Genomic DNA, 52,850 nt, shown 5'->3' with positions numbered 1-52,850 from the left:
AGACGGGCGGAGCGATCGCGGGTTTCACCGTCAACGGCCGTGACGTGCTGCGGCCGGCGCCCGCCGGGGTTCTGGACCCCCTGCTGACGGGCAATTTCCCACTGGTCCCGTTCTGCAACCGCGTTCCCAACGGCCGCTTCGTCTTCGAGGGGCGCGAGGTCGCCCTGGCGCCGAATCTCCCTGGCCATCCGCACGCCCTGCACGGCCAGGGTTGGCGCGCCGTCTGGAGCGTGGCGCGGGCGGACGCCGCCGAGGCGACCCTCGTCCACGACCACGCGCGGGGCGACTGGCCCTGGGCCTATCGCGCCGAGCAGCGCTTCGTGCTCGGCGACACCGGATTCCGCGTCACACTTACCGTGACCAACACGGACGAGACGGCCATGCCCGCCGGCCTGGGTCTTCATCCCTATTTCCCGCGTCGGACGGGCGAGACCCTGACGGCGGCCAACGACGGGGTCTGGATGGTCGACGCCGACGTGCTGCCGACCGTTCATCATCGGGGCGTCTGGGGGCCGGACTGGGCGAAGGGCGCGGCGGTCGAGGGACCTGACCTGATCGATCACTGCTATACCGGATGGGATCAGCGCGCGGTCCTGTCGGCCCCCGGCGCGCCGGACACCGTGATCACCGCCTCGCCCGAATGCCGCTGGCTGCACGTCTATGCGCCGCCAGGCGAGGACTTCGTGTGCGTCGAGCCTTGCGCCAGCCGTCCCGATCCGTTCGGCGCCGGGGACACCGGCATGATTAGGCTGGCGCCCGGCGAGAGCCGCTCGATCTGGATGGACGTCTCTACGGGCTGATGCCTGCCCGAGCCTTCAGGCGAGCGACCATGTCGGCCGACAGATAGCCGTCGGCCGGCAGTTGCTGGCTCTGCTGCCAGGCGCGCAGGGCCTTGCGGGTGCCCACGCCGATGACGCCGTCGGCCGGACCGGGGTCGAAGCCGAGGCGCGACAGGGCGATCTGGGCCGCCATGCGGTCGGCCAGGTTCAGCGGCGTCTCGACCGGCCACGGCGTGACCAGCGGTCCGCCGCCGCCGAAGCGGTCCGCCAGCAGGCCGATGCCCAGGGCGTAGGCGGTGGAGTTGTTGTAGGCGCGGATGGCGAAGTGGTTGGGCAGGGCCAGGAACGCCGGACCGGTCGCGCCCGCCGGCAGGATCAGCATGGCCGGCGAGGCCGCGTCCGCCGCCGTCCAGGCCAGGCCGTCGGCCCGGCGCACGCCCCGGGCCTCCCACCACGCCGGCGGCTGCTTTTCGACCTCGGTGACCGAATAGTCGAAGCCGGCGGGGAGAAGGACCTCCTTGGCCCAGCCGACGCCGGGCTTCCAGCCGCCCTTCATCAGGAGGTTGGCGGCCGAGGCCAGCGAGTCGGCGTCCGAGGACCAGATGTCGCGCCGGCCGTCGCCGTCGAAGTCCACGGCGGTGGAGCGATAGCTGGACGGGATGAACTGGGTCTGGCCCATGGCGCCGGCCCATGAGCCGCGCAGCTGGGCGCGGGAGACCTCGCCCGAATCGATGATCTTCAGCGCCGCGATCAGCTCGCCCTCGGCCCAGGCGCGCCGGCGTCCGTCGGCGGCCAGGCTGACCATGGAGCGGATGACGTCGAAATTGCCTTGCAGCTGGCCGAACGCCGATTCCATGGCCCAGACGGCCAGCAGGATGTCGCGCGGCACGCCGTAGCGGGCCTCGATCGCGGGCAGGAAGGTCAGCTCTTCGCGCTTGCGGCGGCCCACGGCGATGCGGTCGTCGCTGATCACGCCCCTGATGTAGTCGCCGACCGGCTTGGAGAACTCCGGCTGGCGGCTGTCCAGGCTGATGACCTTGGGATCGGGCGTGACGCCCGACAGCTCGCGGTCCAGCAGGGCGGGGGACAGGCCCGCGGCCAGGGCGCGGACGCGGAAATCCTTCATCCAGGTGTCGAAGGCCAGTTCGCCGGCGGGCACGGGCGTGTCCGGCGAGGGCGGCGGCGCGGCGGGCTTGGCCGGAGTCGGCTGGGGCGGCGGCGGAGGCGCGACCGCCGTCAGCGGTCCTTGCGGAGAGGTGTCCGCGCAACCGGCGAGCAGGAGAACGAGAAAGACGCGACGATCCATGGCCATGGGGCGGAAGCTACTGGGGTTCGTGTAAAGGCTTCAATCACAAGCGCGCCAGCGCGGTGAAGTTCCGCGCGGGCGCCAATAAGACGCGAAGTCCTTTCCGCGCATTGACTCGCGGCCGTGTCCTGCTTATACGCACCGCCTCCGAAACACCCCGGAAGTTCCGGCCGCCCGCTCGCGCGCCCGAACCTCTCCGCTGAAGTACAGAGACGGTCATGAAGGTTCGCAGCTCGCTGAAGTCGCTGAAGGGTCGCCACCGCGACTGCAAGATGGTTCGCCGCAAGGGCGTCATCTACATCATCAACAAGACCGACCCGCGCTTCAAGGCCAAGCAGGGCTGATGACCGCCGCGCGTCCCAGAGCCGTTCTCTGGGATGTCGGCAATGTCATCGTGCGCTGGGATCCCCGCGCGCTTTACGCGAAGATCTTCAAGGAACCGGCCGACATCGACCGGTTCCTTTCGTCTGTCTGCACCCTGGATTGGCACGTCGAGCACGACAAGGGCGTGGCGTTCCCGGATAATGCCGCCCCGCTGATCGCGCGCTTTCCCGAGCACGAGGCCGAGATCCGCGCCTGGGACCAGCGCTTCGACGAAATGCTGTCGGGGCCGGTGCCCGAGACCGCCGCGGTGATCGAGGCCCTGGCCGACCGCGATGTCCCGCAATTCGCCCTGACCAACATGCCGCAGAGCAAGTGGCCTGTCGTCCAGGCCATCGCGCCCCGCCACTTCGGCCTCTTCCGCGACGCGATCGTCTCGGGCGACGAGAAGGTGATCAAGCCGGCGCGGCGCATCTACGAGATCGTGCTGGAGCGCACCGGCCTCGCGCCCGCCGACCTGCTGTTCATCGACGACAGCGCCGCCAATATCGACGCGGCCATGGACATGGGCTTCCACACCCACCATTTCACGGATCCGGCGCGCCTGCGGGCCGCCGTGGAGCGGCACGGCCTGCTCTGACGACGAGGCGGGATCTCGATCCAAGGCCCTCGCCCATACCACTAGACGGAGTTCTCGCATGAACGTCGGTTTCATCGGTCTTGGCGCCATGGGCGCGGCCATGGTTCGCAACCTTCTGGCCAAGGGCGTGACGGTGACCGTGTGGAACCGCTCGCGCGCGATCGTCGACGCCCTGGCCGCCGAGGGCGCGAAGCCCGCCGCGACCCTGGACGAGGTCTTCGCCGCCGACATCGTGCTGTCGATGCTGGCCCACGACCAGGCCGTTCGCGAGGCGCTGATCGACAGCGGCGCGCTGGCCCGGGCTCGGAAGGGTCTGGTCCACGTCAACCACGCCACGATCTCGGCGGGGCTGGCGGTCGAGCTCGCCGCCCTCCACGCCGAGCTGGGCCTGGGCTATGTCGCCGCCCCCGTCTTCGGTCGCCCGCCCGTGGCCCTGGCCGGCGGTCTCAACGTGCTGGCCGCCGGTCCCGACGACGCGGTGGCCAAGGCCAGGCCCGTGCTCGACCTTCTGGCGGCCAAGGTCTGGCCGCTGGGCGAGGATCCGGTCCGCGCCAACGCCCTGAAGCTGGCCGGCAACTTCATGATCGTCTCGGCCATCGAGAGCATGGGCGAGGCGGTGGCGCTGGGCGAAGCCTATGGCGTGCCCGCGCCCGAACTGCTCGACATGCTGACCAGCACGCTGTTCAACGCCCCGATCCACAAGATCTATGGCGGCATGATCGCCGAGCGCCGCTACAGCCCGCCCGGCTTCACCGCCGAGCTGGGCCTCAAGGACGTGCGCCTGGTGCTCGACGCCGCCGAGGCCAAGGGGCTCTCGATGCCGCAGGCCGATCTGGCCGAGGCCAGCCTGGAAATGCTGCTGGGCGGCGAGGACAAGGATCTGGATCTGGCGGCGCTGGCCGAGGTGGCGCGCGCCAGGGTCGAAGGCAGGTAACGGTGGACGGTCGCTGAATCCCGCTTCCCAGGGGCGCGGCTTCGAACTAGGTTCCGCGCCTCCCAATTCCAGCCCGCGAGACTTTCCGCATGGCCGACGACGCCATTCCCCACGCCGACGTTCTGAACAGCACCGCTCAAGGCCAACTGAAGTCGATCGTCGAGCGCGTCGAGCGGCTCGAGGTCGAAAAGGCCGAGATCATGGAGCAGATCAAGGAAGTCTATAACGAGGCCAAGGGCAACGGCTTCGACGTCAAGGTGCTGAAGAAGGTGGTCCGCCTGCGCAAGCAGGACCGCGCCAAGCGTCAGGAAGAGGACGCGATCCTCGACCTCTACCTCTCGGCCATCGGCGAGATCTGAGTTTTTTAGGGTGCGTTGGCGCGTAACGTCGGGGATAGTCCTCCGCGATGCGCGCCAAGCCGCCCGATCCTAAACTGCAAGCCAAGAAGGCCGCGCTGAACGCCCTCAAGCGGGCCCGTCGCGCCGCCGAGAAGTCGGGCGTGGAGCTCTCCGAATGGGAGGGCGAGTTCCTGACCAGCGTCGCCCAGCGCGTCGAGACCTACGGCCGAGCCTTCGCCGATCCCGAGAAGGGCGCGCGCGGCCAGGCGCTCTCCGGCAATCAGACCCTCAAGCTCAAGGAAATCGTCCGCAAGGCCAAGGGCGAACGCAAGCCCATGAGCCGGGGCAAGGGCTTCCAGCGCCGGGGCGCGCGGCCCGAGCCGCCAAGCGACGACGATTGAGTTTTCCGGCTCTTGTCCCGCCGTTCTTCGGCTCTTGCCCCACTGTCGCCATGATTGCTGTTGGGCATGGCTTGCAACAGGCGAGACCCAGGTTTTCGTCTAAAAGGCTTACCAAAAACCGTCGTTCGGCAAGACTTGTTAAGATCTTGGTAATGATCGACGCCGAAAATGTGAACAATTGTAAAGAGTTAAGAAGAACCACTTTGTAGGGTTCCGGCCGCGAGCGGGCGCGGCGGCCTCTGTCTCGATGCACGCGGACCTTGTGGTCTGAATCGGCTTCGGGCGTGAACCCTGCTGCTCAGCGGAACAAGGATGATGGCGACCACCTATCAATACCTGCTCCGCCGCAAGGCGGAGCTGGAAACCGGTATGATCGAGGCTCAGCGGCGCGCCCAAGCCCCGTTCGAGAGCGAGCTGCGCGCGATCGTGCTGGCGCTGGACGCGTTGAAGCAGGCCGGCATGGCCGAACGGGTGGCGGGAGAGCCGGCGCCGTTCGCCCCGCCGACGCCGGGCAAGCGCGGCCGACGCGGGCGCTCGACCCGCGACATGATCCTGATCACCCTGCAGCAGGCGCCCGGCCTCAACGAGACGGAGATCGCTCGCCAACTGGATCATCGCTGGAGCCGACCGGTGAAGCCCGTGGCCGTCGGGCGCGAGCTGGAGGCGATGGCGCTGGAGGGACTGGCCCGCCGCTCGGGGTCGGGCGGGATCCGGATCGAGGGGGCGGCCGAGGCGGATGCGCCGCTAAGCCTCGGCGTCTCCGCGAAAGGTCACTAGAGCCGCGCTAAGCTAAGTCGTGACGGGCGCGCGCAGGCGCCCGGCGCCCTTCCGTCAACCCCGCTTCGGCTTCGTCGACGGCCGAGCGGGCTTGAGCAGGACCTTCAGGCGCTGCTCGCGCGAGATCGGACGCAGGATCGTCGGGTTCGTCATCAGCCGGCCTCTTTCATATCGACATCGATGCCCTGCTCGCGAACCTTGCGATAGAGCGTCGAGCGGCCGATCCCGAGGCGGCGGGCGACTTCGCTCATATGGCCGGCATAAACGTCGATCGCGTGCTGAATCAGGTCGCGTTCGATCTCTTCCAGGGTCCGCAGATGGCCGCGCTCGTCGAGGATGCGCACCGGCGAGTCGGCCGGCGCGGCCATGGCGGCGTGGGCGGCCTGCAGCAGGGCGGCCGGCGGCGGAACTGGCGCGATCGACACCGCCTCCAGCGGCGCGGCCATGCCCGAGATGGCGGGGAAGTCGTAGGGCTGCAGGTACGGCGCGTCGGCCAGGACGATGGCCCGATAGACCGTGTTCTCCAGCTGGCGGACATTGCCCGGCCAGTCGAACGCGGTCAGCAGGCGCAGGGCCTCGGGCGAAGCGCCGATGACGCGCTTGCCTTCCTCGACATTGAAGCGGCGGATGAAGGCCTCGACCAGCGCCGGGATGTCCTCGCGACGCTCGCGCAGCGACGGCGCCTCGATCGGGAAGACGTTCAGGCGGTAGAACAGATCCTCGCGGAATCGCCCGGCCGCCACGGCCTGCGCCAGGTCGCGGTTGGTCGCCGAGACGATGCGGACATCGACCTTGACCGAGCGTTTGGCGCCGATCGGGTCGATCTCGCCTTCCTGCAGGGCGCGCAGCAGCTTGACCTGCATGTCCAGCGGCAGCTCGCCGACCTCGTCCAGGAACAGGGTGCCGCCGTCGGCTTCCTTGAACTTGCCCAGGTGCTTGTCGGTGGCGCCGGTGAAGCTGCCCTTCTCGTGGCCGAACAGAATCGACTCGACGAGGTTCTCGGGAATGGCGCCGCAGTTGACGGCCACGAAGGGCTTGCCGGCGCGGTCAGACGAGCCGTGCACGGCGCGGGCGATCAGCTCCTTGCCGACGCCGCTCTCGCCGGTGATCAGCACCGGAATGCCGCTCTTGGCCGCGCGCTCGCCCATCCGCTTGACCATGGTCATGACCGGCGAGGCGCCGATCAGGTCCGCGAAGGTGGTCTTGCCGCCGGCCCGCTTGGTCAGGCGCTCGACCTCGCCCCTCAGGTCGCCCATCGACAGGGCGTTGCGGATCGAGACCGTGATGCGCTCGGGCGAGGCGGGCTTGATGAAGAAGTCGCTGGCCCCGCCTTGCATCGCCTTGACCACCGTGTCGACGCCGCCGCTGGCGGTCAGCACGATCACGGGCTGGGTAAAGCCGCGCGCGCGCAGCTCCTTCAGCGTCTCCTGGCCGTTCAGGCCGGGCATGACGAGGTCCAGAAGGATCACGTCGGCCGGCGCGCCCGAGGTCAGGTGCGCCAGCGCCGCGTCTCCGCCATCGGCATGCGCGACCGCGAAGCCTTCGCGCTCGAGCACCGCTTGAATCAACCGACGTTGTGTCGGGTCGTCATCGACGACAAGGACCGTTTTGGTCATTGGGCAATCCACCAGAACCGGCCATGCCCACGTGGAGCACGGCTCTTGTTGGTTCAGAGTGATACAGCCCGCGGGTAAACACCGGCTTTCGCAGACGTGTCGGGAACCTTAAGGCTTATGGTTAACGGGTTCCTGGGGAGGTCTTCATGTTTGTCGGACACTATGCGGCGGCTCTGGCCGCGCGGGCGGCCGAGCCGCGCGCGCCGTTCTGGACCTATGTGCTGGGCTGCGAGGCCCTGGATATCGTGTGGGGCGGCCTGGTGGCGACGGGGGTCGAGAAGGCCAGCGTCGATCCTCACCTGGCGGGCAGCGCCCTCGTGCTCAGCCACATGCCCTTCAGCCACGCCCTGCCGGCGGCGCTGCTGTGGTCGGTGGCGATCGGCGCGGGACTGATGACCCTGCTGAAATTGCCCGGGCGCGCGGGTCTGTTCATCGGCCTGACGGTCTTCTCGCACTGGATTCTCGACTTCCTGGTCCACCGGCCGGACCTGCCGCTGCTGTGGACGGGGCCGAAGGTCGGGCTGGGCCTGTGGAACCACGCGGTGCTGGAAGAGGCGGTCGAGATGGGCCTGCTGGCCATCGCCGGCGCGGCCTGGGCCTGGCGGCGCGGCCGGGAAGGGCGCTCCTGGTGGGGCGCGCCGGCCTTCCTGGGCTTTCTACTGCTTTTGCAGATGGTTCCGCTGCTGTCGCCGCTGGGCGGAGATCCGCTGTCGCTGGGCGGCAGTGCGCTCAGCGCCTATCTCGTGGCCTGCGTCATCGCCTGGATGGTCGAGCCGCGCGGGGTCGCGGCGACCTAAACGATTGCAACCGACCGGGGGCGAGCCCTATTTCCTCGGGCATGAACGCGCCCTTCAAGCCCGACGCCCCGCCCGAATGGAACCTGGCCGATCTCTATAACGGTCGGAACGATCCGCGCATCGAGGCCGACCTCGCCGCCGCCAAGGCCGCCAATGACGAGCTGGCCTCGCTGGAGGGGCTGTTCCTCGAGGCTCGCCAGGAGCCGGACCGTCTGGGCGTGCTGCTGGATCGCGGGATCCGCCTTTACGAGCAGGCCACCAACGGCCTGTGGAGCGTCGGCGCCTACGCGGCCCTGGCCGCGTCGGTCGCGCGCGACGATCCGGCCTGGGCCAAGTTCGAAGCCGATCTTCGGGCGCGCTCATCCCAGATCGCCGCCGAGAGCCTGTTCTTCACGCTGGAACTGAACCAGCTGGAAGACGGCGAGATCGCCAACGCGCTGGAGGTTCATCCCGAGGCGGCCCGCTGGACGCCCTGGCTTCGCCGCGTGCGCCTGTCGCGGCCGCACGAGCTGTCGCCGGAGCTGGAGCGCTTCATCGTCGACAAGGCGCCGGCCGTCGCCAACTGGGTGCGTCTCTATGACGAGACCCTGGCCAAGCTCACGGCTCCTGTTGGAGATGAGAGCCTGACCCTGGCCGAGGCGCTGAACCGCCTGTCCGATCCCAGCGGCGAGCGCCGCGAGGCCGCCGCCCGGGGCTTGGCCAAGGCCCTGGAGGAACGCGCGTCCAACCAGGCGCTGGCGCTCAACACCCTGGCCTTCGAAAAGCAGGTCGAGGATCGCTGGCGCCGCTACGACCATCCGGCCCAGTCGCGTCACCTGGCCAACGAGGTCGACGCCGACGCGGTCGACGCTCTGGAGCAGGCGGTGGTCGAGGCCTATCCGCGCCTGTCGCATCGCTACTACGCCCTGAAGACCAAGGTGATGGGACGCGAGCGGCTGGACTACTGGGACCGCAACGCGCCGCTGACCGCCGCCGCCCCGCGCGTCTATGCCTGGGACGAGGCCAAGGGCATGGTGCTGGAGAGCTTCCAGGACCTCGCGCCCAGGTTCGCCGACGCCGCCCGGGTGTTCTTCGACAAGCCGTGGATCGACGCGCGACCGCGTCCTGGCAAGCAGTCGGGGGCCTTCGCCCACCCGGTGACGGCCGATCGCCACCCGTTCGTGTTCATGAACTACATGGGCGAGCGGCGCGATGTGCTGACCCTGGCCCACGAGCTGGGCCACGCCGTGCACCAGACCTTGTGCCAGCCGCTGGGCACGCTGCTGGCCGACACGCCCCTGACCCTGGCCGAGACGGCGTCGATCTTCGGCGAGGGCCTGGTGTTCGACCGCCTGCTGGCCGAGGCGTCGCCGGAGGACCGCAAGGGATTGTTGGCCGGCAAGATCGAGGACGGCCTCAACACCGTGGTCCGCCAGATTGCTTTCCATCGCTTCGAACGCCGTTTCCACGAGGCCCGGGCGGATGGCGAGCTGTCGCCCGACCAGATCGGCCAGCTGTGGCTGGACGTCATGGGCGAGAGCCTGGGTCCGGCCGTCACGCTGAACGAGGGCTACGAGCACTATTGGGCCTATGTCAGCCACTTCTGCCACGCGCCGTTCTATGTCTACGCCTACGCGTTCGGCGACCTCCTGGTGCGCGGCCTGATGGAGAAGCGCCGCGAGGACCCGGCCAAGTTCGCGCCGCTTTATGAGCAACTGCTGGCGGCCGGCGGGACCAAGACCTATGTCGAGGCCCTGGCGCCGTTCGGGCTGAACCCGCGCGAAAAGGCATTCTGGGCCGCCGGCTGCGCCCAGCTGGAGCGGCTTGTGGATGAGTTCGAAGCCTTGGTGTGAGCGTCCTTCTCCCCTTGTGGGAGAAGGTGGCCGCCGCAGGCGGTCGGATGAGGGGTTTGTCCGACCGTCCGCGCGACCCCTCATCCGTCGCTTCGCGACACCTTCTCCCGCAAGGGGAGAAGGGATTGGAGCGTTGATCTGATGGTGCAAGATCCCGAACGCGATCGCCTTTCTGGCCGCCTCTCCCGCTTCGCCAAGGTGGGCGCGGGGCTGTCCGGCGCGGCCGTGTCCTACGGCGCCAACCGCATCCTGGGCGGCGAGGACGCCGACGCGCGCAACGCCAAGGCCCTGAAGGCGGCGCTGGGCGGGCTGAAGGGGCCGCTGATGAAGGCGGCCCAGATGTTCGCCACGGTGCCCGACCTGTTGCCGCCCGAGTTCGCCAGGGAGCTGGCCGAGCTGCAGACCAACGCGCCGGCCATGGGCTGGCCGTTCGTTCGTCGGCGGATGGCGGCTGAGCTGGGACCGGACTGGCAGGGTCGGTTCAAGAACTTCGAGCATGAGGCCGCCGCGGCCGCCTCGCTGGGCCAGGTGCATCGGGCGATCGCCCATGACGGCCGGGCCCTGGCCGTGAAGCTGCAATATCCGGACATGCAGAGCGCGGTCGAAAGCGACCTCTCCCAGCTGCGCGCCCTGATCGGCCTCTTCAAGCGCATGGACGGCTCGATCGACCCGTCGGAGATGATCGTCGAGATCGGCGACCGCCTGCGCGAGGAGTTGGACTACGGCCGCGAGGCGGCGATGATGTCCGTCTACGGAAACTTCTTCGCGGGGCGCGAGGACATTCGCATGCCGACGCCCGTTCCGGAGCTGTCCACCGGGCGTCTGCTGTCGATGACCTGGCTGGACGGCCAGGGCCTGCTGACCTTCAAGGACGCGCCGCAGGCGGTTCGCGACCGCATCGCCGCCCTGCTGTTCGAGGCCTGGTGGAGCCCGATGACCCACCTGGGCGTCATCCACGGCGACCCGCATCTGGGGAACTACAGCTTCGCGGGGGAGGGCGCCGCGCACCTCAACCTGCTCGACTTCGGCTGCATCCGGGTGTTCCCGCCGAAGTTCGTGGCCGGGGTCGTGCGGCTCTATCGCGCCCTGTCCAACGACGATCGCGACGAGCAGGTCGAGGCCTATCGCACCTGGGGCTTCCAGGGGCTGACCCACGAGATGGTCGACACCCTGAACGTCTGGGCCCGGTTCATCTACGGTCCGCTGCTGGACGACCGCGCCCGCACCGTGGCCGATGACGTGCCGCCGGGCGAGTACGGCCGCCGCGAGGCCTTCAAGGTGCGCCAGGCGCTGAAGGCGATCGGCGGGATCACCATTCCCCGCGAGTTCGTGTTCATGGACCGCGCGGCGATCGGCCTGGGCGCGGCCTTCCTGCACCTGGGCGCGCGGCACAATTGGAAGCGATTGTTCGAGGCCTCGCTGGAGGGCTTCTCGGAAGAGGCGGTGGCCGAGCGGCAGGCCAGGGCGCTGGCGACGGTGGGCCTCTAGAAACCCGATCTTCCCGGCGAATGCCGGGATCCAGATCTCAAGGCGCTGAACCCGATGGGCGTAGCGCCGAGTTTCGAGAACCCACGTCAGCGCTCTCCCAGCTGGGCCCCGCCATTCGCCGGGGAAGTCGGTGTTTGGGTGGCCGCGTTCCTGTCCGGGATGGTCCGCCCCGCCCGCTACGGAAGGCTTTCGCTTTTTTCAAACGCTCGTTAGCTTGGCCCCATGTCCGACGACCTGACAGACGCCCAGACCGCCGCCATTCCGGAGGGCTTTTCCCAGCTCAACTGGTCGCGCGGCTTTGGCCGTCAGATCGGTCCGCTGTTCGAGAAGCGCGAGGGGCCGGGCGAGGCGCGTCTGGGCTTCCGGGTCGAGGAGCACCACACCAACGGCCTGGGCAACTGCCACGGCGGCATGTTGATGAGTTTCGCCGACATGGCCTGGGGCCGGATCATCTCGCTGCGGAAGTCCTACAGCTGGGTCACGGTCCGGCTGATGTGCGACTTCCTGTCGGGCGCCAAGCTGGGCGACTGGGTCGAGGGCGAGGGCGAGCTGATCGGCGAGGAGGACATGCTCTTCACCGTGCGCGGGCGCATCTGGGCCGGCGATCGGACGCTGATCACCGGAACCGGCGTCTTCAAGGCGCTCTCGCCCCGCAAGCCGCGCCCGGGCGAACTGGCATTCAAGGAAGAAGCTTAAGACATGGCTGACGATCAGGCGGCTCTCGCCGCGCCGCTGGCGCCGTTCGGCGGCCAGGTTCCCCCCGCGCCGGCCTGGTTCGAGGCCGCCGTCGCCCAGACGCCGGAGCGCTCGGCCCTGGCGGTCGAGGGGGCGGACATCGAACTCCTGACCTGGGGGCGGGTCGGCAAGCCGGGCCTGCTGTTCCTGCACGGCAATGGCGCGCACGCCGACTGGTGGAGCTTCATCGCGCCCTTCTTCGCCAACGATTGGCGGGTGGCGGCCATCTCGTGGTCGGGCATGGGCGGCAGCGACTGGCGGTCGGCCTACAGCGCCGAACTGTTCGCGACCGAGATCTTCGCGGCGGTCGAGGCGGCGGGCCTGGAGGCGGGCGGCGTCAAGCCGATGGTGGTCGGCCACTCGTTCGGCGGCTTTCCGACCCTCTATTGCGCCGCGCGCCATCCCGAGCGCCTGCGCGGCGCGATCATGGTCGACAGCAGCATCCAGCCGCCGGAGAAGCGCTGGAAAGGCCCGCCCCCGCGCTCGGGCCTGGGCAACCGGGTCTATCCGACGCTGGAGGAGGCCCTGGCGCGGTTCCGCCTCGCCCCGCCCCAACCCTGCGAGAACCTCTATATCGCCGACTTCATCGCCAGACGCTCTCTGAAGGAAGTCGAGGGCGGCTGGACGTGGAAGTTCGATCCGGAGCTCTGGCACAATTTCCGGATGCCGGATCTGGGCTTGCTGTTGCCCGAGATCGCCTGCCCGGCCGCCCTGATGTGGGGCGAGCGGTCGAACCTGATGCACGCCGAGACCCTGGACTACATGGTCGAGCAGATGCCCGCGCACGTGCGCCGCCTGGCCATTCCCGACGCGGACCACCACGTGATGATCGATCAGCCCCTGGCCTTCGTCGCGGGGTTGAGGGGGCTGCTGGCGGGGTGGGGGTAGGAATCCCTCTCTTTTCGAGAGAGGGCGGGGCCCGCGCCGCAGGCGTGGGAGGGTGAGTGGTTTCGCCGCCGGCCGGAAAATCCAGAGGCTTTCTATCGCTTCGCCACGCGCCCAGCTTCCGCCGACGCCCGATCGTTGGTACGCCGCGTCCTGTTCCGAGAGTGCGCATCCTCTCACCCTCCCATCCCGACGTTCGTCGGATGGGCCCCTCCCTCTCTCCATGAGAGAGGGTTTTCGTGTTGGAGACAGATCGCTCTTGAGCAGCCCTTCCGGCCCCGTTCTCGTCTACGCGCCCGATCGCGGGATCGGCGACCTGATGTGGCATCTGCCGACCATCCGGGCGATCGCGGCGACGACGCCGGAGGGGCGGGTGGTGCTGGTCGCGCGGCCGTCCAGCCGGGCGGCCGAGGTGCTGGCGGTCGAGCCCAGCGTGGCCCGCGTGCTGTACGCCCCGCACTACAAGGACAGGCTCAAGGGCGTTCGCGAGACGATCGACTTCTATCGGCTCTGCAAGGCCGAGAGGCCGCGCGCCGTCTGGATCCTGGAAAAGATCGACCGACCCGCCATCGCCGCCGCCCTGGCCGGCGCGCCCGAGCGGCGCGGCTTTGGCCTGGGTCACGGCCAGGAGCGCTGGCTGAACCGGGGTCCGTTCCTGCCCAAGGCCATGCGGCCCGCTCACAGGATCGACAAGCTGGCGGCCTTCGAGGCGGCCCATGGCCTGGTCGTGACCAGCCGCGAACCGGCGCTGAAGCTGGATCCCGAGGCGGTGGCGACGGTCAAGGCCCGGTACGCCGACCAGCCCGGTCCCTGGCTCTGCCTGGGGATCGGGGCCAGCGAGCCCGCGCGCACCTGGCCGGCCGAGCGCTTCGCCGAGACGGCCAGGCGGCTCGCGGACCTGTTCGGCACGGTATTCTGGGTCGGCGGCCCGCATGAAGCCGACGCCGCCAAGGCCGCGATCGGCGACCTGCCGAACAATATCGTGGCCTGCGACCTGCCGCTGGACCAGTCGGCGGCGCTGATCGCGCTGTCGGCGGGGTTCCTGGGCAACGACTCGGGCGCGCTGAACGTCGCCGCCGCCGTCGGCACGCCTTGCGTGGGCCTGATGGGCACCGCGCCGGTGCCGGCCTATTCGAAATGGCTGTCGCGGCTGGACGGCGGGGCGGGGCGAATCGCCGATATCACGGTCGACCAGGCCGTCGCGGCGGTGCGCGCGCGCTTCGTCTCCGAGGCCTGGGCTCACACGCGCGCTTGAGCGTTCGGCTTCCGCGTTGTATCGGCGAACTCTGGGATTTCAGTTCTTTCGAGGAAGACACATGGCCGGCGACTATCACCGCGGTGAAATGGACATCCACGAGCAAGCCGCGACCTATGCCGCGTTCGGCAAGATGACCAAGTGGGGCTCGCTGGCGATCGCCACGCTCCTGCTGTTCATCACCCTGCTGTTCTGCACCCCCACGGGCTTCATCGGCAGCCTCATCGCCGCCGCGGTGCTGGTGGCCGTCGGCGTGATGGCCCTGAAGGAAAAGCCTGGCTCGGCGCACTGACACCGGTGGCCAACGGCATATTTTTGCCCTGACCTGCACGTCATGCCTCGACAAGAGGCAAGACTATCCCCTAGAGAGCCCGTCATGCTGCTGGGGTAACAGCGCTCTGGGGAGGGTATGCCGATGGCCGTCATCGCCGTCACGAAAGAAACCCGCGCGAACGAGACGCGGGTCGCGGCCACGCCTGAGACCGTCAAGAAGCTGGCCGCCGCTGGCTTCTCGGTCGTGGTTCAGGCCGGCGCCGGGACGGCCGCGTCCTATCCGGACGCCGACTACGAAGCGGCCGGCGCCAAGATCGCCAAGACCGCCGCCGAGACCCTGAAGGACGCCGACGTCCTGTTCAAGGTCCGCGCGCCGGAAGCCACCGAGATCGCGGCCCTGAAGAGCGGCGCGATCGTCGCCGCCGCGCTCAATCCCTACCAGGACAAGGAGACGCTGGACGCCTTGGCCAAGGCCGGCGCGACCGCGATCGCCATGGAGTTCATCCCGCGCATCACCCGCGCCCAGGTGATGGACATGCTCTCGTCCCAGGCCAACCTCGCCGGCTACCGCGCGGTGATCGAGGGCGCCGAGGCCTATGGCAAGGCCCTGCCGATGATGATGACCGCCGCCGGCACCGTCGCCGCGGCCAAGGTATTCATCATGGGCGTGGGGGTCGCCGGCCTGCAGGCCATCGCCACCGCCCGCCGTCTGGGCGCGGTGGTCACCGCCACCGACGTGCGCCCCGCCACCAAGGAGCAGGTCGAGTCGCTGGGCGCCAAGTTCCTGGCCGTCGAGGACGAGGAGTTCAAGAACGCCCAGACCGCCGGCGGTTACGCCAAGGAGATGTCCAAGGAATACCAGGCCAAGCAGGCCGAGCTGGTCTCCAGCCACATCGCCAAGCAGGACATCGTCATCACCACGGCCCTGATCCCCGGTCGTCCGGCCCCGAAACTGGTCAGCGCCGCCCAGGTCGCCTCGATGCGTCCGGGCTCGATCCTGGTCGACCTGGCCATCGAGCAGGGCGGCAATGTCGAGGGGGCCAAGCTAAACGAGACGGTCGTCACCGCCAATGGGGTGAAGATCCTCGGCCACGCCAACCTGCCCGGCCGCATCGCCGCCGACGCCAGCGCGCTCTACGCCCGCAACCTGGTGGCCCTCTCGACCCTGTTCACGACGAAGGAGGGGGAGTTCGCGCCCAACTTCGAGGACGAGATCCTGCAGGCCGCTGTCGTCACGCGCGGCGGCGCGATCGTGCATCCGAATTTGAAGACCGCCTAACTCCAGCATCGAAAGGGAGGCTCCCATGGAAGCCGTCGACCCCACCGTGTTCCGTCTGGCGATCTTCGTGCTCGCCATCTTCGTCGGCTACTACGTCGTCTGGAGCGTGACGCCCGCGCTGCACACGCCGCTGATGGCCGTCACCAACGCCATCTCGTCGGTGATCATCGTCGGCGCCCTCCTGGCGGCGGCCGCCCACGGCGCCAATAGCGACCTGGCCGGCGGCGCGGTCGCCGGCTCGACCTGGATCTCCAAGGGAGCCGGCGCGATCGCCGCGGGCTTCGCGGCGGTCAACATCTTCGGCGGCTTCTTGGTCACCCAGCGGATGCTGGCGATGTACAAGAAGAAAGAGAAGAAGTGAGCGGGCGAGAGCAGGGGGAAATAGAACAATGAACGCCAATCTCGCCGCCATCCTGTACCTCGTTTCCGGGGTGCTGTTCATCCTGGCGCTGCGCGGGCTTTCCAGCCCCGAGACCAGCCGCAAGGGCAACACCTACGGCATGGTCGGCATGACCATCGCCGTGCTGACCACCCTGGCCACCCTGTGGGGCCAGGGGGCGCTGGACCCGGTGACCCTGGGCCTTATCATCGCCGGCGTCGCCGTCGGCGGCGGCGTGGGCGCGGTGATCGCCCGCAAGGTGCCGATGACCTCGATGCCGCAGCTGGTCGCCGCCTTCCACTCGCTGGTCGGCATGGCCGCCTGCCTGGTGGCCGTGGCCGCCATCTACACGCCCGGCGCCTATCACATCGCCCTGCCGGACGGCTCGGTGCAGCTGAAGAGCCTGATCGAGCTGTCGCTGGGCCTGGCCATCGGCGCGATCACCTTCACCGGCTCGGTCATCGCCTTCGCCAAGCTGAACGGCAACATGGGCGGCGCGCCGATCCTGCTGCCGGCTCGTCACCTGCTGAATATCCTGATCGCGGCCGCCATCGTGGCGCTGATCGTGGTGCTGGTGGTCAGCGGCGGTCACGCCATCTGGGCCTTCTGGGGCATCTTCGCCCTCAGCCTGCTGATCGGCGTCACCCTGATCATCCCGATCGGCGGCGCGGACATGCCCGTCGTGGTGTCGATGCTGAACAGCTATTCCGGCTGGGCGGCGGCGGCCCTGGGCTTCACGCTGGAGAACACCACCCTGATCATCACCGGCGCCCTGGTCGGCTCGTCGGGCGCGATCCTGTCCTACATCATGTGCAAGGGCATGAACCGCAGCTTCGTCTCGGTGATCCTGGGCGGCTTCGGCGCCGACGCGGCGGCGGCCGGCGCGGGCGGCAAGGTCGAGACGCGCCCGGTCAAGCAGGGTAGCGCCGACGACGCGGCCTTCATCATGAAGAACGCCAGCAAGGTGATCATCGTCCCGGGCTACGGCATGGCCGTCTCCCAGGCCCAGCACGCCCTGCGCGAAATGGCCGACAAGCTGAAGGAGGAGGGCGTCGAGGTGAAGTACGCCATCCACCCGGTCGCGGGCCGGATGCCGGGCCACATGAACGTGCTGCTGGCCGAGGCCAATGTCCCCTATGACGAGGTCTTCGAGCTGGAGGACATCAACAGCGAGTTCTCGACGGCCGACGTGGCCTTCGTGATCGGCGCCAATGACGTCACCAATCCGGCCGCCAAGACCGACCCCACCAGCGCCATCTTCGGGATGCCGATCTTGGACGTCGAGAAGGCCCGCACGGTGCTGTTCGTCAAGCGCGGCATGTCCTCGGGCTATGCCGGCGTCGAGAACGAGCTGTTCTTCAAGGACAACACGATGATGCTGTTCGCCGACGCCAAGAAGATGGTCGAGGGCATCGTGAAGGGGCTGTAGGGCTCGTTCTGGAGCGAAACGCCGAAGGCCCTGGCGGAGACGCCGGGGCCTTTTTCGTTCAGGCCGCCGCGCCCTCGGTGCGAAGTGTTCCGGCGGCCTCGAGTTTCATGCGGATGTTGCTGGGGTCGGCATCGTAGCCGTTGGGCCAGGTCGGGGCGCCTTCTTCCAGGAAGACGCGGGCGAAGAAGGTTTCGTCGTGCAGGGGGAGCGCCATCTCGCCCCGGGACGTTTTGATGTCGCTGAAGTCGAATACGCCGAACGAACCGTCCGAGAAGGCGATGTCGAGCTTGTAGCCCGGAACGGCCTTAACGCGCACAGCCTTGACGAGCTTGATGGTCACGGTTGGTCCAGTCCCTGGATCCGAAACGTCGGACGGTCATTGTACGCCCGATCCCAATTGTCCGCCAATTCAACTTGATGGGCCCGGATCCAACGAACCACCTTGATTTTTTGAGGGCGCGGTAGCTGCCCCTCTAGGACCTCACAGGTTCGAATGTCGAACATGGCCTCATATTCTTGATACTCGGCATGCAGATGAGGCGGGTTGTGATCGCTGAAGTAGATCCTGATGACGATGCCGAAGAAGGTCGAAATAATCGGCACGCGATGTCTCGTTGTTGAAATCAACCTATAAGTGATTTATAGCCCCGATGCAATCCTGAATAAACAGAGGCCCCAGGGATCGCCTGGGGCCTCTGTCGCGGGGTGCGGGGAGGTGGGTGTTGGGACGCGGCCTTGCGATCACCGGGCGGCCATCTGGCTGGCCGAGGCGCGGGCGGCGACGGTCAGGGCTTGGCGCTGATTGTCCGACAGTTGGCGATCGACTTCGCGATGGACTTCGCCCATGCAGCCGCGCAGCGGCAGCGACGTCAGGCCAGCGTTGATCCGTTCGCGGCACAGCTTCTCGCCGGCGGCGTCGACGCGCGCCTTGAAGATCGCGGCCTGGGCGGGCTGGGAGAGGTTCAGGTCGCCGAAGGCGACGCGGGCGACCGGTTCGCGGGGGGCGGCGCTGGCGGCTTGGGTCAGGCCAAGGGCCGGGACGGCGGCCAGGGTCAGGCTGGCGACGGTGGCGATACGGGTGACGAACTTGCGCATTTTGAAGTATCCCTCTGGTTGGGCGCTGTTCCGTGCGCCGATGAATACTGTGTATTCCCAAGCATTGGCGAAGTCCCGTTACACCTCATTCATGACGTGTAATTAATAGAATGACGTCCATTTAATATATGAACGTTCCGTAATCTGTGACGAATACATGTCGGTTCACGTGGATTGATCGGCGTGGTGAACGAATGGTTAAGCCGCGCCCCGCTTTCGCCCCATAGCGGGGAGATAGACCGCCCTCGATTCATCATCCCGAAAGCTGGGCCATGAGAGGAGCTTGTCCGAGCGCGCGGTTCTCTCGCCTGGCCGAACGACGAAGAGGTAGCGGTTTGACCCCCAAGAGCCTGGCGCTTCAGTCCACGTCCCTGCGCGTCGCCTTCATCACGGCCCTCGGCGTGGCGGCCATGGCCGGCGCCTTGAACGGGGCCTTGATGCTGGGCCAGTGGGTCGCCCAGATGGAGATGCGCCCGACGCTGGCGCCCGCCCCAGCGCCCGTCGAGAAGGCCGAGGCGACGCCGCCCCCGCCGCCGGCCTTCCGTTTCGACGCGCCCTTGCCGGGGCGCGTGATCAACTCGCCGTTCGGTCTGCGCCAACTGCCCTGGGAAGAGAACGGCCGTCTGCACGAGGGCGTCGACATCGCCGCCCCCAGCGGCGCGGCCGTCAAGGCGGCCGCCGACGGCGTGGTGATCCGCACGGGGATCAGTTCCTCTTACGGCCGCTTCGTCGAGATCGTGCACAAGGGCGGCCTGACCAGCCTGTACGCCCATCTGTCGGCCCAGGCCAAGGGCGTCCGTCGCGGCGCCTATCTGCATCGCGGCGACGTGCTGGCCTATGTCGGCAACACCGGCCACTCCACCGGATCGCACCTGCATTTCGAGATCCGTCAGGGCAAGAAGCCGCTGAACCCCAGCTTCTTCCTGGGACAGAGTTTCGCCAAGGCCGACGACCTGCCGCTGAAGGCCGCCGCCAAGGTCTCGCGCAAGGTGCGCCGGGCCACCGTGTCGACCTGGCCCCAGGGGGTCGGCGCCAAGCCTGGCGCGATCAAGGTCGCGCATCTAAGGAACGGCCGTGTCCGCGCGCGGATCGCCGTGCAGGCTGGCTAGAGCATTTTCCGATAGGTGTGAAACGGCTATCGGTCGAAAAATGCTCTGAACTTTTGATTTAGAGCCCTTTTATCCGATCGGATTGGATCAGTCGGATCGGAAGGGCTCTAAAGCTCCGACGACGGCGCGACCTTGCTCGACGCGTCACAAACCGCCACTACATTGACGGCATGATCCAGTTCCTCGGTCGCGGCGCCGCCGGCTTCGCGCTTCTCGTCGTCTCGTATATCGCCGTCGGCGGGCTGATGAGCGCCGCGGGGGCGCCCAAGCCTCGGGGGCGGATGGTCGAGATCGAGCCGGGGCGTTCGCTGCGACTGGTCTGCGAAGGGCCCAAGAGCGATCGTCCCGTGGTCTGGCTGGAGGCGGGGGCGTTCGGCTTCGCCGCCGACTGGGGCGCGACCCAGGAAGCCCTGACCGGCGCCGGCTGGCGGTCCTGCGCCTATGATCGGGCCGGCATGGGCTATTCCCCGCCTGGCCCCAGCCCTCGCGACGGCCTGGCCATCGTCTCCGACTTCGAGAAGCTGATCGCCGCCTCGGACGAGCCGGGCCCCTACATCCTGGTCGGCCACTCGATGGCCGGCCTGCGGCTGCGCGAGTTCGCCGGGCGCAATCCGGACAAGGTCGCGGGCCTGGTCCTGGTCGACGCCGCGACGCCGGAAGCCGCCCAGGATCCCCGGATCCGCAACTTCATCGAGGTCTTCGCCAGCGTCTCGAAATGGGCCGCGCGCGGGGCCGCCCTGGGGCTTTACAAGCCGCTGATCCACACGCGCCTGGGCGACAAGATCGACCTGCCGCCGGCCGCCAAGGCCGAGAAGGGCTGGGCCTTCGCCAATGCGCGTCACAATCGCACGGCGGCCGACGAGGTTGCGCTGTGGCCCCAGGCCTCGGCCCAGGCCGGCGCCCAGCCGCCCTACGATCCCAAGTGGCCGGTGGCCGTGGTCACCGCCGGCCCGGTGAAGGGGCGTGAGGCGTTCAAGGCGCTGCAATCGGCCCCCGCCCAGGCATCCCAGCACGGCCTGGTCGATCACGTCGAGGCCGCCACCCACACCCTGCTGATCGGCCGCCGCTTCGCCGACCATATCGTGCGCGCGGTCGCCTTCGTGGCCGACGCGGCCAAGGGCTGAACCCCGGAAACGACGAAAGCCGCGCGGATCGCCGCGCGGCTTTCGAAATCTTCAGCGAAGAAAAGCGCCTGGTCTTACCGGCTGGCCTTCTTCGGCATCGGCAGCAGGCCTTCGCGCTGAGCGCGCTTGCGGGCCAGCTTGCGAGCGCGACGGACGGCTTCGGCCTTCTGGCGAGCGCGCTTTTCCGACGGCTTTTCGTAGTGCACGTGCCGCTTCATTTCGCGGAACGAGCCTTCGCGTTGCATCTTCTTCTTCAGGGCCTTCAGGGCCTGATCGACGTTGTTGTCGCGGACGAAAATCTGGACCAGGGGTATCTCTCCATTCGACAGCCCGACCAATTTCCCAAGTCCCTCTTGAGGGGCCGGGCGGGCGAACAAAACCAGCAGCCCGGAAGGGGTGCTTCCAGGCGATGAGGCGGGGCTGATAGCAGAGCGGACGGCGTCTGTCCATGCGCGACGCGGCCTAAACACCGGTGTAGACTCGGATTCATGAGCCAGACCGTCGACCCCTCCCTCCAAGTTTCCGGTCCGCCCGCCGCCTCGTGGGCCGACTCGGCCGAGCAGCGCGTGCTGGACGAGGCCCTGCGCCTGGCGCCGCGAACCGGCTGGAACACGGCCCTGGTCGCCCGCGCCCTGGCGGCGGCCGGCCTTTCAGAGGCCGAAGGCCAGCTGCTGCTTCCCGAGGGGCCGCGCGACTTGGCCGCCCTTTTGTCGCGGCGCCATGACGCGGCGGCTCTGGAACGTCTCGCGGCCCTGGACGTCGCGGCCCTGAAGATTCGCCAGCGGATCCGGGAAGGCGTCGTCGCCCGACTCGACGCGGCCGCCCAGAACGCCGACGTGCTGCGCCCTCTGGCCGTCTTCCTGGCCTTCCCGACCAACCTGGCCCTGGCCGTCCGCCTGACCTGGGACTCGGCCGACGCGCTCTGGCGCTGGGCCGGCGACACCGCCACCGACGAGAATCACTATTCGAAGCGGGCCATCCTGTCGGGGATCCTGGTCTCGACCCTGGCCGTCGACCTGGCCTCGGGCCGCGCCTCGGCGCTGTCGCACCTGGACGCCCGCATCGACAACGTCATGGCCTTCGAAAAATGGAAGGCGGGCCTGAAGCCGATGGACCTGGCCACCGAGGTGGTCTCGGCCCTGGCGCGGATGCGGTACGGGAAGGCATAAAGCTCCCTCTCTCTCGAAGAGATAGGGCTGCTCTGAAACCTACCCCCCAAACGCCGCCGTCAGGCGGTCGAAGTGGGCCTGCACCGGGCGGGGGGCTTCCTCGTGCGGGGCCTCGACATACATGCGGCGGTCCAGGTGGCGGACGCGCTCGTAGAGTCGCTCGGAGCGGGTCAAGAGGTTGGTCAGGCCGAAGGGCAGTTCCTCAACGGCCGGCGTCTCGGCGGCGGCTTCCTCGCCCAGGCGGTAGCTTTCGGCGCAGGCGGCTTCCGGCGGCATCTCGCCTTCGCGGACGGCGCGCTGGACCAGCAGCCACGAGGCCACCTGCATCAGGCGGGTGGTCAGGCGCATGCTCTCGGCGGCGTAGCCCAGGGCGGCGTTGCGGGACAGGATCTTGCTGTCATGGCGACCGGCCCCGTCGAGATAGGCGGCGGTCTCCTCGACCAGCTGCATGCCTTCCTCGAACGTGCGGTCGAACAGTTCCGATCGCGCGAAGTCCTGGATCACTCCAGCGCGCCAAGGCGTGTCCGCGAACGCGTTCACTTCGGTCATAGCTACTCAATGCCCCTCGAAAGGCCGCGAGGACGCCTCGCTCGGCGACGGAACTGCAACGCCCGTGCCAGAACCCATCGTCCCGTTGCGACCCACCCCTTCGAACCGACCATACTCAAGGCGGCTAAAGCGGATTGCGCTTAAGACGCCAGTAACCTCACCGAAACCTTAAAGGAACCGTTAGTCCAGGCGGCCAAACAGCGCATTGGCCGCGTCTCGGCCGGCTTTTTTCTTGGCCAGCTGGGCCTTGGTGCGTTCGATTTCGGCCTGCAGGGTCAGGATCCGCTGCTCCAATTCCGAGACGCCGTAGACCTCCAGGTCCTCGTGGGTCGTCTCGCCCAGGGCGCGTCCGCTGAAGGCGCGGGGTTCCGCAGGCTCCTCGAACATCGGCTTTTCTCCTTTTCCGTCGGATATCTGACGCCTACCTAGGCTCCAAGGCAAGCATCACGAGGAAAGCCGGCCATGAGCCAGACGATGACGGCCATCGAGATCGAGGGCGGCAAGGGACCCGCCGAGGCGCTGAGGGCGGTCGAGGTCCAGCGGCCCGAGCCAGGGCCGGGCCAGGCGCTCATCAAGGTCGCCGCCGCTGGCGTCAACCGTCCGGATCTGCTGCAGCGTCTGGGCTTCTATCCCCCGCCGCCGGGCGCGCCGACGACCCTGGGCCTGGAGGTGGCGGGCGAGGTCGTGGCCCTCGGCGAGGGCGGGGGACGCTGGCGGGTCGGCGACAAGGTCTGCGCCCTGCTGGGCGGGGGCGGCTATGCCGAATACGCCGTCGTCGACGCCCGCCACGCCCTGCCGATCCCGGGCGCGCTGGACCTGGTTCACGCCGCGGCCCTGCCCGAAACGGTGTTCACCGTCTTCGCCAATGTGTTCGAGCATGGCGCCCTCAAGGCCGGCGAGACCCTGGTGGTCCATGGTGGAACGTCCGGAATCGGAACAACGGCGATCGCCATGGCCAAGGCGGCCGGCGCCAAGGTCATCGCCACCGGGCGCGGTCCCGACAAGAAGGCCAAGGCGCTGGCGCTTGGCGCCGACATCGCCATCGACGCCAAGGCCGAGGACTTCGCCGAGGTCGTCAAGGCGGCCGGCGGCGCCGACGTGGTGCTGGACATGGTCGGGGCCAGCTATTTCGACCAGAACCTCGACGCCCTGAAGACGGGCGGCCGCATCGTCTACATCGCCAGCCTGGGCGGCGCGACGCTGGAGGTCCCGGTGATGAAGATCATGCAGAAGCGGGCGGTGATCACCGGCTCGACCCTGCGGCCCCGCTCGGCCGATGAAAAGGCCCGACTGGCCGCCGAGGTCGAGCGCGTGGTCTGGCCGTGGATCGCGGCGGGCAAGGTTCGTCCCCTGATCGACGCCACTTTCCCGCTGGTCGACGCGGCCAAGGCCCACGCGCACCTCGAGGCCGGGGAGCACGTGGGCAAGGTGGTGCTGGTGGCTTGAGGCTTCAGAGGGCGGCGATCGCCGCCCACACCGCCGGCTTGACGGTGTCGGTCGCCGTATAGAAGTGCAGCTCCGACACGTGGTTGGCGGCGGCCGCGGCGGCGTAGGCGTTGATCTCGGCCGGCTTGGCGAAGGCGATCTCGCCCGCCATGGGCTTGATCCGTTCCAACTTTCCGCCGGTCGCCTTCCAGAACTTGAGGGCCTGGGCGTAGTTGTCGGCCGGGTCGCCGTGGCCGACCACGCCGCCTTCGACCCGCCAATAGGCCTGGGGCAGCAGTACGGTGGCGTGCTGGAAGAATTCGGCCCAGGGCAGGTTCTTGTGCTGGGCCTTGCCCCGGTAGTGCGAGGTGACGCCATAGGGCTTGCCGGCTGCCGCGTTGGCGATGGTCTGGCTGAACTTCGCCGCCAGCGGCCCCAGGCCCGGGAGATCCCAGTCGTAGGGCTTGCCCTTCTCGCCTTCGGGATCGACGTAGTAGCCGTCCAGCCCCTTGCCGAAGAGCGCCACGGCCTTGGCCGCTTCCTTCATGGCCGCGTCTTCCTTGGCCGATGGCCAGCGCCAGCCATAGACCTTGATGTTCTTGGCGTGGAACGCGGTGATCGCCGCGTCCAGGTCGTTGTCGGTGCGGATCGCGACACCCGTCACCTTGGCGGCGGACGCCTCGGCCACGAAGTCGCTCAGCTTGTCGTAGTTCACGACCCAGAGAATCTTGTCGAAAGCCATTGAAACCCCCTTTCTGGTGGAATGCTCAGCCTATAACAACTCATAAGAGTATTCCATGAAAACACTCGGGGCCTTGGCGCGGTCGTCGGGTGGCGGACGGGGGCGCCGCCGTCGCCAGACGCGGAAATCTGAAGTCACTGACGGCTCAATGGAATTGGCGGGAATCCCGCGCTTCCCCGTTCCCTTTTTTCGAGAACCGCATTATAGCGATGACAATACCCCGCCCGGCCGAAAGGCCGGGCGCCGTCATTTCTGGAGGACCGCATGTCCGACATCCTGATGCCCAAGGCGACCGCCGTCTGGTTGGTGGACAACACCTCGCTCAGCTTCGAGCAGATCGCCGACTTCTGCGGCCTGCATCCGCTGGAAGTGCGCGGCATCGCCGATGGCGAGGTGGCGCGCGACATCCGGGGCGCCGATCCGATCGGCAACGGCCAGCTGACCCGCGAGGAGCTGGACCGCGCCCAGGCCAATCCCGACTATCGGATGAAGGCCCAGGTCAGCCGCCACGCCGAGCTCTTGAAGCCGGCCAAGAAGGCTCCGCGCTACACGCCCGTGTCGCGCCGTCAGGACCGTCCGGACGCCATCGCCTGGTTCCTGCGCCACCACCCCGAAGTGACCGACGCCCAGATCTCCAAGATCCTGGGCACGACCAAGGCCACGATCGAGCAGGTTCGCGCTCGCACGCACTGGAACGCGGCCAACATCAAGCCGGTCGATCCCGTGACCCTGGGCCTCGTCGGCCAGCTGGAGCTGGACGCCCTGGTCAAGAAGGCCGCCGAGAAGAAGGCCAAGGACGACGCCAAGCGCGGCATCGTGCCGGAAGACCCGACCCTGCGTCCCGCCTCGGAAGCCGGCCAGTTCGAGCCGGAGGTCGAGGAAGAGGAAGATTTCCGCGCGCCGCGCGGCGACATCAAGGCCGAGGACGTGTTCGGCAAGTCGACCGGCTATGTCGACGAGGAAGACGAAGAGTAGGATATCCGATCTCCCCGGCGCCCTGGGCGGCGGGGGCGAAACAACAAAGGCCCCGCTCCTTGCCGGAGCGGGGCCTCTCGTTTTTTCGGCTGCTTAGCAGCTAGTGCATTCGCGATCGAAGGCCTTCGATCTCTTCCTTCAGCCTAAGCTTCTGACGCTTCAGCTCTCTGAGCAGCGTCGCGTCGTAACCGGGTCGATTGGTCTCCTCCTGGATCTTGCGATCGAGGTTCTCGTGACGGGACCCAAGCTCGCGGATACGGGATTCGATGGCCATGGCTCTCGGCTCCTTGCTGTTGGAGACAAAAGTGAACACCCGCTGCGCGACGCTGTCAGATCACATATGATTGCAACGGGCTCCGCTTGACGCGGGCGCTTTTGCTCCCATGACGGACGAACATTCACCATGACCGACGTTTCGAAAACCGTTGATCGCCCAAGGGAACCGGCGCGGTTGACGGTCGGGATCACGGGCGCCTCGGGCGTGGTCTATGGCCTTCGCACGCTGGATGCGCTGCGCGAACTGGGCGTCGAGAGCCACCTCGTCCTGTCCAAATCGGCGGCGTTGACGCTCGCCCAGGAAGCAGATCTGACGGTCGCCGAGGTCAACGCCAAGGCTGACGTGGTCCACCGCGCCGCCGACGTGGGCGCCTCGATCGCCTCGGGTTCGTTCCGCACGCTCGGCATGATCGTCGCGCCGTGCTCGGTGCGGACGATGAGCGAAATCGCCACCGGCGTGACGTCCTCGCTGCTGACCCGCGCCGCCGACGTCACCCTGAAGGAACGGCGGACCCTGGTGTTGATGGTGCGCGAGACGCCGCTGCATCTGGGCCACCTGCGGACCCTGACCAAGCTGGCCGAGATGGGGGCGGTGATCGCGCCGCCGCTGCCGGCCTTCTACGCCAAGCCGGCCTCGATCGCCGAGATGGTCGACCAGTCGGTGGGCCGGGCGCTGGACCTGTTCGACCTCTCCTGGCGACCGGTGAAGCGCTGGGGCGAGGACCTGCCGACCCTGGCCGGCAAGGGCGATACTGGGGGCGAGGGTTAACGGCGATGCGGTTCTGGGACTGGGCCGTGGCGGCCTATGCGCGGCAACCTGTCGCGGCGGCGTGCCTGAACCTGCAGGACGGCCACGGCCAGAACGTGCCCTGGCTTCTCTGGGCGGCCTGGATGGCGGGGGAGGGGCGCTCCGCGCCGCTGAGCGAGGCCGCCCGCCTGATGCGCCAGTGGGACGCCGAGATCGGCGCGCCGCTGCGCGGCGTGCGCCGTGCGCTGAAGCCCGCGCGTCCCCCGATCGAAGACACGGCCAAGGACGCCTTTCGCGAGGCGGTGAAGGTCGTCGAACTCCACGGCGAACGCGTGCTGATGGAGGGGCTGGAGGTGTTGAGCGGTCCGCCGGGCGCGCCCTTGCCGATCCTGGAGGGCCTGATCGCCGCCGCCGAGGCCTCGGGCGACCCGCCCCGCCGCGCCGCCCTGGAGCGGCTGGCGACCGCCCTCGAGACCGCTGACGCCTGACCGCCTTTACCGGTCGTCAGCCTTTCCTATCTATCCTGCGACACGGGGCCCACCTGAGATGACGTCCATGAACGACGATGATCCGTCGGAAGACACCGACATCGCGATCGAACGTCGCCTCGCCGACCTGCGCGAGGAGCACAAGGATCTCGACGACGCCATCCAGGCCCTGGAAGAGCGCTATCAGCCCGACATGCTGCAGATCGCCCGCCTGAAGCGGAAGAAGCTGGCTTTGAAGGACGAGATCATCCGGCTGGAGGATCTCCTGACGCCGGACATTATAGCCTAGCGATACTGCAGCCTGATCACGCCGCCGCGCGGCGGGCCTCCATCGCGCGGACGGTCCGCAGCAGGCCGCCGGGCGTGATCGGCTTTTCCAGACGCGCGTCGGCGTGCTGATCGGTCTTCAGGAGACGCGCGTTGACGCCCGAGGCCATCAGGGTCAGGGCCTGGGGCCGACGCGCGCGGACGGCGGTGACGAGGTCGCCGCCGTTCATGCGCGGCATGACGTGATCGGTGATGACCAGATCCGGCGCGAAGGCGTCCAGGGCCTCGAAGGCCTCCTGACCGTCCCGGCACAGCAGGACCTCGAAACCGGCCTCGGTCAGGGTGATCTCGTAGATCATCGAGAGGACCGGATCATCCTCGGCGACCAGAATACGCTGCATTCGTCCCGCGCCCAGCTGTCTTCACCGTTTCTAAAGACCTGTTAACGCGCGGCGAGGATGCGAGTCGCCGTGCGATAAGGTCGCATAACCGGCGGTTGATAAGCAAAAAGGGTAAACGAAAGGAAGAAGTTTCGTTCAGGCGGACTTGCGCTTCTTCAGGAACATCGCCGCGTCGGCTTCGGTCAGGGCCACTTCCGGATCGGCGCCGGGCTCGATCTCGCGCACGCCCCAGGAGACGTGCAGCGGCGCCGACCATTCGCCGAACTGCACCGGCTGGTCACGAATGGCGTCGGCCAGGCTCTGGGCCTTGCTGACGGCGGTTTCCTTGTCGGCCTGGGCCAGCAGCACGGCGAACTCGTCGCCGCCCATGCGGCCCACCAGGTCGCTCTCGCGGACATTGGCCTGCAGGCGCTTGGCCACGGCCCTCAGGGCCTCGTCGCCGGCGGCGTGGCCGAAGCGGTCGTTGACGCTCTTGAAGTTGTCGAGGTCGAAGAACACCACGCTGGCCGGCGAGCCGTAGCGCTGGGCGAACGAGGCCACGCGCTTCATCTCGCGCAGGAAAGCCCGGCGGTTCAGCACCGGCGCCAGCACGTCCATGTCGGCCAGGTTCTGGGCTTCGTTGAGGCGCAGCTTGAGCATCGCGACCTCGCCGCGCAGGTCCTCGATCTCGGTCATCAAGGTCTTGAGCGCCTCGACGACCTTGGGCGTCATGTCGGCTTCGGACAGGCCCAAGAAGGCGGCGCTGTCGGGCGCGGCGACTTCGCGAGCGACGACCTGCGCCCCCGCGCGCGCCAGGGCCCGCTTGCGGATGGCGGCGAAAGGTTCGGTCCGGGCGCCGGTAATCTTCATGGGCCTTGCGAGAATCGATATTGCACAGCTGCCTTATGGTTAACGGGAACCGTGTTCGACGCAATCGGTCGCGCCCATAAGCCGCAGGCGCATAAGGCCGCGGCGCGACTTATGGGCGACTTTTGACGTTTTGGGCTTGCGCGAAGGGGGCGGACGCGCATACGGGGCGGCTTTCATTCGCCGTCCGAGGTCTGTCGAAAGGGGCGGGCCCCGGTTCGAAAAGCCAGGCGCGGCTTTCGCCTCACGCGCCCAAGGGACGACGCCGATGACCGCCGCCACCCCGCCTGTCGCCATCATCATGGGCAGCCGCTCGGACTGGCCGACCCTGAAGGGCGCCGCCGACGCGCTGGACGGCCTGGGCGTGGCTTGGGAGGCCAAGGTGGTTTCGGCCCACCGCACGCCCCAGCGCCTGTTCGACTTCGCCACCGGCGCGGAAAAGGCCGGCTACAAGGTGATCATCGCCGGGGCCGGCGGCGCGGCGCACCTGCCGGGCATGGCCGCCGCGATGACCAACCTGCCGGTGCTGGGCGTTCCGGTGCAATCCAAGGCGCTGAGCGGGCTGGATTCCCTGTTGTCGATCGTGCAGATGCCGGGCGGCGTCCCGGTGGCGACCCTGGCGATCGGCGAGGCCGGGGCCAAGAACGCCGGCCTGCTGGCCGCCCAGATCCTGGCCCTGTCGGACGCGGCGCTGGCCCAGCGCCTGGCCGCGTTCCGCGCCGCCCAGACCGACAGCGTCGCCGAGAGCGTCGAGGACTAAGAGACGATGCCTTCCTTCCCCCTCGTTCCCGGTTCGACCATCGGCATCCTCGGCGGGGGACAACTGGGACGGATGCTGGCCCTGGCCGCCGCGCGGCTGGGCTTCGACGTCGTTATCCAGGACCCGGAGGAGAACGCGCCCGCCGGCCGCGTCGCCGCCCGCCAGATCGTGGCGGCCTATGACGATCGCTGGGCGCTGAAACGCCTGGCCGAGGCCTGCGACGTCGTCACCTACGAGTTCGAGAACGTTCCTGCCGACACCGTGTCGGAGCTGACCACCCTGGGCGCGGTGGTCTCGCCCGGCGCCAAGGCCCTGGCCGCCGCCCAGGACCGCGTGGCCGAGAAGACCTTCCTGGCCGAAATTGGCGTGCCGACCGTGGCCTTCGCCCCGGTCCACGACAGCGAGAGCTTGGCGGAGGCCGTGGCTCGGATCGGCGCGCCGTCGCTGCTGAAGACGCGGCGCGAAGGCTATGACGGCAAGGGCCAGGCCTGGATCCAGAAGGCGACCGACGCCGAGGCCGCCTTCGACCGGATCGGCCGTCAGGCGGCGATTCTCGAGGCGCCCGCCGACTTCGGCCGCGAACTGTCGGTGATCGCCGCGCGCGGCCGCGATGGCGAGATCGCCTGCTATCCGGTCAGCGAGAACCACCACGAGGGCGGCGTCCTGCGCCGCACCGTCGCGCCGGCCAAGATCACCCCCGCCACCCGCGACCAGGCCGAGGCCATCGCCGCCAAGATCCTGACCGCGCTGGACTATGTGGGCGTCATCGGCGTGGAGCTGTTCGAGCTGGCGGGCGGCAAGCTGCTGGTCAACGAGTTCGCGCCCCGCGTCCACAACACCGGCCACTGGACCCAGGACGGCTGCGAGGTCGACCAGTTCGAGCAGCATATCCGGGCCGTCGCCGGCTGGCCGCTGGGGCCGACCGCGCCGCACCACCATGTCGAGATGACCAACCTGCTGGGCGCGGACGTCGACGCCTGGAAGAAGCTGGCCGCCGAACCCGAGACCCGCGTCCATCTCTACGGCAAGGGCGAGGCCCGCCCCGGCCGCAAGATGGGCCACGTGAACCGTCTGCGGCCGCTGCGGGACTGATCCAAGCCCAAACAAGGGCCTCCCCCGCCTCGCGGGGGAGGATCCGCCGCCCTACTTTCCCAGATACTTGTCGAACCAGCCGACGATCCGGTTGCTGAGATCGGTCTTGTGCTCGGCCTTGCGGATGCCGTGGCCCTCGTCGGCGTAGATGACCAGCGAGGTCGGGACGCCCATGGCCTTCAGGCCGTGCCAGAACTCCAGCGACTGGGCCGGCGGGCATTCGACGTCGCGCTCGCCGACATAGACGAAGGTCGGGGTCTTGGCGGCCTTGATCGCGCGGATCGGCGACAGCTGGTCGTAGATCGCCGGGTCGTTATAGGCGGTGTCGCCGAAGAACGGGACCATCCATTGGTCGATGCCGTTCTGGCCGTAATAGCTGATCCAGTTGGCGATGCCGGCGCCGGCCACGGCGGCCTTGAAGCGCTGGCTGTGGGTCACGGTCCACATGGTCATGTAGCCGCCGTAGCTGTGACCATAGACGCCCAGGCGCTTGTCGTCGATCGGGGCGATCTTCTCGACCGCGTCGACGCCGGCCAGGATGTCGCGCAGGTCGCCGCCGCCGAAGTCGCGGCGGTTCGAGGCCTTGAACGCCTCGCCCTGGCCGAAGCTGCCGCGCGGATTGGGCTGAAAGACGTAATAGCCGGCCTTCAGCAGGTCATAGACATAGCCGCTGGTCCCGAACCGGGCCGTCACCGCCGACGAGGGGCCGCCGTGGACATTGACCACCATCGGATAGGTCTTGCCCGGCTCGACCTTTGTCGGGGCCAGCAGCCAGCCCTGGACGTCGAAGCCGTCGTTCTTCCAGGTGACGCTCTTGCCCGAATAGATCGCCGCGGCGCCGTCGTTGTCGTGCGTGACCGGCTTCATCGCGTCCGGCGCGCCCAGGCGCACCTGGGCGGCCTGGGTGAACGATTCGACGACCGCCGCGGCCGTCTTGCCGCTCGGATCGAAGGCCACCCGGCCGTCTCCGGCGGCGTAGGAGACCTCGCCGCGCGCCAGAACCGTGACCTTGGCGCCGCCGGCCGGATCGATGCGGGCGATGGCGCTGTCGCCGCCCAGCACGGCCGAGGCCATCGGGCCCTTGGCGGTCCAGGCCAGGCTGGTGAAGGTGCCCTTGTAGCCCTGGGTGAGGTTGGTCGGGGTCCCGCCGGCCATCGGCACGGTCCAGACGTCGCCGCCGACCGCGCCGAAGTCGCTCATCAGCCCGCCGATGAAGGCCACGGTCTTGCCGTCGGGCGACACGCGCGGGGCGTTCAGCTGCATCTTGGGCGCGGCGATCACGCGGGCCTGGCCGTCTAGGCCGTAGGCGCGCAGGCTGGCGATCCACCAGTTGTTGTCCCCATCGCCCTCGGCCGCCGTGGCCACGAAGCCCTTGGCGTCGGGCGTCCAGTCGTACTCGTAGACGAAGACATTGTCGGGCGAGACGAACTTCAGCGGGCCGCCGGCGACGGGGACCACGGCGATGCGCTGCTCATCGGTCACCTCGGCCGCGCCGATCTCGCCGATCTGGCGGGCGCCGGCCTGGGTGGCGCCGGTCTCCTTGCGCGCGCCGGCGGTGGCCAGCAGGGCGATCGACTGGCCGTCGGGCGCCCAGCGCGGCTTGCCGGCCACGCCCTTCAGGCTGGCGGCCTCGCGAACCTTGTCGCCCTCGACGACGTACAGCGTGGCGGTCCCGCCGCCCGAGCCGATGAAGGCCAGCGCCTGGCCGTTCGCCGACCAGGCCGGGGCGGCGTAGCGGCAGGTCGGGCAGGGGTCGAAGGTTCCGACGATCTCGCCCTTGGCCGAGCGGACCACGACCTTGGCGTGATGCTCGCTGGCCGCGTCCCGCGTCTCCTGGCCCTCGACGGAGGCGAAGCGCTGGCCGCCCGGCGCCAGGGCCAGGCCCTCGTAGGTATGGATCGGCGCGGACGGCGCGGCTTGCAGCGCGGCGGCCGCCGTCAGGGAGAGCAGGAACGACATTCGATCAGCCTTCGAAAAACCGGTGCGCGATAAAGCGCGCGGCCGGCTTGGCGTGCAAGTGTGTCGGAAATATTTCGGCCGCCGGCGGGACGGCCGGCGCTCAGAGATCCTTCGAGAGGATCAGCTTCAGGACCAGCTTGTCGCTGGCCTGGGTCAGGCCCCAGCCGACCCCCGCTTCGATGTCCAGGTTCGCCGCCTTGTGGTCGACGACGGCGAAGACCTGATGGGATTGCTGGGCGCGCGGCGAGAAGCGCCGGATCTCGCCGAAGTCGCTATAGGTCTCGCCCGCTACCGTCCAGGTCTTGGACAGGTCGTAGGCCACGCGGGTGGCGGGCGCGAAGGTCATGTGCGAGACGCCGCGATAGTCGGTGTCGAGGATCGGATTGGCGATCACCGTCCAAGGGCCATGTCGCGCGCCGATGATCGGGCGGATCTCGCCGCCGGTGCGTTTTTCGGCCCAGTGCCGGCTGTTGACGCTGAACTCGAAATTGACCCCGTAGAACAGGTCGCGGCGGTCGGCGTCGGGCGCGGCGAACAGGGCGCGCAGCTTGAAGCCGTCCAGCCGCGCGCGGCCGTTGGACTGGAGCGTGTAGAGCGGCAGATAGAGCCCGGCCTCGAACCAGGGCGTCACGCCATAGGCGAACTCGGGCACGCCGTTCAGCGTGTGGTTCGGCGCGATCCCGCCCGGAAATCCGGGAGTCCGCGCGCCACGCGGCGTGTAGTTGTCGTGCAGGGTCAGGTTCACCACGCCGGGCGCGGCCAGACCGCCGTCATAGACCTGGATCTCGTCCGTCTGAGCCAGGGCGGACGAGGCGCTCAGCGTGGCCAGGGCCACGAAGGCCATCGACAGGCGCGGACCGATCGGGCGCGTTCGCGACATGGGGATCTCCTGGGCGGTCTTCGCGGGCCCGTCGAAGCTTTAGCGTCAAGTTCCCCCGCGCCGCCAGGGGGCGATCCGATTTTGCTGGCGAACGCGATATCGTCAGTAGGGCAGTTGATCCACCGGCCTTCCTGGCTGGGCCGCCGGAGGATTGGCCTGTTGCGTATCGTCCAGCTCGGAAGCCGCGCGCGCGAACTCGGCCGACAGGGTCTCGTAGAAGCCGTTGCGCGGGTCGGGGCTCATCTGGGGCGTCGGATCGGGCAGCAGCCATGGGAAGTCGCGCACGGCCAGGGCCTGGTGGGCGGTCATCATGAAGCGCCGCCAGATGCTGGCCGGAATATCGCCGCCGACCACCTTGTTCATCGGCTTTTCGTTGTCGTTGCCCACCCAGACGCCGGTGACATAGTCGGGCGTGAAGCCGATGAACCAGGCGTCGCGCCAGTTCTGGCTGGTGCCGGTCTTGCCCGCCGCGGGGCGGCCGAAGGCGGCGCGCTTGGCGGTGCCGTCCGACACCACCTTCTTCATCATCTTCACCATGATGCTGGCGTTGCCGATGTCGTAGACGCGGCGGTCGCTCTGCGGCGGTTGATGCTGGAAGATCGGCTGACCGCCCTGGGTGGCGATCGACTCGATGACATAGGGCTCGATCCGCACGCCGCCCTGCTGGAACACCTGGAAGCCCGAGGTCATCTGCAGCAGGTTGACCTCGTAGGAGCCCAGCGCCACCGATAGGTCGGGCGCGGGCGGCAGGCTGGTGACCCCGAACCGGCGCACCAGGTCGCCGATCGCCGCGCCGCCGGCCTCCTGGGCCAGCTTGACGGCGATGGTGTTGGTCGAGGTGATCAGGGCCTGTTCGACGGTCATCGGGCCGCGATAGCCGCCGCTGTAGTTCTCCGGCGACCAGTCGCCGAATTTCACCGGCTCGTCGACGCGGATATCGGTGGGCCTGACCCCCTTCTCGACGGCGGCGGCGTAGATGAACGGCTTGAAGCTGGAGCCCGGCTGGCGCTTGGCCTGGACGGCGCGGTTGAAGGGGCTTTCGCCGTAGTCGGTTCCGCCGACCATGGCGCGGATGGCCCCGTCGGCGGACAGCGACAGCAGGGCCGCCTGGGTCGCGCCCGAGCGGGTCGCTTCCGTGGCCATGGTCTGGCGCACGATCTCGGCGCCCTCGCGCTGCAGACGCGGGTCGATCGTCAGGCGGACGACCAGGTCGGGCGCGTTCTGGCCGGCGACCTTGACCGCTTCGGCGGTGGCGTAGTCCAGCACCCAGCCGAAGTCGCCCTCGTCCTGCAAGGCCAGGCCCGACAGGCGCGGAGTGTCGCGCAGCGCCTGATCTTCCTGCTCCGCGGTGATCCAGCCTTCCTTGCGCATATTGGCCAGGATCAGCCGCGAGCGGGCCAGGGCGCGCTCCATGTCGCGGGTCAGGGCCAGGCGGGTCGGGGCCTTGGGCAGACTGGCCAGCAGGGCCGCTTCGGCGATGGTCAGCTGGCTGGCGGGCTTGCCGAAATAGGTCTGGGCCGCGCCGTCGACGCCATAGGTGCCGGCCCCGAAATAGATGCGGTTCAGATAGAGCTCGAGGATCTCGTCCTTGGTCAGCACCTTCTCCAGCCGATAGGCCAGCAGCATCTCCTGCAGCTTGCGCTTGACCACGCGGTCGGGCGTCAGGAACAGGCCCTTGGCCAGCTGCTGGGTCAGGGTCGAGGCGCCCTGGCGGGTCTTGCCGCCGCGCCAGTTGACCCAGGCCGCCCGGCCGATGCCCTGCACGTCGATGGCCCCGTGCTGGTAGAAGCGGCGGTCCTCGGCGGCCAGGAAGGCCATCGGCACGTAGTTGGGCACCGAGCCCAGGGTGATGCGCTGGCCATAGCGCGGGCCGCGCGTGGCGATCACCTGGCCGTTGCGGTCCTCGAAGCGGATGCCGGGCGCGCGGTTCACGGCGAACAGCGCCTCGCGCGAGGGCAGCTGGGGCGTGTCCTTCAGATACTTGGTCCAGACATAGGCCGCGCCGCCGCCGACGGCGAGGACGGCGACCAGGACCAGCGCCGCCAGGGTTCCCAGCACCCAGCCCAACTTGCGCGCCTTCTTCCGCGAGGCGGTGTGCTGGAGATCGGCGCGGAACGGCTCATCGGGCGACGGACCCGATGGCGGGGTCGGCGGAGGGGGAGGCGGGGGCAGGCTGTCGGAAAGCTGGAAAGGGTCGCGGGGCGGGGGCTCTTGCGCCCAAGGATCATGCGGAGTCTCGGGCGCGCCGGATCGAGGCTCCCGCGCCGGCTCGCGCGGGTCCTGATCGTCGAACTTGTAGGGCGGCAGCGTCCAATCGTTCACGGTTTCAGGTCAGGCTCTATTTGGTCGCCGGGTAAATCGGGTTTAGGACGGCGGCATGACGCCACGCAAACCTTTCTGGGAGACGAAGACGCTCCTGCAAATGACCGTCTCCGAGTGGGAGAGCCTATGCGACGGCTGCGGTCTTTGCTGCCTGGTTCGCTTCGAAGACGAAGACACCGGCGAGATCATCCCCACGCGGGTGCACTGCCAGCTGTTCGACGAACACCTGTGCCGCTGCAAGGACTATCCGAACCGCAAGAAGACGGTGCCGGACTGCATCAAGCTCACGCCGCACAATATCGAGGATCTGGAGTGGATGCCGCGCTCCTGCGGCTATCGCCGGATCCATGAGGGCAAGACCCTGCCGGCCTGGCACCCGCTGGTCACTGGCGACCCGGACAGCACCCACAAGGCCGGCGTCTCGGTGCGCGATCAGACGGTGTCGGAGCTGTGCTTCGAAGACGCCGAGGACGCCCTGGACTTCACCGCGATGGACTTGATGCGCGATCGCGGGGACGATCTGTATGAGGCGGAGGACTGAGGAGGCCGGCTGGAGATCCTCCGCACTAAATCCAACCGTCATTCCCGCCCTGAAACCACTGGGGATATGCCGGTGCTGGCAAAACCGTTTGCTGGCGCGGAAAGCGGACATTCCGACCGGCTGTTCGGGGTGGCTAGCGGACTTTTGTCTTTCGCTTAGGCTGAACCGTTACCTGCTGGTCATTCGCGTTCCTCACCCGGATCTCTCCAGCGAAGCCGGCCGCCGACCCATTGGTGCCCGCTTGCATGTGTGAGCCGGAAAACGGAAGCACGAGCGCGATCCCGTCGCAACGAGGCGCGCCGAAGGTTAGGTGCAAATGTTCATGGCGAGGCCAGCGCGTCCGGATGCTCTGGTCCACTAGTCTCACAGCATCGACAGCGCGGTTTTCCTCGGTGAGCAACACCCGCCCCTGATCTTCAATCACCCCCACGCCACGGAAAAACAACTTATCGGCACACGTTGTGGTGCTCCAGCCGTGGCAGATGTCGCTCATTATCAGCACCGGCGTCGAGCCCGGTTTGCCGGCGCGTATCTCTGCGCACGCCCCATTCTGCTCGCGCTCAACTCGGATGGCTGTCTGAACAATCGGCGGCTCCAGCGGCTCCGCCGCCGCTTGGCTAACCGTCACAGTCAGGGCGATCAGAAGGGAGAGAGGAGGATGGAGCATGGCCTAGTTGTGATGCTCGGAATGGAGGTCCGCAACGGGTCGCGAACCGAAATCGACCCGCCGCCAGAAAGCCGACATTCAGATCGCGACGGAAACCCATTGTCGGTCCCGGTGGACGCCCGCCCTCGTGGGGGAGCCCTTGGTTCAGCTGACCCGTGAGAGGCCAGCGGACTGCATTAGCGGTCCGCCCCTCCCGCACCTGCGGTGGATAGAGGGGGCGCCACGAGGGCGGGAATGACGGCGCTAATGAGAGGGTGGCGTCCAGGGCCGCAGACACGAAAAAGGCCGGCCCGCGACGCGGAACCGGCCTCTCGTCGCCCTTACGGCGAGAAGGACTTTTAGGCCTTCTTGCCGGTGAAGCCGGCGAACTTGGCGTTGAAGCGCGAGACGCGGCCGCCGCGGTCCATCAGCTGGGCGTTGCCGCCGGTCCACGCCGGGTGCGTGCGCGGGTCGATGTCGAGCGCGAGGTTCGCGCCTTCCTTGCCGTAGGTCGAGCGGGTCTTGTAGCTCGAACCGTCGGTCAGGGTGACGGTGATGAAGTGGTAGTCGGGGTGAATGTCTTGTTTCATGGCGGCGATCCAGACCGACTAAGCCGGCGAGAGTGAATTGGGATGGGCGCCATCCGCGCACGCGCGGGGTGGCCCTCGAAGACGCGCGGCTATAAAGAACCCGCGCGATTTTGGCAAGGGACTGTTGATGACTGACGCGAGCAGCGGCGACCAAAAGGTCGAAGGCCGTCCCGGCGCGGGGGCCGAGCTGGTCCAGGGCATGGCCGAGGCCAAGGCGCGTCGGCCGCGCCGCAAGGACATCCGTCCGCTGGTCCACCTGCTGCCGTTCGTGGCCGCGCACAAGGGCGACGGCTTCGCGGCGGGCTTTTTCCTGCTGTTCTCGACGGGCGCGACCCTGGGCCTGACGGCGGCCTTCAAGGGGGTGATCGACCACGGCTTCGCCAAGGGTCATGTCGCGGCGATCAACAGTTCGTTCCTGGGCCTGGGCGCGGTGGCCCTGGTGCTGGCCATCGCCACGGCCTGCCGATTCTTCTTCATCACGCGCCTGGGCGAGCGGGTCGTGGCCGACCTGCGCCGGGCGCTCTATGGCCACACCCTGACCCTGGACCAGCAATACTTTCTGGAAACCCGCACGGGCGAGGTGCTGTCGCGCCTGACCACCGACGTCTCTTTGATCGAGCAACTGGTGGGCGCCTCGGCCTCGATCGCCCTGCGCAATATTCTCAGCCTGGTGGGCGGGCTCACCTATATGGCGGTGGTCTCGCCCAAGCTGGCTGGCTTCATCGTGCTGATGGTCCCGGTGATCCTGGCGCCGATGTTCCTGGTCGGCCGCCGCGTGCGCAAGCTGACCGTCAGCGCCCAGGACAAGTTCGCCGACGCGGTGGGCTATGCCGGCGAGAGCCTGGACGCCCTGGAGACCGTACAGGCCTTCGGTCGCGAGGCGACCTCGACCGCCCGCTTCGGCGCGGCCGTGGAGGCGGCCTACAAGGCCTCGGTGCGCCGCATCGCCACCCGCGCCAGCATGACGGCCATGGTCATCGTCCTGGCCTTCGGCGGCATCACCCTGTTGCTGTGGACCGGCGCGCGCCTGGTGCTGGATGGCGAGATGACCGGCGGCACCCTGGCCCAGTTCGCCATGCTGGCCGTGATGGCCGCCGGCTCGATCGGCGCCCTGGGCGAGGTCTGGGGCGATGTCCAGAAGGCCTCTGGCGCCATGGACCGCATCTCCGAGCTGCTGAACGCCCGCCCGGGCATCGCCGCGCCGGAGACGCCCAAGGCCTTGCCGGTTCCGGCCCAGGGCGCGATCGCCTTCGACAACGTCACCTTCGCCTATCCGGGCCGCCCGGACCTGCCGGCCCTGAACGGCTTCACCCTTTCGGTCAGGCCCGGCGAGACCGTCGCCCTGGTCGGCCCCTCGGGGGCGGGCAAGAGCACCGTGCTGCGGCTTCTCCTGAGGTTCTACGACCCGCAGGCCGGGGGGATCCGCCTGGACGGCGTCGATCTGCGCGACGCCGAGCCGGCCGAGGTCCGCGCCCGCATGGCCCTGGTCGCCCAGGACTCGCCGCTGTTCTCGGGCTCGGCCTTCGACAACATCCGCTTCGGCCGCGAGGACGCCTCGGACGCCGAGCTCAAGGCCGCCGCCGAGGCCGCCCAGGCCGCGGGCTTCCTGTCGGCCCTGCCCAAGGGCTTCGACACCCCCGTCGGCGAGCGGGCCAAGACCCTGTCGGGCGGCCAGCGCCAGCGCCTGGCCATCGCCCGGGCCCTGGTGCGCGAGGCGCCGATCCTGCTGCTCGACGAGGCCACCAGCGCCCTCGACGCCGAAAGCGAGCGCCTGGTCCAGCAGGCCCTGACCGCCGCCATGGAAGGCCGCACCACCCTGGTCATCGCCCACCGCCTGGCCACCGTGCTGAAGGCCGACCGCATCGTGGTCATGGAGGAGGGCCGCGTGGTCGAGCAAGGCACGCACGCCGAACTCTCCGCCAAGGGCGGGCTCTACGCCCGGCTGGCCAGCCTGCAGTTCGGGGTCGAGGCGGCTTAGGATGGCCGTAGCCCCTTCCCCCTTGCGGGGAAGGGGTTGGGGATGGGGGAGTGAGCGCCGCATCCGCCGGCTCCAGCGCCGACACCCCCACCCCTGCCCACTCCCCGCAAGGGGTAGGGGTGCTATCTACTTCCGCAAGTCCGCCGGCGTCGTCGGTTCGCTGATCACGTGCTCCATGGCCTTCCAGCGGGCGGCCTCGGACTTGCCGGCGCGGTAGACGTGGTCGCGGACCATGTCCTGGCCGATATTGTAGTTGATCACATAAGAGCGGTAGGTCTCGATGAACGATACCCGCTTCTCGGCCCCGCCGCGCGAATAGAGGCTGTATTTCATCAACAGCTGGACGGCCTGGTCCTTGGTCAGCTTGCCGGCCAGGTAGTCCGCCGCGATGGTGTTGCTGGCGCTGGCCAGGGCGGCCTTGGCGTCCTGCAGCTGGCCGTAGACCTCGGCGGTCTTCGGATCCAGGCCCGCCAGGGCGTAGAGCTTGTCGCGCTCGAACGCGGTCTTGGCCTGGCCGGGGAAGGCCAGCTCGATGCCGAAATTGGCCGAGCCCTCGGCGATGAAAGATTGCGGCGAAAACAGCGGGTAGACGCTGAACTCGACCCAGCCCTTTTCCTTGGTCAGCTTCTCTTCCAGCAGGCTGTTGAGCACGTGGTGGCCGGGATAGCCTTCGTGGCAGCCCAGATCCAAGGCGCGGCTGATATAGATCGGCAGGTCGGTGTTGATCTGGATCAGGCTGTGGGCGTCGCCCTTGTACCAGTTGTAGCCGCTCCAAGGTTTCTTGGTGACGAACTCCAGGTCGAAGCGCTCGCCGGCCGGCAGCTTGATGTGTTCCTCGGTCTTGGCCTTGCAGGCGGCGATGCCGGCCCGCATCACCGCCTCGACCTTGTCGGTCGGGATCACGTAGCGGTTCTGCAGGGCGTCGACCCGGGCGGCCAGGTCGCCCTTGCCCGGGACCAGCTTGTCGATCCGCGCCAGGATCGGGTCGTAGCTTTTCAGGGGCTTGAGCACCGGACGCACGCCGAACAGGCCCTCGGCCTCGTCCTGGAAGCTGAACTTGTCGCCGGCCAGCATGGCCAGGCGCGTCTGGGCGGCCTTCAATTGCCCCGCCAGGAACAGCTTGCGGCGGCGCAGATCGGGCGAGAGGTCCTTGTCGGCGACCTTCGCCAGCAGCTTTCGCAGGCGATCGGCCTCCTTGCGCAGCATGAAGACCGGGCGCGGAGCCGTCTTGGCCACGGTCAGATATTCGCGCGGACCGTAATAGGCGTCGACATAGCCGGGCTCGCGCTCGCCCGCCTCCAGGGTCAGTTTCACATAGTCGACGGCGATCCGGTCGAGGCTGGCCGAGGCGACGGCGGCCGGCGTCGGAGACGCCGGGGCGGCGAAGGCGGGCGCGCCCAGCAGCAGGACGACGGCGGCGGTCGCGAGAACGGCGTGACGGCGCTTCATGAGCTTCCCCTGAGATTCAGGCCGGCACGCTGCACCGTTCCGGCCGGTTTCCGCAAGGGGCGGGTCAGAGGCTGGCGATCTCCAGAGGCCAGCAGCGCCGCGACGCATGTGGTCAGTCCCCCGAAAGCCCGCCGATTGTCTCGCGAAGAACGCGGTTCGGTCAACCGCGCGCGGCGGCGGCCATGCCGGGGAAGTCGCTGAAGATCCCGTCGACCCCGGCGGCGTACAGCGCCTTGAACAGCGGGGTCACGTCGCCCTGGGTCGCCAGATAGGCCGGGTCCTTCGGGTCGCCCTTGCGCAGGGACGCGGGCAGGAAGAAGTTCTCGGCCCGCACGGTCCACGGGTGGACGACCAGGCCGGCGGCGTGGGCGTTCTTCACAAGGTCCGTGGCCGGCAGCAGCGTGTCGGCGTTCTGCGGGATGACCATGGTCTTTTCCGGGCCGAGGCCGTCGGCATAGACCGCGACCTCCTTCAGGCCCTGGGCGGTGACCAGGTCGGCGTATTTGACGTTCGGCAGGTCGGCCGGGCCGCCCTCGCCGGCGACCAGGAACACCAGGCGCGCGGGGGTCTTGGCCCGCAGGCGCTTCAGCGTGCCGACCTCGAAGCACTGGACGAAGACCGGCGCGGTCGCCGAGTTCAGGTCCAGGGCCTTCAGCTTGGCCACCAGGCGGTCCTCGGTGGGCAGGCCGATCGAGGCGAAATAGGTCGGGTGCTTCAGCTCGGGATAGGTGCCGATCACCCGGCCGGTGCGCTGGGTCCCGGCCTTGGCGATGGCGACCATCTCCTCGTAGGTCAGGATCTGGGCCTGGCCGTCGAAGGCCGCGCTGGCCGGACGCAGCTGCGGCAGCCGCTCGCGGCAGCGCAGGGTCTTCAGCTCGGCCAGGGTGAAATCCTCGGTGAACCAGCCGGTGATCCGCTGGCCGTCGATGACCTTGGTGGTCTTGCGGCTGGCGAATTCGGGATGGCTGGCGACGTTGGTCGTGCCGCCGATCTCGTTCTCGTGACGCACGACCAGGTGGCCGTCCTTGGTCGGCACCAGATCGGGCTCGATGAAGTCCGCGCCCTGGTCGATGGCGCGTTCGTAGCTGAGGGCCGTGTGCTCGGGCCGCTCGCCGCTGCAGCCGCGATGGCCGATGATCAGGGGCTTCTTGGCCTGGGCGCGGGCGAGGCCGGGCAGGAAGGTGCCGGCGAGGGCGGCGGTGGTCAGGGCGCGACGGGTGAGCAGGGTCATGGCGCGCGATTTAGCGCGCGGATGTGACGGTTTGGCTAGCCTGCCTAGCACCGTTTTAAACCGTCATCCCGCGCTTTATGCGCGGGACCCATGGTTCAGCTCTCACATGGAAGGGAGAATGATCTCCGCACTTGCGGCGGATAAATGGGTCCCGCGCACAAGGCGCGGGATGACGATGTATTTTGAGCGCGTTGAGCCGATCAAGCCGCCCGCAGCCGCTCCAGGATCTGCGGATAGAGGTCCTGGTTGCTAGCCAGGATCGACTTGCCGGCCACGACGTCGTGGTCGTTCTCGTCGATCGTGGTGACCTTGCCGCCCGACTCCTGGACCATCAGCACGCCGGCGGCGACGTCCCAGGGCTGGAGGTTGCGCTCCCAGTAGGCGTCGAAGCGGCCGGCCGCGACCCAGGCCAGGTCGAGCGACGCGGCGCCGAAGCGGCGCACGCCGGCGACCTTCTGGCTGACCTGATGCAGCTCCTTCAGGAACTGGCCGTGGCCGGGCTTGCCGGCGAACGGCACGCCCGTGGCCAGGACGCTCTCCTCGAGGTTCCGGCGGGCGGCGACGCGCAGGCGCTTTTCCGCGCCCAGGAACGCGCCCTTGCCCTTTTCGACCCAAAAGAGGTCGTTGGTGATCGGGTTGTAGGTGACGCCGGCCACCACGCCCTCGCCCTCGCGCTGCAGGGCGATGTTGACCGCGAAGTGCGGGATGGCGTGCATGAAGTTGGTGGTGCCGTCCAGCGGGTCGACGATCCAGGTGTGGGTCTTGTCGGTGCCCTCGACCATGCCGCGCTCCTCGCCGAGGAAGCCATAGCCCGGGCGGGCCTTGGTCAGGATCTCGAACAGGGTCTGTTCGGCCTTCAGGTCGGCGTTGGTGACGAAGTCGGCCGCGCCTTTCTTGGAGACCTGCAGTTCCGTGACCTCGCCGAAGTCGCGGGCCAGGCCGCGGGCGGCCTTCCGGGCCGCGTCGATCATGACGTTCAGGAGGGCGGAAGGCGTGGGCACGGTCGGCTATCCTCGAATGAAGCCGTCGACGCCCGCCGGAACGTCCGGCGGCGGAGCGGTAGGTCGACGGTGTGAAAGAACGGGCGCGGAACCTAGTCGTCCACAGGCGGGAAAGCAAGTTGGGCGGATTCGCGAGGCTTAACGCCGATTTTCGCCGACCCGTGTCACGCCGGCCGAAGGTGTCTCGTCCTGTCGTCGAAACCACTTCGGAGGCGAGAGGATGCGCTGGGTCGCGATAGCTTTGACGGTCTTGTTCCTGGGCAACGGTCTGGTGATGCTGACCGCGCCCTATCCCTGGTACCTGACCATTCCCGGGGTCATTCAGACCGGGGCGTTCAACGACCACTTCGTGCGCGACATCGGCGCGGCCTACCTGACCTGCGGCGTCGGGACGCTGCTGGGCGCGCTGGACCTTCGCCGTCACGCCGGGGCGGTGGTGGTCGCCGCGACCTTCCAGGCCGTCCACGCCGCCATTCATCTGATCACGCCCTTCTGCGGAAGCGGAACGCCGTGGCCGCTTTTGGCCCGCGACTTTCCGGGCGTCTTCCTGCCCACCCTGCTGAGCGTCTGGCTGGCGGTCGTCGCCTTCCGATCCCAGGAGGTCTGAGATGCTGAAGGCGATCATGAAGGCCGCGATCGATCGGTTCGAGAAGCGCTACGACTACGACGCGACCTATATTCGCGACCTTCTGGAGGCCAGTCCCAGGGCGCTGCGGGCCTTCCAAGGCGTGCTGACCCTGGCGGGGTTCGAGGAGGGCGCGCCTCCGGCGGCCCTGGCGGCGGCGCGGATCGTCGCGACCATGGCCGAGGACTGCGGGCCCTGCCTGCAGATCGCCGTGAAGCTGGGGGAGGAGGCTCGCGTGCCGGCCGAGACGCTGCGCGGCATCCTGGCCGGCGACCACGACCGGATGGGGCCGGACGCTAGCCTGGTCCACCGCTTCGCCAACGCCTCGCTGGCCCGCGACATGGCGACCACCGACCCGCTGCGCGACGCGGTGCTGGAGCGCTGGGGGCCCAAGGGGCTGGCCGCCATCGCGCTCGCCATGGCGGCCGCGCGGGTTTATCCCACGATCAAGTACGCCATGGGGCACGGCAAGACCTGCTCGCGCGTGCGGGTCGGCGGCGAGGCGGCGGTGGTGCGGGCATGACGCCAAGGTCTTTTGGGGCGGACGCGATCTTCGAGGCCCGCAGGCCGGCCATGACCGGCTTGGCCTACCGAATGCTGGGCTCGCGGGCCGAGGCCGAGGATGTGGTGCAGGACGCCTGGCTGCGCTGGCGCAAGGTCGATGCCGACACGGTCGAGTCGCCCGACGCATACTTAAATCGCGTCGTCACCCGCCTGGCCCTGGACCGGCTGAAGTCGGCCCGCGCCCGGCGCGAGGTCTATGTCGGCGAGTGGCTGCCCGAGCCGGTGGTCGAGCCCGATTTCGAGGCCGGCGGCGACGCCGATCTCTCGGTGGCTTTCCTGCTGGCCCTGGAGCGGCTGACCCCGCTGGAGCGGGCGGCCTTCCTGCTGCACGACGTCTTCGACACGCCCTTCGCCGAGATCGCCTCGGCCTTGGGACGCACCGAGACCGCTTGCCGCCAGCTGGCCGCCCGGGCCCGCGCGCACGTGCGCCGCGACCGCCCGCGCCATGCCCCCAGCGTCGACGAGGAGCGGAGGCTGACGACCGCCTTCCTCGACGCGGTGTTCAACGGCGACGAGGTCGCGCTGCGGGGGCTGCTGACCGAGGACGTCGTCCTGCACGCCGACGGCGGCGGCAAGGTCAACGCTACCCTCAACCCGGTGAAGGGCGCGGCCAGGGCCATCGCCCTGATCTTGGGAGTGCGCCGCAAGTGGCCGCCCCCGGCGGGGACGACCGCGCGGCTGGCGCGCGTCAACGGCCAGCCAGGCCTGGTGCTGGCCGCCGACGGCGTCGTCTTCCAGACCATGAGCCTGGAGATCGAGGACGGCCGGATCGCCGCGGTCTATACGATGCGCAATCCCGAGAAGCTCTCCGGCCTCGACGGGCTCTAGAGTCAAATATTGAGCGCGCGTTCGAGCGGCTTGACCGCTCACACTTAAACCCAGCGCGCCTTAGGCCACGCGGCCTCCTAAGGCAGCGCCACCTTCGGCAGGCTGTCCTTGGTCTCGCAGGCCAGCTTGCCGGCCTTGCCGACGGCGCCGGAGATGTCGTCGACCTTGGGTTCCTTGCGCCAGCCCTTGGGCAGGCCCTTGGTCCCGTCGAAGTCCATGCCCAGGTCCATCCACTTGTTGGCCGCGCAGTCCAGGGCGAAGAGCAGGATGGGCCCCTTGCCGGCCGGCCAGGCCTTGTAAGGGCCGTTGGCCTTGCCTTCGGCGATGCGGGTCACGACCAGGCCCGAGGCCTCGTCCACGCGGGTGAAGTCCGCGTCGTAGTAGGTCTTGGTCTCGCCGGGCGCCAGCTTCCAGGTCTCGGCGGCCGCGCCGCCCGCCAGAGCCAGGGCCGACGCGCCCAGGCTTACGCTAAGCAAACACACTCCGAGTCGCTTCATGTCGCGTCCTCCCCCGTTTCTGTTCGCTGGGGAGCAAGCTAGGCCTGTGTGCGGCGCGTCACAATATCGCCGTTACGCGACGCTCAGGCGCGCGCGGACAGGCCCTCGGCGATGGCGGCGTTGAGGGCCGCGACGGCGGCGGCGGGACCGTCCGGATGGCCCCAGACCCCGGCCGAGACCGCCAGGAAGTCGGCCCCGGCGGTCGCCAGGCCGGCGGCGTTGGCGGCGGTGATCCCGCCGATCGCCACGCAGGGGGTCTCCATGGTCTCCTGCCAGATGGTCAGGATCTCGGGCTCGGCGGTGGTGGGGGCGTTCTTGGTCGTCGTCGGAAAGAAGGCGCCGAACGCGACGTAGTCGGCCCCGGCCTCGGCGGCCTCCATGGCCAGGTGCCGGCTGTCGTGACAGGTGACGCCGACCATGCGCTCGCCCATCAGCTTGCGGGCGTCGCGATAGGCCATGTCCGACTGGCCGACATGAACGCCGTCGACCGGCAGGCGCGCGGCCAGGTCGGGACGGTCGTTGAGGATCACCGCCACGTCGCGGGCCTGGGCGATCGGCGCCAGCGCATCGACGGCGGCTCTGATCACGTCGTCTGGAACGTCCTTCAGCCGGATCTGCAAGGCGGCCACGTCGCCGCCCTCCAGCGCCTGGGCCAGCTGTCGGCCGAAGCCGGCGAGGTCGGGCAGGGCGGGCGGGGTGATCAGATAGAGGCGGCAGTCGAGCGTCATGGGGTGGGGCATAGCACGAGCGCCCCCTCCGTCACGATGCGTATCCGCATCGCGCCACATCCCCCGCGATGCGGGTGAGGAGGAACAAGCGTCATCCTCCCTCGCGTAGCGGGGGAGGTGGATCGGCGCGCAGCGACGAGACGGAGGGGGCGCATTGCGGCCTTTCGCCCATCGCAATGAGAGTCACTTGCAAGATGCCGCGCGTTCAGCTAGATGAGAATGAAACTCATTCGGTAGGGCGTTCTTTCTTGTACGTCTGCAACTGCAACGGCATCCGCGAGCGCGAGGTCCGCGCGGCCATCGAGGCCGGCGCCACGCGCCCGGCCGAGATCTTCCGCGCCCGGGGCTGCCAGGCCCAATGCGCCAAGTGCGTGTGCGAGATGCGCCAGATGATCCAGGAGAGCCGCGAGGCCCTGGCCTTCGCCGCCGAATAAGGCGCCGTATTCCTTAGGATTTTCGGCGCGCCCAGCGGTTTCGTCGCGCCATGGAGGTTGAAGCCGCGTTCGGCTTGGCCCAGGGTCGCCTGGACGACGAATCCCTCAAGACCTCAGGAGGCCGCCATGCAGGGCGATCCCGGCATCATCCGATTGCTCAACGCGGTGCTCACCAACGAGCTGACGGCGGTCAATCAGTACTTCCTGCACGCCCGGATGTACGACAACTGGGGCTTCAAGCGCCTGGGCAAGATCACCTACGACGAATCCATCGGCGAGATGAAGCACGCCGACATGCTGATCAATCGCATCCTGTTCCTGGAAGGCCTTCCGAACCTTCAGGACCTGCACAAGCTGAAGATCGGCGAGACCGTTCCCGAGTGCCTGAACAGCGACCTGCAGGTTGAGCTGGCCGGCCGCGAGACCCTGATCCCCGGCATCGTCCAGTGTGAGCAGGCCCGCGACTATGTCAGCCGCGAGCTGCTGCGCGAGATCCTCAGCGACACCGAGGAGCATATCGACTTCTTGGAGACCCAGCTGTCGCTGGTGAAGTCGCTGGGCGAAGCCAACTACCTCCAATCGGCCATGGGCGAGCTGCCGTCGTAGAGCGTGATAGCCGAAAGTGTGAGCGGTTTCGGCGGTTATCACGCTCTAAATGTTTGATTTAGAGCCTGTCGGGTCGGCCGGCGCGACGTCAGGTCGCGGGTTCGCCGGCGCGAGATCGAGACCTCCGCGCCGAGTTTGATCTTGGCGCGGAACGCCGGTCGGGCCCATGATACGACGCGGTCGCGGCATGGCTGGAACCAAGGACCAGCTGGGCTGTTTGACCTGTTCGAGTTCAAGAGGGAGTTCCGCCATGCACATCGCCCACGGAAAGTCGCGCGAGCGCGCTCTGGCCGGCCGCGAAGCGTTCGAGCTCGAGCAGCGGAAGGACTTCCACCCGGTCAGCCAGATCGCGGTCGGCGCGGCCCTGGCCAGCGGCGCGATCCTGGCGGCGGTGATCATGGGCCGCCGCCACGAGAAGGCGCTGGACGACGACATGTACGCCGTCGAGTTCGCCGAGATGCACGAGCCGGTGGCCCATCAGCCCAAGCCGCTGACCAGCCTGCTGCTGCCGCCGCTGTTCATCGCCATGACCCTGTCGGGCCTGCGCACCTGGAACGCGCCGTCCAGCCCGGCCCGCACCCGCGCCCTGACCATCTGGAGCCTGGTGCAGGGCTTCAACGCCCTGTGGCTGGGCCTGGGCGCGCGGCGGGTCGGCGGACAGCTGGGCGCGGCCACGGCCTCGCTGGCGGCCTCGGCGGCCTACGCCATCGAGGCGCGCAAGGTCGGCGGCGGCTCGGCCCCGGACCTGGGCTGGCTAGGCGTGGCCAACGCTCTGACCGCCCAGCTGTGGCGCAAGCCCGTCCCGCGCGCGCCGACGATCCACTAGTTTAGATAAAGTCGTCTAAACCAGATAAACAGAATTTATATTCAAATACTTAGAGCGCGTTCGGGCGGTTTGGCCGCTCTCGCTTAAACCCAACGCGCTCTAGTTATTCTTATCCGATCTCCCCGGCGAACGCCGGGGTCCAGATGCAAGAGCGCCCGCGTTCCGGACAGAATCGCGAGCGTCTTTGCATCAACCTCGGAGCCTAACGATCTGGGCCCCGGCGTTCGCCGGGGAAATCGGTTGGGGAGAGGTCAGGGGATCTTCAGCACCCGGTCCAGGCTGAACCGGCCGCCGCCGCGGGCGATCAGGAACAGCAGCAGGCCCGCCCACGACAGATGGGTCGGCCAGGCGTCGGGATAGACGAAGATCTCGATCACCGCCGTCATGCCCAGGAAGGCCAGGGCCGACAGGCGCGTGAACAGGCCCAGCACCAGCAGGATCGAGAACAGATGCTCCGAATAGGTCGCCGCGTGGGCGGCCACGGCCGGTGGCAGCAGGGGCACGTGATACTCGGTCTCGAACAGCGAATAGGTGCTGTCCTTGATGTGCAGGATACCGTCCACCTTGGTGCGACCCGACTCGAAGAAGATCGCGGCCACGCCCAGGCGCGTGATCAAGGTCAGGACGTCTTCGGTCAGCACCTTCTGGGCCAGTTGAGCGAAGCGTTCGAAGGGCAGGCGGAGCGACAGGGTTTGGGCGGTCATCGAGCGGTTTCCAGGTTGAGGCCGCCGAACACGCCGTCGGCGATCAGGGCGGCGAAGAGGGACGCGACGGAGACATCGGGGTCGGCCAGGGCCGCGCGCTCGGCGGCCTGAGCCAGGGGCTGGCCGTCACGGCAGGCCCGCAGGAATTCGGTTTCGGCCTCGCCGATCACGCGGTGCGCCACGACGCCGTCGCGGCGCCGGCACAGCAGCGCCTCGGCGCGGGCGGGCAGGTCCAGCTCGGTTTCGCCCGCGCGGGCCGCCGACCACAGACTCGGCAGGCCGGCCTCGAAGGCGGCGAAGCGGACGCTGGGATGCAGCGCCAGCCGGCCTTCCGCCAGCGCCTGGGGCGCGAGGCCCGCCAGCGCCTCGGCCGACAGGGTCGGCGCCTCGGCGGCGAACAGGGCCTCGGTCCAGAGCCGGTCCAGGTGGGCGACCCCGGCGAGGTAGGGCAGCGCCTCGGCCGGCGGAAAGCGGCCCAGCCAGGCCGGAAACGCCTCGCCATAGCCCTGCAAGGCGGCGCTGGCCGGCGGCGCTTCGCGGGCGAAGAGCGCGGCGGCGGCGCGGAACCACTCCTCGCCGACCATCGACAGCACGGTCGGGAAATTGGCGGCCAGGGCGTCGACACAGCCCTTGGCGATGGTGTTGCGATAGACGGTCAGGCCGGCCAGCCCCGCGTCGGGGCCCAGCCAGGGCGACAGCCCCTCGGGCGCGCCGTCCAGCGCGGCGACGAAGGCGTCCTGGAAATCGAGCAGTTCAGACACCGACGGCCTCCAGCGCGGCCAGCTCGCTAGCGGCGCGGTCGCGCTCGGCCATCAGGACCTGGAAGGCGGGAATGTCGTCGTCGCGCTCGATCAGGGTCGGGCGCGGGCCGACGCGGCGGACCAGCCGGCGGTACAGCGCCCAGACCGGCTCGGCCACCGGCGCGCCGTGGGTGTCGATCAGCAGGCCCGAACCGCCCTCGTCCAGACCGTGGCCGGCCAGGTGGATCTCGCCGATCGCCTCGGCCGGCAGGGCGTCCACATAGGCCTCGGCCGAATAGCCGAGATTGCGGGCGCTGACGAAGACGTTGTTGACGTCGACCAGCAGGCCGCAGCCGGTGGCCGCGACCAGGGCCTTCAGGAAATCGACCTCGTCCAGGTCGTGTCCCTTCAGCGGCAGATACAGCGAGGGGTTCTCGATCAGCACGCGGCGCGCCAGCGCGTCCTGGGTTCGGCCGATATTGTCGGCGATGCGGACCAGGGCCGCGCGGGAGCGGGGAAAGGGCAGGAGGTCGGGTTGGTGCGCGCCGCGATGGGTCGACCAGGCCAGGTGCTCGGACACCACGAACGGTTCGAAGCGGTCGACCAGGGCCTTCAGCGCCGCCAGGTGCTGGCGGTCGGGATTGGCGTCGGCGGCCAGGGACAGGCCCACGCCGTGCAGCGACAAGGGATGGCGGGCGCGAACGGCTTCCAGGGCCGCGAGACGCGGACCGCCGGCCGACATGTAGTTCTCGGGGTGAACCTCGAACCAGAGCCCGGCCGCGTCGCACGCGACGGCGTCGTCGTAATGCTGGGACTTGAGGCCGAGGCCGGCGGTCGGGGTCATCTTCGAGACTCTCAACGTCCGACCTTCCCGGCGAACGCCGGGAAGATCGGAACCCTGGGATTTGAGATCAGGCCTTCGGCGTCAGCGAGCCCATGCCGTTCGGGGTCTTGATGGTGACGCAGGTCCCCTTGGCGACGTTCTTCCAGGCGTTGCCTTGGTAGTCGGCCTTCGAGGTGCCGGCGCAGCTGGTGCCGGCGCCCGCCTTGCAGTCGTTCTGGCCGGCCTTGGCCACGCCGTAGCACTTTTCCATCTCGGCCTTGCCGCCCTTGGCCTTCATGTCGTCGGCCGAGGCGATCGAGACGCCGGCCGACAGGGCGAAGACGGCGGCGAGGGCGGCGGTGGCGGTGGTGCGGGTCATTTGGGGTTCTCCTTCGAGGCGTTTCTCGCCGGAGCGGCGGTCCTCGCCGCCCGGTCGAGAGGGATTACGAAGCGACGCCGGCGAAGGTTACACGGGTCGGCGAACAAAATTTTGGGCGGGCCGCCGAGGCCGGTTCCGGCGATGCGCGACGCGGTGTAACCATTCGGCCATCGCGCGCGAATAGGGGCAGGCGTGGATATCGAAATCCGGTTGAAGGCGCTGATGCTGCGCGGGCTGGACGGCGACGCCGCCGCCTACCGCGAGTGTCTGGCTGTCCTGGGCGTTCGGCTTCGCGCCTATTTCGCGCGACGGATGTCCGGCGCGCCCGGCGATGTGGAGGATCTTGTGCAGGAGACGCTGCTGGCGGTGCATCTCAAGCGGTCGACCTGGGACGCGTCCCAATCGTTCACCGCCTGGGCTCATGCCGTGGCGCGCTACAAGCTGATCGACCACTGGCGCCGGCGAAAGGTGCGCCAGACCCTGCCGATCGAGGATCACATCGAATTCCTGGCCGCCGAAGAGCCGGAGCCCAGCGTCGGCCTGGAGCTGGATCGAGCCCTGGCCAGCCTGCCGGACCGGCAGCGGATCCTGGTCTCCGACGTCAAGCTGACGGGGCTGAGCCTGGCCGAGGCCGGGGCGCGGGCGGGCATTTCGGAAGGGGCGGCCAAGGTCGCGCTCCACCGGGCGCTGAAGGCCCTGGCCGAAAGGATGCGCCGTGCGGACTGACGACCTGATCGACGCCCTGGCCGCCGACGCCGGCCCCGCGCCGGGCCTGGCCCCGCGCCGACGCCTGGGCGTGACCCTGGTCGGCGGCGGCCTCGTGGCGCTGCTGATGGTGCTGACCTGGCTGCGGATGCGCCCCGACCTGAGCGAGGCCATGCGGGGCGGCATGTTCTGGACGAAGGCGGTCTATACCGGGCTGCTGGGCCTGGGCGGCTATCTGGCGATCGAGCGCCTGGGACGTCCGGCGGGCTCGGGCCGGCGCGGCTGGATGCTGGCCGGGGCGGCGCTGGGCCTCTTCATATTGGCGGGAACCATTCAGATGATGACGAGCCCCAGTATCCTGGTCGCGCTGCACCTGATGCGCGGCCACTCCTGGCACGTGTGCAGCGTCAACATCCTGGCCCTGGGGATTCCGATGTTGGCGCTGGGCCTGTGGGCCGTGCGCGGCATGGCGCCGACCCGACCGGCGCAGGCGGGCTTCGCGATGGGTCTGTTCGCGGGCGGCGCGGCGGCGACCATCTATGGCCTGCATTGCCCCGAGAACACCTTCACCTTCGTGGCCCTGTGGTACAGCCTCGGGGTGCTGCTGGTGGCGGCGCTGGGCGGCTTGCTCGGCCGCTGGGCGCTGCGCTGGTAGGCGTCCCGATCGCCGCGCGCTCGCGCCATCTCCGGTGGATTGACAAACAGCCTCTCGGTCTTTGAAAGTTCGGCCGCCTCTCGCGAACAAGGCGCGACGGGTTGGTTCGTTTCGTTCGCACCCGGGGGGGCATTTGACCAGCAAGGAGACCGCCGTTTCGGCGGCCGTCTCGCCCTGGGGCGCATCGATCTGGTCCTCGGCCACCTTGCCCTGGCGCCTGGCCGAGGTCGGCGCCGCCGGCGCCCTGGCCGGGATCCTGATGGTGCTGGCCTGGTTCGGACTGCGACCCGATCTGGGCATGGCGGTCCAGCACGCGTCCTTCTGGATCAAGGCGATCTATCCGGTCTGCGTCGCGGTGTGCGGGCTGATCGGGGCCACGGCGCTGGCCAGGGGGAGAACGGGCGGAGGCGCGGCCGTGGCCGCCGCCGCCGCGCCCGCCTGCGCGATGTTGCTGGCCGCCGCCATCCAGGCCCTCGCGGCGCGCCGCCTGGGCCTTCTGGTGCAACCGTGGTCCGAAGGCGCGACCTGCCTGGGCGACATCCTGGTCATCGCCGCGCCGATGCTGACCCTGGTCCTGGTCGGTCTGCGAGACGTCGACCTGGAGCGGCC

At 68.6% G+C, this 52,850-nt stretch carries 65 protein-coding genes (2 of these 65 cut by a window edge); 38 read left to right on the top strand and 27 right to left on the bottom strand.

The window, feature by feature from the left end; translation table 11 throughout:
* Positions 1–800: the 3' portion of an aldose 1-epimerase gene (locus tag OR37_RS04785; RefSeq protein WP_004616430.1), read on the top strand. Its footprint begins 46 nt before the window's first position; the window shows 800 of its 846 coding nt (coding positions 47–846); its start codon lies off the left edge, out of view; it ends in the stop codon at positions 798–800.
* Here the strand turns inward: OR37_RS04785 and OR37_RS04780 are convergent.
* Positions 790–2,091 carry a lytic murein transglycosylase gene (locus OR37_RS04780; RefSeq protein ID WP_004616429.1) on the bottom strand — a complete coding sequence of 434 codons (1,302 nt, stop codon included), beginning with the start codon at positions 2,089–2,091 and terminating at the stop codon, positions 790–792. The two genes, OR37_RS04785 and OR37_RS04780, sit on opposite strands and share 11 nt — an antisense overlap.
* 212 nt (positions 2,092–2,303) lie before the next feature.
* Here OR37_RS04780 and ykgO point away from each other — a divergent pair, with 212 nt between their 5' ends.
* The 6 genes from ykgO (at position 2,304) to OR37_RS04750 (ending at position 5,496) form a co-directional block, all read left to right on the top strand.
* Positions 2,304–2,429, top strand: coding sequence for a type B 50S ribosomal protein L36 (gene ykgO, locus OR37_RS04775; protein ID WP_004616427.1), 126 nt, complete (start codon positions 2,304–2,306; stop codon positions 2,427–2,429).
* Positions 2,429–3,046 carry an HAD family hydrolase gene (locus OR37_RS04770; protein WP_004616420.1) on the top strand — a complete coding sequence of 206 codons (618 nt, stop codon included), beginning with the start codon at positions 2,429–2,431 and terminating at the stop codon, positions 3,044–3,046. Before ykgO ends, OR37_RS04770 begins: the two co-directional genes overlap by 1 nt.
* Entirely contained in the window at positions 2,952–3,980 is a 1,029-nt protein-coding gene (locus OR37_RS04765) for an NAD(P)-dependent oxidoreductase (protein WP_326929641.1), read from the top strand. Before OR37_RS04770 ends, OR37_RS04765 begins: the two co-directional genes overlap by 95 nt.
* 89 nt (positions 3,981–4,069) lie before the next feature.
* Complete coding sequence (locus OR37_RS04760) at positions 4,070–4,339, top strand: DUF2312 domain-containing protein (protein WP_004616416.1); 270 nt, start codon at positions 4,070–4,072, stop codon at positions 4,337–4,339.
* Between the two features lie 47 nt (positions 4,340–4,386).
* Entirely contained in the window at positions 4,387–4,719 is a 333-nt protein-coding gene (locus OR37_RS20625) for a hypothetical protein (RefSeq protein WP_004616414.1), read from the top strand.
* Positions 4,720–5,031: 312 nt separating this feature from the next.
* On the top strand, positions 5,032–5,496 hold the full coding sequence (locus tag OR37_RS04750; RefSeq protein ID WP_004616412.1) for a hypothetical protein: 465 nt from the start codon (positions 5,032–5,034) through the stop codon (positions 5,494–5,496).
* Positions 5,497–5,550: 54 nt separating this feature from the next.
* Here the strand turns inward: OR37_RS04750 and OR37_RS22065 are convergent, their stop codons facing one another.
* Both OR37_RS22065 and OR37_RS04740 read right to left on the bottom strand, forming a co-directional pair.
* Positions 5,551–5,649, bottom strand: a complete 99-nt coding sequence (locus OR37_RS22065) for a hypothetical protein (protein WP_004616410.1) — start codon at positions 5,647–5,649, stop codon at positions 5,551–5,553.
* A complete protein-coding gene (locus OR37_RS04740; protein ID WP_004616406.1) occupies positions 5,649–7,112 on the bottom strand; it encodes a sigma-54-dependent transcriptional regulator in 1,464 nt (487 codons plus the stop codon). Before OR37_RS04740 ends, OR37_RS22065 begins: the two co-directional genes overlap by 1 nt.
* Before the next feature lie 146 nt (positions 7,113–7,258).
* On the opposite strand from OR37_RS04740, the gene OR37_RS04735 reads away from it, so the two are divergent.
* The 10 genes from OR37_RS04735 to OR37_RS04690 all read left to right on the top strand — a co-directional run bounded on the left by OR37_RS04735 (position 7,259) and on the right by OR37_RS04690 (position 17,464).
* The gene (locus OR37_RS04735; protein ID WP_004616404.1) at positions 7,259–7,909 is read left to right on the top strand and encodes a hypothetical protein; all 651 of its coding nucleotides are present in this window, start codon (positions 7,259–7,261) and stop codon (positions 7,907–7,909) included.
* A 41-nt stretch (positions 7,910–7,950) separates the two neighbouring features.
* Positions 7,951–9,741 (top strand): M3 family oligoendopeptidase, encoded by a 1,791-nt coding sequence (locus OR37_RS04730; protein WP_004616403.1) that lies wholly within the window; start codon positions 7,951–7,953, stop codon positions 9,739–9,741.
* A gap of 141 nt (positions 9,742–9,882) precedes the next feature.
* The gene (locus OR37_RS04725) at positions 9,883–11,229 is read left to right on the top strand and encodes an ABC1 kinase family protein (protein ID WP_004616401.1); all 1,347 of its coding nucleotides are present in this window, start codon (positions 9,883–9,885) and stop codon (positions 11,227–11,229) included.
* 222 nt (positions 11,230–11,451) lie between these two features.
* Complete coding sequence (locus tag OR37_RS04720; RefSeq protein ID WP_004616399.1) at positions 11,452–11,925, top strand: PaaI family thioesterase; 474 nt, start codon at positions 11,452–11,454, stop codon at positions 11,923–11,925.
* A gap of 3 nt (positions 11,926–11,928) precedes the next feature.
* Entirely contained in the window at positions 11,929–12,852 is a 924-nt protein-coding gene (locus OR37_RS04715; protein WP_004616396.1) for an alpha/beta fold hydrolase, read from the top strand.
* 316 nt (positions 12,853–13,168) lie between these two features.
* On the top strand, positions 13,169–14,104 hold the full coding sequence (locus OR37_RS04710) for a glycosyltransferase family 9 protein (protein ID WP_235046548.1): 936 nt from the start codon (positions 13,169–13,171) through the stop codon (positions 14,102–14,104).
* A 61-nt stretch (positions 14,105–14,165) separates the two neighbouring features.
* Positions 14,166–14,396, top strand: coding sequence for an aa3-type cytochrome c oxidase subunit IV (locus OR37_RS04705; protein WP_004616392.1), 231 nt, complete (start codon positions 14,166–14,168; stop codon positions 14,394–14,396).
* 117 nt (positions 14,397–14,513) lie between these two features.
* A complete protein-coding gene (locus OR37_RS04700; RefSeq protein ID WP_165570573.1) occupies positions 14,514–15,656 on the top strand; it encodes a Re/Si-specific NAD(P)(+) transhydrogenase subunit alpha in 1,143 nt (380 codons plus the stop codon).
* A gap of 25 nt (positions 15,657–15,681) precedes the next feature.
* Positions 15,682–16,017 carry a proton-translocating transhydrogenase family protein gene (locus OR37_RS04695; RefSeq protein ID WP_004616388.1) on the top strand — a complete coding sequence of 112 codons (336 nt, stop codon included), beginning with the start codon at positions 15,682–15,684 and terminating at the stop codon, positions 16,015–16,017.
* 28 nt (positions 16,018–16,045) lie between these two features.
* Positions 16,046–17,464 carry an NAD(P)(+) transhydrogenase (Re/Si-specific) subunit beta gene (locus tag OR37_RS04690; protein WP_004616386.1) on the top strand — a complete coding sequence of 473 codons (1,419 nt, stop codon included), beginning with the start codon at positions 16,046–16,048 and terminating at the stop codon, positions 17,462–17,464.
* A gap of 58 nt (positions 17,465–17,522) precedes the next feature.
* Here the strand turns inward: OR37_RS04690 and OR37_RS04685 are convergent, their stop codons facing one another.
* The 3 genes from OR37_RS04685 to OR37_RS20620 all read right to left on the bottom strand — a co-directional run bounded on the left by OR37_RS04685 (position 17,523) and on the right by OR37_RS20620 (position 18,559).
* Positions 17,523–17,804: a DUF2442 domain-containing protein gene (locus tag OR37_RS04685; RefSeq protein ID WP_004616384.1), complete on the bottom strand. Its 282-nt coding sequence runs from the start codon at positions 17,802–17,804 to the stop codon at positions 17,523–17,525.
* Positions 17,801–18,067 carry a DUF4160 domain-containing protein gene (locus tag OR37_RS04680; protein ID WP_004616382.1) on the bottom strand — a complete coding sequence of 89 codons (267 nt, stop codon included), beginning with the start codon at positions 18,065–18,067 and terminating at the stop codon, positions 17,801–17,803. The genes OR37_RS04685 and OR37_RS04680 overlap by 4 nt, the downstream gene beginning before the upstream one ends.
* 138 nt (positions 18,068–18,205) lie before the next feature.
* A complete protein-coding gene (locus OR37_RS20620) occupies positions 18,206–18,559 on the bottom strand; it encodes a UrcA family protein (RefSeq protein ID WP_004616380.1) in 354 nt (117 codons plus the stop codon).
* A 335-nt stretch (positions 18,560–18,894) separates the two neighbouring features.
* Here OR37_RS20620 and OR37_RS04670 point away from each other — a divergent pair, with 335 nt between their 5' ends.
* Together OR37_RS04670 and OR37_RS04665 are read left to right on the top strand one after the other, a co-directional pair.
* Positions 18,895–19,668: a M23 family metallopeptidase gene (locus OR37_RS04670; RefSeq protein WP_004616378.1), complete on the top strand. Its 774-nt coding sequence runs from the start codon at positions 18,895–18,897 to the stop codon at positions 19,666–19,668.
* Between the two features lie 170 nt (positions 19,669–19,838).
* Entirely contained in the window at positions 19,839–20,792 is a 954-nt protein-coding gene (locus OR37_RS04665; protein WP_004616376.1) for an alpha/beta hydrolase, read from the top strand.
* A 74-nt stretch (positions 20,793–20,866) separates the two neighbouring features.
* On the opposite strand, the gene rpsU is transcribed toward OR37_RS04665, so the two are convergent.
* The gene (gene rpsU / locus OR37_RS04660) at positions 20,867–21,100 is read right to left on the bottom strand and encodes a 30S ribosomal protein S21 (RefSeq protein WP_081612876.1); all 234 of its coding nucleotides are present in this window, start codon (positions 21,098–21,100) and stop codon (positions 20,867–20,869) included.
* 180 nt (positions 21,101–21,280) lie between these two features.
* Here rpsU and OR37_RS04655 point away from each other — a divergent pair, with 180 nt between their 5' ends.
* Positions 21,281–21,961 carry a COQ9 family protein gene (locus OR37_RS04655; RefSeq protein ID WP_004616372.1) on the top strand — a complete coding sequence of 227 codons (681 nt, stop codon included), beginning with the start codon at positions 21,281–21,283 and terminating at the stop codon, positions 21,959–21,961.
* 39 nt (positions 21,962–22,000) lie between these two features.
* On the opposite strand, the gene rcdA is transcribed toward OR37_RS04655, so the two are convergent.
* Positions 22,001–22,510: a protease adaptor protein RcdA gene (rcdA, locus tag OR37_RS04650; RefSeq protein WP_004616370.1), complete on the bottom strand. Its 510-nt coding sequence runs from the start codon at positions 22,508–22,510 to the stop codon at positions 22,001–22,003.
* A gap of 180 nt (positions 22,511–22,690) precedes the next feature.
* A complete protein-coding gene (locus tag OR37_RS04645) occupies positions 22,691–22,897 on the bottom strand; it encodes a DUF1192 domain-containing protein (protein WP_004616368.1) in 207 nt (68 codons plus the stop codon).
* Positions 22,898–22,972: 75 nt separating this feature from the next.
* Between OR37_RS04645 and OR37_RS04640 the strand changes: the two genes are divergently transcribed.
* Positions 22,973–23,956, top strand: a complete 984-nt coding sequence (locus tag OR37_RS04640) for an NAD(P)H-quinone oxidoreductase (RefSeq protein ID WP_004616367.1) — start codon at positions 22,973–22,975, stop codon at positions 23,954–23,956.
* Positions 23,957–23,960: 4 nt separating this feature from the next.
* Here the strand turns inward: OR37_RS04640 and OR37_RS04635 are convergent, their stop codons facing one another.
* On the bottom strand, positions 23,961–24,677 hold the full coding sequence (locus tag OR37_RS04635) for a hypothetical protein (protein ID WP_004616365.1): 717 nt from the start codon (positions 24,675–24,677) through the stop codon (positions 23,961–23,963).
* A 264-nt stretch (positions 24,678–24,941) separates the two neighbouring features.
* On the opposite strand from OR37_RS04635, the gene OR37_RS04630 reads away from it, so the two are divergent.
* Positions 24,942–25,652 carry a DUF1013 domain-containing protein gene (locus tag OR37_RS04630; RefSeq protein WP_004616362.1) on the top strand — a complete coding sequence of 237 codons (711 nt, stop codon included), beginning with the start codon at positions 24,942–24,944 and terminating at the stop codon, positions 25,650–25,652.
* Between the two features lie 100 nt (positions 25,653–25,752).
* Here OR37_RS04630 and OR37_RS04625 read toward each other — a convergent pair whose 3' ends face one another.
* On the bottom strand, positions 25,753–25,926 hold the full coding sequence (locus OR37_RS04625) for a YdcH family protein (RefSeq protein WP_004616360.1): 174 nt from the start codon (positions 25,924–25,926) through the stop codon (positions 25,753–25,755).
* 129 nt (positions 25,927–26,055) lie between these two features.
* On the opposite strand from OR37_RS04625, the gene OR37_RS04620 reads away from it, so the two are divergent.
* Genes OR37_RS04620 through OR37_RS04610 form a run of 3 tightly spaced genes read left to right on the top strand, consistent with a single transcriptional unit; the run spans position 26,056 to position 27,453 of the window.
* Positions 26,056–26,697: a UbiX family flavin prenyltransferase gene (locus OR37_RS04620; protein WP_004616358.1), complete on the top strand. Its 642-nt coding sequence runs from the start codon at positions 26,056–26,058 to the stop codon at positions 26,695–26,697.
* Positions 26,698–26,702: 5 nt separating this feature from the next.
* Positions 26,703–27,164, top strand: a complete 462-nt coding sequence (locus OR37_RS04615; protein ID WP_004616356.1) for a TIGR02444 family protein — start codon at positions 26,703–26,705, stop codon at positions 27,162–27,164.
* Between the two features lie 58 nt (positions 27,165–27,222).
* Positions 27,223–27,453 (top strand): YdcH family protein, encoded by a 231-nt coding sequence (locus OR37_RS04610; protein ID WP_081612869.1) that lies wholly within the window; start codon positions 27,223–27,225, stop codon positions 27,451–27,453.
* Positions 27,454–27,469: 16 nt separating this feature from the next.
* On the opposite strand, the gene OR37_RS04605 is transcribed toward OR37_RS04610, so the two are convergent.
* Positions 27,470–27,832, bottom strand: a complete 363-nt coding sequence (locus OR37_RS04605) for a response regulator (RefSeq protein ID WP_004616352.1) — start codon at positions 27,830–27,832, stop codon at positions 27,470–27,472.
* Positions 27,833–27,967: 135 nt separating this feature from the next.
* Entirely contained in the window at positions 27,968–28,681 is a 714-nt protein-coding gene (locus tag OR37_RS04600) for a GGDEF domain-containing protein (RefSeq protein ID WP_004616350.1), read from the bottom strand.
* A gap of 265 nt (positions 28,682–28,946) precedes the next feature.
* On the opposite strand from OR37_RS04600, the gene purE reads away from it, so the two are divergent.
* Together purE and OR37_RS04590 are read left to right on the top strand one after the other, a co-directional pair.
* A complete protein-coding gene (purE, locus tag OR37_RS04595) occupies positions 28,947–29,438 on the top strand; it encodes a 5-(carboxyamino)imidazole ribonucleotide mutase (protein ID WP_004616348.1) in 492 nt (163 codons plus the stop codon).
* Positions 29,439–29,444: 6 nt separating this feature from the next.
* Positions 29,445–30,530: a 5-(carboxyamino)imidazole ribonucleotide synthase gene (locus OR37_RS04590; RefSeq protein WP_004616346.1), complete on the top strand. Its 1,086-nt coding sequence runs from the start codon at positions 29,445–29,447 to the stop codon at positions 30,528–30,530.
* Between the two features lie 51 nt (positions 30,531–30,581).
* On the opposite strand, the gene OR37_RS04585 is transcribed toward OR37_RS04590, so the two are convergent.
* The 3 genes from OR37_RS04585 to pbpC all read right to left on the bottom strand — a co-directional run bounded on the left by OR37_RS04585 (position 30,582) and on the right by pbpC (position 35,691).
* Complete coding sequence (locus OR37_RS04585) at positions 30,582–32,489, bottom strand: S9 family peptidase (RefSeq protein ID WP_004616345.1); 1,908 nt, start codon at positions 32,487–32,489, stop codon at positions 30,582–30,584.
* Positions 32,490–32,589: 100 nt separating this feature from the next.
* Positions 32,590–33,369, bottom strand: a complete 780-nt coding sequence (locus OR37_RS04580) for a hypothetical protein (protein ID WP_004616343.1) — start codon at positions 33,367–33,369, stop codon at positions 32,590–32,592.
* Between the two features lie 102 nt (positions 33,370–33,471).
* Complete coding sequence (gene pbpC, locus OR37_RS04575) at positions 33,472–35,691, bottom strand: multimodular transpeptidase-transglycosylase PbpC (RefSeq protein ID WP_004616341.1); 2,220 nt, start codon at positions 35,689–35,691, stop codon at positions 33,472–33,474.
* 55 nt (positions 35,692–35,746) lie between these two features.
* Between pbpC and OR37_RS04570 the strand changes: the two genes are divergently transcribed.
* On the top strand, positions 35,747–36,232 hold the full coding sequence (locus OR37_RS04570) for a YcgN family cysteine cluster protein (protein ID WP_004616340.1): 486 nt from the start codon (positions 35,747–35,749) through the stop codon (positions 36,230–36,232).
* A 133-nt stretch (positions 36,233–36,365) separates the two neighbouring features.
* Here the strand turns inward: OR37_RS04570 and OR37_RS04565 are convergent, their stop codons facing one another.
* Positions 36,366–36,899, bottom strand: coding sequence for a hypothetical protein (locus OR37_RS04565; protein WP_035016954.1), 534 nt, complete (start codon positions 36,897–36,899; stop codon positions 36,366–36,368).
* Positions 36,900–37,237: 338 nt separating this feature from the next.
* Positions 37,238–37,468 carry a 50S ribosomal protein L31 gene (gene rpmE / locus OR37_RS04560; RefSeq protein WP_004616338.1) on the bottom strand — a complete coding sequence of 77 codons (231 nt, stop codon included), beginning with the start codon at positions 37,466–37,468 and terminating at the stop codon, positions 37,238–37,240.
* Positions 37,469–37,592: 124 nt separating this feature from the next.
* Here rpmE and OR37_RS04555 point away from each other — a divergent pair, with 124 nt between their 5' ends.
* A complete protein-coding gene (locus OR37_RS04555) occupies positions 37,593–39,446 on the top strand; it encodes an ABC transporter transmembrane domain-containing protein (RefSeq protein WP_165570572.1) in 1,854 nt (617 codons plus the stop codon).
* A gap of 126 nt (positions 39,447–39,572) precedes the next feature.
* Here the strand turns inward: OR37_RS04555 and OR37_RS04550 are convergent, their stop codons facing one another.
* The 3 genes from OR37_RS04550 to OR37_RS04540 all read right to left on the bottom strand — a co-directional run bounded on the left by OR37_RS04550 (position 39,573) and on the right by OR37_RS04540 (position 43,127).
* Positions 39,573–40,895 carry a hypothetical protein gene (locus tag OR37_RS04550; protein ID WP_004616330.1) on the bottom strand — a complete coding sequence of 441 codons (1,323 nt, stop codon included), beginning with the start codon at positions 40,893–40,895 and terminating at the stop codon, positions 39,573–39,575.
* 160 nt (positions 40,896–41,055) lie between these two features.
* The gene (locus OR37_RS04545) at positions 41,056–42,126 is read right to left on the bottom strand and encodes a glycerophosphodiester phosphodiesterase (protein ID WP_004616328.1); all 1,071 of its coding nucleotides are present in this window, start codon (positions 42,124–42,126) and stop codon (positions 41,056–41,058) included.
* 200 nt (positions 42,127–42,326) lie between these two features.
* Positions 42,327–43,127, bottom strand: coding sequence for an inositol monophosphatase family protein (locus tag OR37_RS04540; protein ID WP_004616326.1), 801 nt, complete (start codon positions 43,125–43,127; stop codon positions 42,327–42,329).
* Positions 43,128–43,347: 220 nt separating this feature from the next.
* On the opposite strand from OR37_RS04540, the gene OR37_RS04535 reads away from it, so the two are divergent.
* Genes OR37_RS04535 through OR37_RS04525 form a run of 3 tightly spaced genes read left to right on the top strand, consistent with a single transcriptional unit; the run spans position 43,348 to position 45,144 of the window.
* The gene (locus OR37_RS04535) at positions 43,348–43,734 is read left to right on the top strand and encodes a hypothetical protein (RefSeq protein WP_004616324.1); all 387 of its coding nucleotides are present in this window, start codon (positions 43,348–43,350) and stop codon (positions 43,732–43,734) included.
* Between the two features lies 1 nt (position 43,735).
* A complete protein-coding gene (locus OR37_RS04530) occupies positions 43,736–44,275 on the top strand; it encodes a hypothetical protein (RefSeq protein ID WP_004616322.1) in 540 nt (179 codons plus the stop codon).
* The gene (locus tag OR37_RS04525) at positions 44,272–45,144 is read left to right on the top strand and encodes a sigma-70 family RNA polymerase sigma factor (RefSeq protein ID WP_035016953.1); all 873 of its coding nucleotides are present in this window, start codon (positions 44,272–44,274) and stop codon (positions 45,142–45,144) included. Before OR37_RS04530 ends, OR37_RS04525 begins: the two co-directional genes overlap by 4 nt.
* A gap of 77 nt (positions 45,145–45,221) precedes the next feature.
* Here the strand turns inward: OR37_RS04525 and OR37_RS04520 are convergent, their stop codons facing one another.
* Positions 45,222–45,641, bottom strand: a complete 420-nt coding sequence (locus tag OR37_RS04520; protein WP_004616319.1) for a hypothetical protein — start codon at positions 45,639–45,641, stop codon at positions 45,222–45,224.
* 83 nt (positions 45,642–45,724) lie between these two features.
* Positions 45,725–46,369 (bottom strand): thiamine phosphate synthase, encoded by a 645-nt coding sequence (gene thiE, locus OR37_RS04515; RefSeq protein WP_035016952.1) that lies wholly within the window; start codon positions 46,367–46,369, stop codon positions 45,725–45,727.
* A 248-nt stretch (positions 46,370–46,617) separates the two neighbouring features.
* Between thiE and OR37_RS04510 the strand changes: the two genes are divergently transcribed.
* From OR37_RS04510 to OR37_RS04500, 3 genes are all read left to right on the top strand, one after another.
* The gene (locus OR37_RS04510; RefSeq protein WP_004616316.1) at positions 46,618–46,803 is read left to right on the top strand and encodes a (2Fe-2S)-binding protein; all 186 of its coding nucleotides are present in this window, start codon (positions 46,618–46,620) and stop codon (positions 46,801–46,803) included.
* A gap of 126 nt (positions 46,804–46,929) precedes the next feature.
* Complete coding sequence (bfr, locus tag OR37_RS04505) at positions 46,930–47,409, top strand: bacterioferritin (RefSeq protein WP_004616314.1); 480 nt, start codon at positions 46,930–46,932, stop codon at positions 47,407–47,409.
* 250 nt (positions 47,410–47,659) lie between these two features.
* Positions 47,660–48,235, top strand: coding sequence for a tryptophan-rich sensory protein (locus OR37_RS04500; protein WP_004616312.1), 576 nt, complete (start codon positions 47,660–47,662; stop codon positions 48,233–48,235).
* Positions 48,236–48,486: 251 nt separating this feature from the next.
* On the opposite strand, the gene OR37_RS04495 is transcribed toward OR37_RS04500, so the two are convergent.
* From OR37_RS04495 to OR37_RS04480, 4 genes are all read right to left on the bottom strand, one after another.
* Positions 48,487–48,939, bottom strand: a complete 453-nt coding sequence (locus OR37_RS04495; RefSeq protein WP_004616309.1) for a DoxX family protein — start codon at positions 48,937–48,939, stop codon at positions 48,487–48,489.
* Positions 48,936–49,700 carry an HvfC/BufC N-terminal domain-containing protein gene (locus OR37_RS04490; RefSeq protein WP_004616307.1) on the bottom strand — a complete coding sequence of 255 codons (765 nt, stop codon included), beginning with the start codon at positions 49,698–49,700 and terminating at the stop codon, positions 48,936–48,938. The genes OR37_RS04495 and OR37_RS04490 overlap by 4 nt, the downstream gene beginning before the upstream one ends.
* Positions 49,693–50,523 carry an MNIO family bufferin maturase gene (gene bufB / locus OR37_RS04485; protein ID WP_004616306.1) on the bottom strand — a complete coding sequence of 277 codons (831 nt, stop codon included), beginning with the start codon at positions 50,521–50,523 and terminating at the stop codon, positions 49,693–49,695. Before bufB ends, OR37_RS04490 begins: the two co-directional genes overlap by 8 nt.
* Positions 50,524–50,590: 67 nt before the next feature.
* Positions 50,591–50,881, bottom strand: coding sequence for a BufA1 family periplasmic bufferin-type metallophore (locus OR37_RS04480; RefSeq protein ID WP_004616304.1), 291 nt, complete (start codon positions 50,879–50,881; stop codon positions 50,591–50,593).
* A 222-nt stretch (positions 50,882–51,103) separates the two neighbouring features.
* On the opposite strand from OR37_RS04480, the gene OR37_RS04475 reads away from it, so the two are divergent.
* The 3 genes from OR37_RS04475 to OR37_RS04465 form a co-directional block, all read left to right on the top strand.
* On the top strand, positions 51,104–51,607 hold the full coding sequence (locus OR37_RS04475; RefSeq protein ID WP_035016972.1) for a sigma-70 family RNA polymerase sigma factor: 504 nt from the start codon (positions 51,104–51,106) through the stop codon (positions 51,605–51,607).
* Entirely contained in the window at positions 51,597–52,241 is a 645-nt protein-coding gene (gene nrsF / locus OR37_RS04470; RefSeq protein ID WP_004616300.1) for an anti-sigma-F factor NrsF, read from the top strand. Before OR37_RS04475 ends, nrsF begins: the two co-directional genes overlap by 11 nt.
* A gap of 133 nt (positions 52,242–52,374) precedes the next feature.
* Positions 52,375–52,850, top strand: partial view of an NrsF family protein gene (locus OR37_RS04465; protein WP_004616298.1) — the 5' portion only. 190 nt of this gene lie beyond the right edge of the window; only the first 476 of its 666 coding nucleotides appear in the window; its start codon is at positions 52,375–52,377; its stop codon lies off the right edge, out of view.

Source organism: Caulobacter vibrioides OR37, assembly GCF_000372645.1.
Lineage (GTDB): Bacteria > Pseudomonadota > Alphaproteobacteria > Caulobacterales > Caulobacteraceae > Caulobacter > Caulobacter vibrioides_E.
The sequence above is the reverse complement of the archived record's forward strand: the minus strand, read 5'-3'. Positions and strand labels throughout refer to the sequence as shown.

Coding starts and splice junctions, on each gene's coding strand:
- OR37_RS04780 (WP_004616429.1), bottom strand. CDS start 2,091: ATGGCCATGGATCGTCGCGTCTTTCTCGTTCTCCTGCTCGCCGGTTGC.
- ykgO (WP_004616427.1), top strand. CDS start 2,304: ATGAAGGTTCGCAGCTCGCTGAAGTCGCTGAAGGGTCGCCACCGCGAC.
- OR37_RS04770 (WP_004616420.1), top strand. CDS start 2,429: ATGACCGCCGCGCGTCCCAGAGCCGTTCTCTGGGATGTCGGCAATGTC.
- OR37_RS04760 (WP_004616416.1), top strand. CDS start 4,070: ATGGCCGACGACGCCATTCCCCACGCCGACGTTCTGAACAGCACCGCT.
- OR37_RS20625 (WP_004616414.1), top strand. CDS start 4,387: ATGCGCGCCAAGCCGCCCGATCCTAAACTGCAAGCCAAGAAGGCCGCG.
- OR37_RS04750 (WP_004616412.1), top strand. CDS start 5,032: ATGATGGCGACCACCTATCAATACCTGCTCCGCCGCAAGGCGGAGCTG.
- OR37_RS22065 (WP_004616410.1), bottom strand. CDS start 5,649: ATGACGAACCCGACGATCCTGCGTCCGATCTCGCGCGAGCAGCGCCTG.
- OR37_RS04740 (WP_004616406.1), bottom strand. CDS start 7,112: ATGACCAAAACGGTCCTTGTCGTCGATGACGACCCGACACAACGTCGG.
- OR37_RS04735 (WP_004616404.1), top strand. CDS start 7,259: ATGTTTGTCGGACACTATGCGGCGGCTCTGGCCGCGCGGGCGGCCGAG.
- OR37_RS04730 (WP_004616403.1), top strand. CDS start 7,951: ATGAACGCGCCCTTCAAGCCCGACGCCCCGCCCGAATGGAACCTGGCC.
- OR37_RS04725 (WP_004616401.1), top strand. CDS start 9,883: ATGGTGCAAGATCCCGAACGCGATCGCCTTTCTGGCCGCCTCTCCCGC.
- OR37_RS04720 (WP_004616399.1), top strand. CDS start 11,452: ATGTCCGACGACCTGACAGACGCCCAGACCGCCGCCATTCCGGAGGGC.
- OR37_RS04715 (WP_004616396.1), top strand. CDS start 11,929: ATGGCTGACGATCAGGCGGCTCTCGCCGCGCCGCTGGCGCCGTTCGGC.
- OR37_RS04710 (WP_235046548.1), top strand. CDS start 13,169: ATGTGGCATCTGCCGACCATCCGGGCGATCGCGGCGACGACGCCGGAG.
- OR37_RS04705 (WP_004616392.1), top strand. CDS start 14,166: ATGGCCGGCGACTATCACCGCGGTGAAATGGACATCCACGAGCAAGCC.
- OR37_RS04700 (WP_165570573.1), top strand. CDS start 14,514: ATGCCGATGGCCGTCATCGCCGTCACGAAAGAAACCCGCGCGAACGAG.
- OR37_RS04695 (WP_004616388.1), top strand. CDS start 15,682: ATGGAAGCCGTCGACCCCACCGTGTTCCGTCTGGCGATCTTCGTGCTC.
- OR37_RS04690 (WP_004616386.1), top strand. CDS start 16,046: ATGAACGCCAATCTCGCCGCCATCCTGTACCTCGTTTCCGGGGTGCTG.
- OR37_RS20620 (WP_004616380.1), bottom strand. CDS start 18,559: ATGCGCAAGTTCGTCACCCGTATCGCCACCGTCGCCAGCCTGACCCTG.
- OR37_RS04665 (WP_004616376.1), top strand. CDS start 19,839: ATGATCCAGTTCCTCGGTCGCGGCGCCGCCGGCTTCGCGCTTCTCGTC.
- OR37_RS04655 (WP_004616372.1), top strand. CDS start 21,281: ATGAGCCAGACCGTCGACCCCTCCCTCCAAGTTTCCGGTCCGCCCGCC.
- rcdA (WP_004616370.1), bottom strand. CDS start 22,510: ATGACCGAAGTGAACGCGTTCGCGGACACGCCTTGGCGCGCTGGAGTG.
- OR37_RS04645 (WP_004616368.1), bottom strand. CDS start 22,897: ATGTTCGAGGAGCCTGCGGAACCCCGCGCCTTCAGCGGACGCGCCCTG.
- OR37_RS04640 (WP_004616367.1), top strand. CDS start 22,973: ATGAGCCAGACGATGACGGCCATCGAGATCGAGGGCGGCAAGGGACCC.
- OR37_RS04635 (WP_004616365.1), bottom strand. CDS start 24,677: ATGGCTTTCGACAAGATTCTCTGGGTCGTGAACTACGACAAGCTGAGC.
- OR37_RS04630 (WP_004616362.1), top strand. CDS start 24,942: ATGTCCGACATCCTGATGCCCAAGGCGACCGCCGTCTGGTTGGTGGAC.
- OR37_RS04625 (WP_004616360.1), bottom strand. CDS start 25,926: ATGGCCATCGAATCCCGTATCCGCGAGCTTGGGTCCCGTCACGAGAAC.
- OR37_RS04620 (WP_004616358.1), top strand. CDS start 26,056: ATGACCGACGTTTCGAAAACCGTTGATCGCCCAAGGGAACCGGCGCGG.
- OR37_RS04615 (WP_004616356.1), top strand. CDS start 26,703: ATGCGGTTCTGGGACTGGGCCGTGGCGGCCTATGCGCGGCAACCTGTC.
- OR37_RS04610 (WP_081612869.1), top strand. CDS start 27,223: ATGACGTCCATGAACGACGATGATCCGTCGGAAGACACCGACATCGCG.
- OR37_RS04605 (WP_004616352.1), bottom strand. CDS start 27,832: ATGCAGCGTATTCTGGTCGCCGAGGATGATCCGGTCCTCTCGATGATC.
- OR37_RS04600 (WP_004616350.1), bottom strand. CDS start 28,681: ATGAAGATTACCGGCGCCCGGACCGAACCTTTCGCCGCCATCCGCAAG.
- purE (WP_004616348.1), top strand. CDS start 28,947: ATGACCGCCGCCACCCCGCCTGTCGCCATCATCATGGGCAGCCGCTCG.
- OR37_RS04590 (WP_004616346.1), top strand. CDS start 29,445: ATGCCTTCCTTCCCCCTCGTTCCCGGTTCGACCATCGGCATCCTCGGC.
- OR37_RS04585 (WP_004616345.1), bottom strand. CDS start 32,489: ATGTCGTTCCTGCTCTCCCTGACGGCGGCCGCCGCGCTGCAAGCCGCG.
- OR37_RS04580 (WP_004616343.1), bottom strand. CDS start 33,369: ATGTCGCGAACGCGCCCGATCGGTCCGCGCCTGTCGATGGCCTTCGTG.
- OR37_RS04570 (WP_004616340.1), top strand. CDS start 35,747: ATGACGCCACGCAAACCTTTCTGGGAGACGAAGACGCTCCTGCAAATG.
- OR37_RS04565 (WP_035016954.1), bottom strand. CDS start 36,899: ATGCTCCATCCTCCTCTCTCCCTTCTGATCGCCCTGACTGTGACGGTT.
- rpmE (WP_004616338.1), bottom strand. CDS start 37,468: ATGAAACAAGACATTCACCCCGACTACCACTTCATCACCGTCACCCTG.
- OR37_RS04550 (WP_004616330.1), bottom strand. CDS start 40,895: ATGAAGCGCCGTCACGCCGTTCTCGCGACCGCCGCCGTCGTCCTGCTG.
- OR37_RS04545 (WP_004616328.1), bottom strand. CDS start 42,126: ATGACCCTGCTCACCCGTCGCGCCCTGACCACCGCCGCCCTCGCCGGC.
- OR37_RS04535 (WP_004616324.1), top strand. CDS start 43,348: ATGCGCTGGGTCGCGATAGCTTTGACGGTCTTGTTCCTGGGCAACGGT.
- OR37_RS04530 (WP_004616322.1), top strand. CDS start 43,736: ATGCTGAAGGCGATCATGAAGGCCGCGATCGATCGGTTCGAGAAGCGC.
- OR37_RS04525 (WP_035016953.1), top strand. CDS start 44,272: ATGACGCCAAGGTCTTTTGGGGCGGACGCGATCTTCGAGGCCCGCAGG.
- OR37_RS04520 (WP_004616319.1), bottom strand. CDS start 45,641: ATGAAGCGACTCGGAGTGTGTTTGCTTAGCGTAAGCCTGGGCGCGTCG.
- thiE (WP_035016952.1), bottom strand. CDS start 46,369: ATGACGCTCGACTGCCGCCTCTATCTGATCACCCCGCCCGCCCTGCCC.
- bfr (WP_004616314.1), top strand. CDS start 46,930: ATGCAGGGCGATCCCGGCATCATCCGATTGCTCAACGCGGTGCTCACC.
- OR37_RS04500 (WP_004616312.1), top strand. CDS start 47,660: ATGCACATCGCCCACGGAAAGTCGCGCGAGCGCGCTCTGGCCGGCCGC.
- OR37_RS04495 (WP_004616309.1), bottom strand. CDS start 48,939: ATGACCGCCCAAACCCTGTCGCTCCGCCTGCCCTTCGAACGCTTCGCT.
- bufB (WP_004616306.1), bottom strand. CDS start 50,523: ATGACCCCGACCGCCGGCCTCGGCCTCAAGTCCCAGCATTACGACGAC.
- OR37_RS04480 (WP_004616304.1), bottom strand. CDS start 50,881: ATGACCCGCACCACCGCCACCGCCGCCCTCGCCGCCGTCTTCGCCCTG.
- OR37_RS04475 (WP_035016972.1), top strand. CDS start 51,104: ATGCTGCGCGGGCTGGACGGCGACGCCGCCGCCTACCGCGAGTGTCTG.